Raw genomic sequence first — 57106 nt, forward strand, 5'->3', positions numbered from 1 at the left:
CCAGACCCTCGGTCGTCTGGCTACTGAAATCGCCAGCCGTCTGCGTGGCAAACACAAGCCGGAATACACTCCGCACGTTGACACTGGCGACTACATCGTCGTTATCAACGCTGAGCAAATCCGCGTTACCGGTGCCAAAACCACCGACAAGATCTACTACTCACACTCCGGTTTTCCGGGCGGGATCAAGTCGATCAACTTTGAAAAGCTGATCGCCAAAGCTCCTGAGCGCGTGATCGAGACCGCGGTCAAAGGCATGCTGCCTAAGAACCCGCTGGGTCGCGACATGTATCGTAAGCTGAAAGTCTATGCGGGCACTGCACACCCTCATACTGCTCAGCAGCCCCAAGAACTGAAGTTTTAACGGAATAGTTGATTATGTCGGCGACTCAAAATTACGGCACTGGCCGTCGCAAGACCGCAACCGCACGCGTTTTCCTGCGTCCGGGTACTGGCAATATCTCCATCAACAACCGTTCGCTGGAAAATTTCTTCGGCCGTGAAACTGCCCGCATGGTAGTTCGTCAGCCGCTGGAATTGACTGAGACTGTCGAGAAGTTCGACATCTACGTCACCGTGATTGGCGGTGGTGTGAGTGGTCAAGCTGGCGCAATCCGCCACGGTATCACCCGCGCTCTGATGCAGTACGACGAAACCCTGCGTGGCGCTCTGCGCAAAGCTGGCTTCGTTACTCGCGATGCTCGCGAAGTTGAACGTAAGAAAGTCGGTCTGCGTAAAGCGCGTAAGCGTCCGCAGTACTCGAAGCGTTAATTCGCACTTCGTTCAAAAAGAACGCCCAGCCTCCTCACGGAGCTGGGCGTTTTTTTATGGGCGTCTATTATGTAGGTGGCTATTAGGTGTGACAACGTGACTCATCCGTGAAAGCCGCGAAATACAAGGGCTGCGGCTTTTTGTCCAAACGCAATTCCCTTGTGTAATGAAGGGTTTTTCATTACCATTCGGCAAAATTCATAACAGCTAAATTTTATTTAAGTAGACGCCTGATTTAACAGGCCACAAAGCTGATGGGAGAGGACGGAATGAGCAATGACGGCGTGAATGCAGGCCGGCGTCGCTTCCTCGTGGCGGCCACATCTGTGGTTGGCGCAGCAGGAGCGGTGGGGGCTGCGGTCCCGTTCGTGGGGTCATGGTTTCCCAGTGCCAAGGCGAAAGCCGCGGGAGCACCGGTCAAGGTGAATATCAGCAAGATCGAAGCAGGACAGCAGATGATTGCTGAATGGCGCGGTCAACCTGTTTTCATCGTCCGTCGCACCCAGGAGATTCTCGGAAATCTTGGCAAAATTACAGGTCAGTTGTCCGACCCCGAATCCAAAAGTTCGGTCCAACCCACTTACGTCGATCCTGTTGTGCGATCAATCAAGCCGGAAATCCTGCTGTTGATCGGTATCTGCACGCACCTTGGATGCTCCCCGACTTTCCGTCCTGAAGTAGCGCCTGCCGACCTGGGCAAGGATTGGGTCGGTGGTTATTTCTGTCCTTGCCACGGTTCGCACTATGACCTGGCAGGCCGCGTCTACAAATCGCAACCCGCACCTTTGAATCTGCCAGTGCCGCCGCATTCCTATGAGTCGGACAATATTATTGTCATTGGCGTTGATCAGGAGAAAGCGTGATGAGCAAATTCATGGATTGGGTAGATGCCCGCTTCCCCGCCACAAAAATGTGGGAAGACCATCTCAGCAAATATTACGCTCCAAAAAACTTCAACTTCTTCTACTTCTTCGGCTCCCTGGCGCTGCTGGTCCTGGTCAATCAGATCGTGACCGGCGTATGGCTGACCATGAGTTACACGCCGTCGGCTGAAGAGGCGTTTGCTTCCGTCGAATACATCATGCGTGACGTCGAGTACGGCTCGATTCTGCGCCTGCTGCACTCGACCGGCGCTTCGGCGTTCTTCATCGTGGTCTACCTGCACATGTTCCGTGGCTTGCTCTACGGTTCCTATCAGAAGCCCCGCGAGCTGGTGTGGATCTTCGGCATGTTGATCTACCTGGCGCTGATGGCTGAAGCCTTCATGGGCTATCTCCTGCCTTGGGGTCAGATGTCCTACTGGGGCGCCCAGGTGATCATTTCGCTGTTCGGCGCGATTCCGGTAATCGGCGACGACCTGACGCAGTGGATACGTGGCGATTACCTGATCTCCGGCATCACCTTGAACCGCTTCTTCGCGTTGCACGTGGTCGCCTTGCCGATTGTCGTGCTGGGCCTGGTGGTGCTACACATCCTGGCGCTGCATGAGGTGGGTTCCAACAACCCGGACGGCGTGGATATCAAGAAGCACAAGGACGAAAATGGCGTGCCGCTGGACGGCATTCCTTTCCACCCTTACTACACCGTCAAGGATATCGTCGGCGTCGTGGTGTTCCTGTTTGTCTTCTGCTCGATTGTGTTCTTCTTCCCCGAAATGGGAGGGTACTTCCTCGAAAAGCCTAACTTCGAGGTGGCGAACGCGTTCAAGACGCCTGAGCATATCGCCCCGGTCTGGTACTTCACGCCTTTCTACGCAATCTTGCGCGCCATTCCCGACAAGCTCCTGGGCGTAATCGCCATGGGTGCGGCGATTGCGGTGCTGTTTGTGTTGCCCTGGCTTGACCGCAGCCCCGTCAAGTCGATGCGCTACAAAGGCTGGCTGAGCAAGATCTGGTTGCTGGTGTTCTGTGTGTCCTTCGTGATTCTGGGTGTGTTGGGCGTTCTGGCGCCAACCCCGGCTCGTACGTTGTTGTCGCAGGTGTGTACCTTCCTGTACTTCGCCTACTTCATTCTGATGCCGTTTTATACCCGGCTCGAGAAGACCAAACCGGTTCCAGAAAGGGTGACTGGCTGATGAAAAAGCTATTTGCTGTATTGATTCTTGCGGCTCTGCCAGTCCTGTCGTTTGCTGCCGAACATGGCGCGGAACTGGAAAGCGTCGATATCGACGTGTCTGATAAAGCGGCCATGCAGGACGGTGCGCGGACCTTCGCCAACTATTGCATGGGCTGCCACAGCGCCAAGTTCCAGCGCTATGAGCGCGTTGCGGACGACCTGGGCATTCCTCATGAGCTGATGCTGGAAAAACTGGTGTTCACTGGCGCCAAGATCGGCGATCACATGAGCATTGGCATGCAGTCCAACGATGCCAAGGCCTGGTTTGGGGCGGCACCGCCGGATCTGACGCTGGTTGCGCGGGTGCGTGGCACGGACTGGCTCTACGGTTATCTGCGTTCGTTCTATGAAGATCCGGCGCGCCCATGGGGCGTGAACAACAAGGTCTTCCCGAATGTCGGCATGCCGAACGTGTTGGTGGGGCTGCAGGGGCGTCAGGTTGTAGGCTGCAAGCAAGTGCAGGTCGTGGAAGATGGCAAGAAGCAATACGACCCGCTGACCGGCTCGCCGCTGACTCATGAGGCCTGTGATCAGCTGACCATCGTGCCGAAAACCGGCAGTCTGAACGAAGAGCAGTTCGACGAGAAGGTCAAGAATCTCGTGACCTTCCTCGCCTATTCGGCGAACCCGGTGAAGCTGCAGCATCAGCGTATCGGCACCTACGTGCTGCTCTATCTGGCGTTTTTCTTCGTGTTCGCCTACCTGCTCAAACGCGAGTACTGGAAAGATATTCATCACTGATTATTGCACCACTGACTGTCGACGAAACGCGCCCTCGGGCGCCTCTTTCAGGTAGTGAGCGCGGGGCGGGTATAGTAGCGACGGCAAAGATTGCAGAATTTACATTGCGTAAATGAGCTATCTTGTCGCCCGCGACGACCACCAGCTTCAAAAGCGGTCGTTATCGGAGGCGCCTCAGGGCGCGTTCGTTTTTTTTGTATTCGATAAATTCAACAAGCGAGGAGGACCGCCATGGGCGTGACCAACCGGTTGGCCTGTTACTCCGACCCCGCCGACCACTATTCCCATCGCGTGCGCATAGTGCTCGCCGAGAAAGGTGTCAGCGCCGAGATCATTGATGTTGTTGCGGGTCGTCATCCGCCGAAGTTGATCGAGGTGAATCCGTACGGCAGCGTGCCGACCCTGGTCGATCGTGACCTGGCGTTGTACGAGTCGACGGTGGTAATGGAATATCTGGATGAGCGTTATCCGCATCCACCCCTGTTGCCGGTTTATCCGGTGGCGCGTGCCAACAGTCGGTTGCTGATCCATCGGATCCAGCGTGACTGGTGCGCACTGGTGGATCTGATTCTGGATCCGCGCAGCAAAGAAACTGCTCGCGTTGTGGCCCGTAAAGAGTTGCGCGAAAGCCTGACCGGGGTTTCGCCGTTGTTCGCGGAAAAAGCTTTTTTCCTGAGTGACGAGCAAAGTCTGGTTGATTGCTGTCTATTGCCCATACTCTGGCGTTTACCCGTCCTGGGTATCGAGTTGCCGCGGCCTGCCAAGCCGTTGCTTGATTATATGGAGCGCCAGTTTGCGCGCGAGGCATTTCAGGCGAGCCTGTCTGGTGTCGAGCGTGACATGCGCTAAGGCTTAAGGAGCCGTTGATGAACTCCAGTCGCCCTTATCTGATTCGTGCTCTTTATGAGTGGATCGTCGATAACGATTGCACCCCGCACATGCTGGTCAATGCGGAATACCCATCGGTTCAGGTCCCTCAGGGCTTTGCCAACGATGGGCAGATTGTCCTGAACGTTTCACCCTCCGCTGTGCGTCATTTGCACATGGATAACGAAGCGGTCAGCTTTGAGGGTCGCTTCGGCGGCGTGCCGCACACCCTGTACGTCCCTGTGGCGGCGATTCTGGGCATTTACGCCCGGGAGAACGGCCAAGGTATGGTTTTCGACCTGGAGCCTCCCTTTGAGGATGATGACGAGATCGAGCAGGATGATGACAGTCCGCCACCGGATACAGAGCCGCCGCGTCCCAGCGGTCGGCCGAGCCTGAAAGTGGTGAAATAAAAAAAGGCGATCCCTCGGGATCGCCTTTTTCATGGAAGCCGCCTTCCCGGACAAGTCCGGTCCTACCGGTTCTCTACAAACCGGTAGGAGGGGACTTGTCACCGAATGCTCATCCCGCCTCGGCTAAAAATGCAGCAGATATCAGTCGATGTACTCAAACAGCTTCACGATCTTCTGCACGCCGGATACGCCCTGCACCAGATTGGTCGCCTGCGTGGCTTCCTGCTGGGTCAGCAGGCCGAGCAGGTAGACGATGCCGTTCTCGGTGATGACTTTGATTCGCGTGCCGGGAATCGAGCTATCGGCGAGCATCTGGCTCTTGATCTTGGTGGTCAGCCAGGCATCGTTGTTGCGCGCCAGCAATGAGGACGGGCCCATCACCTGGATTTCGTTGTTGACCTTCTTGACCTTCTGCACGGCGGCAGCGGCCTGTTCGGCCATCTGCTTGAGGTCGGCGCGCGGCGTCTGGCCAGCCAGCAGCACGATGCCGTTGAAGCTGGACACGACGATATGCGAATTCTGATCCAGATCAGGGCTGGCCTTGGCGACGTTGACCGCGACTTTGGTTTCGATCAGGGAGTCGTCGATTTTGCTGCCGAAGGTGCGCGTGCCACGATCATCTTCGATGGGTTTTTCGCGACTGGCATTGATTACCGAGCTGCATCCGCTGAGGCCAAGGCACAGGGTCAGAGCCAGCAGGCTGAGGCGATTAAGGGTCATTCTTCACTCCCGAACAGTTGGCTGTCGATCAGATCGCATAGGCAATGGATCGCCAGCAGGTGGACTTCCTGAATTCGTGCGGTGACTTTTGCCGGTACGCGGATTTCCACGTCCTCCGGCAAGAGCAGCGAGGCCATGCCGCCGCCATCGCGTCCCGTCAATGCTACGACAATCATTTCGCGATCATGTGCGGCCTGGATGGCTTGAATTATGTTCGCCGAGTTGCCGCTGGTGGAAATCGCCAGCAACACATCGCCCGGCTGGCCCAGTGCGCGGATCTGTTTGGAGAAGATCTCGTTGTAGCTGTAGTCATTGGCAATCGAGGTGATGGTCGAGGTATCGGTGGTCAATGCAATCGCCGGCAGGCTCGGGCGCTCACGCTCGAATCGATTGAGCAGCTCGGATGAAAAGTGCTGAGCGTCACCCGCCGAGCCGCCATTGCCGCAAGAAAGCATTTTGCCTTCGTTGAGCAGGGCATTGACCATCACCTGGCTAGCTTGCTCGATGTAGGGTGCAAGGACTTCCATCGCCTGTTGCTTGGTATCGATGCTGGCCTGAAAAAGCTGGCGAATTCGGGATTGCATGTCCATCTGGGTGACCTTAATTAGAGCGTATGGCGGCTGGTCGGGCGCTGACCAGAAGATTCTGGAGGCTTCCCGGCACACATCTGTGCAGCCCGCAAATCGAAGAGCGAAATCGGTATTGGGTGTGCGGTACGTGTTTCAGGATCGGCATAGCGGACCTTGCCACTCAGCTGTCGAAAGCGCTTTTAAGCCAGTTCAGAGGAGTGCTGGAGCCCGGTTGTCCCTCGATGGCCACCACGTCGAAACGGCAAGGGGCATCCGCCCAGCGAGTGTTGTCCTGCAAAAACAGCTGCGCCGCCAGAATGACTTTTTGCTGCTTGCGAAAATCCACGCTGTGCAACGCTCCGCCCCAGCCGGAATGGCGCCGGTAGCGAACTTCGACGAATACTACTGTATCTCCGTCGAGCATGACCAGATCGAGCTCGCCACGTTTACATAACCAGTTTTGTGCAATCAGCTGCATTCCCTGCTGCTGTAAATACAGCAGGGCGCTGGCCTCAGCCTCGCGCCCTGCTTGTTTACCGGTGCCGCCTGGCATCAGGGGGCAGTGTCCGGCAGGCGCTGGATCTTGCCATCAACGAACTCGGCCCAAGGCAATTGACGTTCGATACGACGCGCCGGGTTCATGCTCAGGCTGCCGGAGAGGCCATCAATGCGGCTTTCAGGCAGTGTCTTGAGTTGGCCCAGGCGCGGCGCCAGGCGATAAGCGTCGACACCCATGGCGTAAAGACGGCCCAGGCTGCCAGCAGCCTGCGGCCATTGGGCGATGACTTGCTGACGCAGCGGGTCATTGGCGTTGAGCAACCAAGGGGTTTCACAGAAGCGCACGCCGTTGAGGTCCATGTACTGCGCCTGATCGTTGCTGTTGGTGAACAGGTGCGAAGTGGCGTAGACCGGAACGTCGCCAGCGTACTGGAAGACCATGGTCGGCTTGATCTGCTGGGCCTGTTGCGGCGTGGCGGCAAGGAACATGAAATCAATGTCCTGGCGGCGCGACGGTTGCGCGGCGACGTCGGCACCTACTGTGCTTTGCAGGCGTTTGGCGCGACCTTCGCTATTGCGCAGCTGGAACAGTTCGGCGACTTGCTGGGCCAGCGCGACCGGCTGATCGACGTGTTCGGCAGCAATCAATGTGCCGCCCTTGGCTTGCCAGCTCTGACGGAAGGCGTCCAGGACGCGGTCACCCCATTCGCCTTTAGGCACCATGGCGACAGCGCTGCGCTTGCCATCAGCCCAGGCACGACGCGCCACTTCACGGGCTTCGTCTTCTGCGGAAAGGCCAAACTGGAACAGCTGCGGCGGGCCTTCAGCACCGGCGTCGCTGTAATTCAGCGCCAGGGTGGTGATCGGCAACTGCTCGCGACCATTGAGTTGCTTGACCAGTGGTTTTTCCAGCGGGCCGACCACCAGCTGCACGCCAGCCGCTTTGGCCTGGCGATAAAACTCGTCCATGGATGTCAGGCGCGAGCTATCGAAGACTTGAATCGAAGGCGGGTTCTGACCGGCTTGCTGCGCCTGGTAATGCGCGGCCATGAAACCTTCGCGCAAGGCCTTGGCAACCGCAGCCAGCGGGCCTTCCTGAGGCAGCAGCAGGGCGATTTTGGTCAGCGGTTCGCTGGTCAAGGCGCGCAGTTGTGCCAGTGTGGCTGGCAATTGAACGGCCGCCGGGTGTTTCGGATTCTGTGCTTTCCAGCTGTCGATGGCCGCCTGTTGCTGTTCCAGCGTGCCGGCACCTTTGACAGCGCGCGCCAGGCTCAGCCAGCCACCTACGTCATCGTTCGCAGTGCTTTGCAGCTGTTCAGGTGGCAGTGCGGCAACCAATGCCCAGATGGCATCGTTGTTGGCGCTCAGCTCCGCGCCTTGCAGCAGCGGGCCGACGAAGACGCGTTCACTGATCGCGGCCATGGTCTGGCCGTCAGCTTCCAGAGCCCGGGCCCGAACGGTGTGGGTGCGCACTTGCTGCTCGACGGACAATTCGCCAAGGCGTTGCAGGCTTGGATGGTTCAGCGCGGTCAGCGCAGCTTTGGGCTGGTTGCGGCCCATCGCCAGTTCAGCGGCCAAGGTGCTGGCGTAAACCTGCTGGCCTGGCTTGAGCAGATCCAGCTGCACTTGCGCAAGAATCTGCGCCGCGCGACCTGGATCATTCTGCCGGCTGGCCAGATCCGCGGCGCTGAGTCTCAGCAAGGCAGCCTGGTCCGGAGTTTTCGCCTGTGCAGCCTGGTCGAGCAATTGCTCGATACTGGCATCAGGGGTACGTGGAAGTTCGCCAAGGCTGGACGAAGGCGAGCTGGCACAAGCCGCCAACAGGGCAGCGAGGCAGAGGGCAGAGAACAGCCGCAGGCAAGCGATCATGTGTATGTTCCTGATACTCGAGCAAATTAGCGGGGAATTGTACCCAAGCGCTGGCAAGGGTGCGACGTCGAAGGCGTTAAAGCGGTGATATAGATTGCCGAACGGGCTTTTTAACAGCCAAAGCGGCGGATGTGCAGGTGTTGAAATAGCGAATCGCGATGCATCTCATTAATTTTCCGTCCTTTTTCAGGTTCTTCCTTGAGCACGCTACCCATGCAGTGGAGTCGTAGTCTGTACAATGCGGACTCTTCACCCATCACGGGTAACCAAATGAGGTCTGCGCTTTGACTGCTGACGTTGCTTCGAATTCCGCTGCTGGCTCGCTTTATGTAGTGGCCACGCCTATCGGCAATCTGGATGACATGAGCGTGCGGGCGTTGAAGGTGTTGCGCGACGTCGCCCTGATCGCTGCCGAAGATACGCGTCATTCATTGCGACTGATGCAGCACTTCGGCATTCCGACGCCGCTGGCTGCCTGCCACGAGCATAACGAACGCGATGAGGGCAGTCGCTTCATCGCTCGTTTGCTGGCGGGCGATGACGTCGCGCTGATTTCCGATGCCGGCACGCCGTTGATCTCCGATCCGGGTTATCACCTGGTTCGTCAGGCGCGAGCGGCTGGCATCAAGGTAGTTCCGGTGCCCGGCGCCTGTGCATTGATTGCGGCGTTGTCGGCGGCAGGTTTGCCGTCAGATCGCTTTATCTTCGAAGGATTCCTGCCCGCCAAGGCGGTAGGTCGCAGGGCGCGCCTGGAATTGCTCAAGGAAGAACCGCGCACGCTGATCTTCTACGAAGCGCCGCACCGGATTCTTGAGTGCCTGCAGGATCTTGAGCTGGTATTCGGCCCGGAGCGTCCGGCATTGCTGGCCCGTGAGCTGACGAAAACGTTTGAAACCCTCAAAGGCCTGCCGTTGTCGCAATTGCGGGCATTCGTGGAAGGCGACAGCAATCAGCAGCGCGGCGAGTGCGTGGTGTTGGTCGCTGGCTGGAGCGAACCCGAAGGTGAGGACGTGATCGGCACTGAGGCGCGGCGGATTCTGGATCTGTTGCTGCAGGAAATGCCGCTCAAGCGGGCCGCAGCACTGGCGGCGGAAATTACCGGTGTGCGCAAGAACCTGCTTTATCAGGTGGCGCTGGACAAGCAAAAAGGCGAGTAGGGCGTGTCATGCGGCGCTAAGTGATTGAGCTTCGGACGTTTTAAAGCTTGTTCTCGGGCATCCGTGTCGTTAACCTTGGCGGCGGAGAGTCGATTGGACAGTCGCTGCCTCTTATTGTTCGCAATTAAGGGGGGGAGGAAAGTCCGGGCTCCATAGGGCGGAGTGCCAGGTAACACCTGGGAGGCGCGAGCCTACGGAAAGTGCCACAGAAAATAACCGCCTAAGCACTTCGGTGCCGGTAAGGGTGAAAAGGTGCGGTAAGAGCGCACCGCGCGTCTGGCAACAGTTCGTGGCAAGGTAAACCCCACTCGGAGCAAGACCAAATAGGGTTCCTAGGCGTGGCCCGCGCTGGAACCGGGTAGGTTGCTAAAGACGTCCGGTGACGGCCGTCGTAGAGGAATGACTGTCCTCGACAGAACCCGGCTTACAGATCGGCTCTCCACCTTTTCCCCCCTTGTGCGTTTCAGCCGCACAACACCCCTCGTAATACCGAAAAAATCTTAAACTTAATAAAACACATTAACTTCTGCGCGTAGCCCCTTGGGCTGTGTCGGAAATATCTGAAAGAACCTTCGCAAAATTACCGCTTCTCATCCGAAACCACTCCTAAATCTCAGTAATGTAAGGGTTTTCCTTAGGACCGTGCCTTGACGGTGTGGTGGGCGCGTTCCTATAGTGTGCACAAGTGGCAGAAAGTGGCACGAAGTGGGTTTTTTCAGCGCAAAAAGTTAGTATTTGGAGAATGCGCCTGTGTTTCGTGGTGCCAACGCAATCAATCTCGATGCAAAGGGCCGTCTCGCTATGCCGAGTCGGTACCGTGACGAGTTGGATTCGCGTAGCGCCGGGCAATTGATCGTAACCATTGACGCTGTTGACCCTTGCCTATGTCTGTACCCGCTTTCTGAATGGGAACTGATTGAAGCCAAGTTGCGAGATCTCGCGACGTTTCGCGAGGAAAACCGGCGTCTTCAAAGGCTTTTGATCGGTAACGCTGTCGATCTGGAACTTGATGGCAGTGGGCGTTTTCTGGTGCCGCCACGTCTTCGCGATTATGCCAAGTTGGATAAACGCGTGATGTTAGTTGGCCAGCTCAATAAGTTTCAATTGTGGGACGAGGACGCCTGGAACGCTCTTGCTGATGCGGATCTGGCGGCCATTCAAAAACCTGGCGCGATGCCTGATGAATTACGTGACCTGATCCTGTGACTATGACTAGCGGCTTTACCCACATCACCGTACTGCTCGAAGAAGCCGTCGAGGCTCTCGCGGTGCGCGCCGATGGCTGCTATCTGGACGGAACCTTCGGGCGTGGCGGACATAGCCGCCTCATATTGCAGAAGCTGGGGCCTGATGGCCGATTGCTAGGGTTCGACAAAGATCCCCAGGCAATTGCCACCGGGCAATCGCTAGCGGCCGAAGACGGCCGCTTTGTTATTGTGCAGCGCAGCTTTGCCGAACTGGGTTCCGAGGCTCAAAGTCGCGGGATTCAGGGCAAAGTCAGCGGCGTTCTGCTCGACCTGGGCGTGTCCTCGCCGCAGCTGGATGATCCTGAGCGCGGCTTCAGTTTCATGAACGACGGCCCCTTGGACATGCGCATGGACCCGACTCGCGGCGTCAGTGCTGCCGAGTTCATCGCCACCGCGCCGGTCGAAGAAATCGCCCGCGTCTTCAAGGAATATGGCGAAGAGCGTTTCTCCAAGCGCATGGCGGCTGCAGTCGTCGCGCGCCGTGAAGTGCAACCTTTCGAGCGCACGGCCGATCTGGCCGAAGTGCTCAAGGTCGCCAATCCGGCCTGGGAGAAGGGCAAGAATCCTGCGACGCGCGCCTTTCAGGGGCTGCGCATCCATGTAAACAACGAATTGGGCGATCTTGAAGCCGGCCTCGAAGCCGCGCTCGACGTGCTGGAAATCGGCGGGCGTCTGGTGGTGATCAGCTTCCATTCCCTGGAGGATCGCATCGTCAAGCTGTTCATGCGCAAGCTCGCCAAGGGCGAAGCCGACAACATGCCGCGTGACTTGCCGATCCAGTTCAAGGCGTTCGATCCGAAAATCAAGATTCACGGCAAGGCGCAATTCGCCTCCGATGTCGAGACCAAGGCCAATCCGCGCTCGCGCAGCGCTGTCATGCGTGTCGCGGAGAAGCTCAAGTGAGCCGGCTGTTCCTCAAGCCTCTTCCAGGCGGCAGTTTCTTCATGCTGCTGTTGTTCATCGCCGTCCTGGTTTCGGCGATCGGCGTGTCGTACAGCGCCCACTGGAATCGCCAGTTGCTCAACTCCCTCTATTCCGAACTCAGCGTGCGTGACAAGGCGCAGGCGGAATGGGGTCGTCTTATCCTTGAACAAAGCACCTGGACCGCCCATAGCCGCATCGAAACCCTGGCGTCAGAACAGCTGAAAATGCGCATCCCGAGTGCCGCCGAAGTTCGAATGGTGGCGCCATGATGAAGCTGGAGGGGGCTCTGTATCCGTGGCGTTTCCGCGTGGTGGTGGGCCTGCTCGTCATTCTGGTGCTCGCCATCTGCTGGCGCATCATCGACCTGCAAGTCGTGGATCACACGTTCCTCAAGGAGCAGGGCGATGCGCGCAGTGTTCGCCACATCCCGATTCCTGCGCACCGTGGCCTGATTACCGACCGTAACGGCGAGCCTTTGGCCGTCAGTACGCCGGTCACCACGCTGTGGGCCAATCCCAAGGAAATGCAACTGGACAAGGCCAAATGGCCAGCTCTGGCTAACGCGCTGGGGCAGGACGTCAAGGCACTGACCGAACGTCTTGATTCCCAGGCTTCCAAGGAATTCATCTATCTGGTTCGCGGCTTGACTCCGGAGCAGGGCCAGTCGGTTCTGGACCTGAAAGTCCCCGGCGTATACGGCATCGAAGAGTTCCGCCGGTTTTATCCGGCGGGGGACGTGACCGCGCACATGGTTGGCTTTACCGACCTCGACGATCATGGTCGCGAAGGTGTCGAGCTGGCCTATGACGACTGGCTTGCCGGCGTGCCCGGCAAACGACAAGTCATCAAGGATCGGCGCGGACGACTGATCAAGGATGTCCAGGTCACCAAAAACGCCAAGGCCGGAAAGACCTTGGCTTTGTCTATTGATCTGCGCCTGCAATACCTGGCAACCCGCGAGCTGCGCAACGCCATCGTCGAGAACGAAGCGAAGGCCGGCAGCATGGTGATCATGGACGTCAAGACCGGCGAAGTGCTGGCCATGGTCAACTCGCCGACCTACAACCCGAACAACCGCCGCACCATGGTACCCGCCGCCATGCGTAACCGGGCAATCATCGATGTGTTCGAGCCGGGCTCGACCATGAAGCCGATCTCCATGACCGCCGCGCTCGACAGCGGCCGCTGGAAACCCACCGACAAGGTCGAGGTTTATCCCGGCACGTTGCAGATCGGCAAATACACCATTCGTGACGTGACCAAGACCGAAGGCCCGATCCTCGACCTGACCGGCATCCTGATCAACTCCAGTAACGTCGGCATGAGTAAAGTGGCGTTCGACGTGGGCGGCGAAGCGATTTTCCGCGCCATGCAGCGCGTTGGCCTCGGCCAGTACACTGGTCTGGGTTTCCCCGGCGAGCGCGTCGGCAACCTGCCTAACTATCGCGAATGGCGCAAAGCCGAGACGGCGACCTTGTCTTACGGCTACGGCCTGTCGGTGACCGCGTTGCAACTGGTTCACGCCTACGCCGCGCTGGCCAATAATGGCCGCATCGTGCCGCTGACCATTCTGAAAAGCGACGCGGCGCCGACTTCGGTTCAGGCGATTCCCGAAGCTACCGCAAAAACCTTGCAAGGCATGTTGCAACAAGTGATCGAGGACCCGCGTGGCGTGTATCGCGCGCGTGTGCCGTCCTACCACGTTGCAGGCAAGAGCGGTACAGCACGTAAGACGTCGGTGGGCACCAAGGGTTACGCCGAAAACTCCTACCGTTCGCTGTTCGCCGGTTTCGGACCGATGAGCAATCCGCGCTACGCCATCGTTGTGGTCATCGACGAGCCGAGCAAGGGCGGTTATTACGGCGGTCTGGTTTCCGCGCCGGTATTCAGCAAAGTGATGTCCGGCACCTTGCGCCTGATGAACGTCACGCCCGATAACCTCGTTGCCACGCCGCCCGAACAAGTCAATGCAGCACCCGTCGTAAAAGGAGGGCGTGGTTGATGTCTTCCAGCCTGAACAAGATTTTTGCCCATGCCGACCGCGATCTGATGATTCGCGAGTTGACCCTCGACAGCCGTAACGTGCGCGGCGGCGATCTGTTCCTCGCCGTGCCGGGTGGCAAGTTCGACGGTCGCGATCACATCGCCGACGCCTTGAAGCGCGGCGCAGCGGCTGTCGCCTACGAAGTTGAAGGCGCTACGGTTCTGCCGATCACCGATGTGCCACTGATTCCGGTCAAAGGCCTCGCGGCGCAGCTATCGGATATCGCCGGACGTTTCTATGGCGATCCGAGTCGCAGCCTGAATCTGGTTGGCGTCACCGGCACCAACGGCAAGACCAGCGTTACCCAGCTGGTCGCCCATGCGCTGGACCTGCTCGGTCAACATTGCGGCATCGTCGGCACACTGGGCACCGGCTTTTACGGCGCTCTGCAAAGTGGCCGCCATACCACGCCGGACCCGATTGCCGTGCAGGCGACGCTGACTGATCTGAAGAAAGCCGGCGCGCGCGCGGTGGCCATGGAAGTTTCTTCCCACGGTCTGGATCAGGGTCGCGCCACAGCGCTGGCCTTTGATGTCGCCGTGCTGACCAACCTGTCCCGGGATCATCTGGATTATCACGGCACCATGCAGGCCTATGGCGAGGCCAAGGCCAAGCTGTTTGCCTGGTCCGACCTGCGTTGCCGGGTGTTGAACCTGGACGACGATTTCGGACGCAAGCTGGCGGCGGACAAACATGAGTCGCGCCTCATCACCTACAGCCTCGAAGACTCCAGCGCTTACCTGTATTGCCGGGAAGCGCGCTTCGACGACGACGGCGTGCGCGCCACACTGGTGACGCCGCAAGGCGAACATCTGTTGCGCAGCAGCTTGTTGGGCCGCTTCAACCTGAGCAACGTGCTGGCTGCGGTCGGTGCATTGCTGGGTCTGGATTACGCCCTGGACGAAATTCTCAACGTGCTGCCCAAGCTCGAAGGGCCGATTGGCCGCATGCAGCGTTTGGGCGGCGGTGCCAAGCCGTTGGTGGTGGTCGATTACGCCCACACGCCTGACGCGCTGGAAAAAGTTCTCACTGCATTGCGCCCGCACGCCAAAGGCCGTCTGTTGTGCCTGTTCGGTTGCGGCGGTGATCGCGATCGCGGCAAGCGTCCGTTGATGGCCGAAGTGGTCGAGCGTCTGGCCGACAGCGTGCTGGTCACCGACGACAACCCGCGCAGCGAAGCGCCAAGCCAGATTTTCGCCGACATTCGCGCGGGTTTTGTCCACGTCGATAACGTGCGCTTCGTTGAAGGTCGCGGCCCGGCCATCAGTGAAATCATCGCCAGCGCCAAAGCCGACGATGTGATCGTGCTGGCTGGCAAAGGCCACGAGGACTATCAGGAAATCCACGGCCAGCGTCTGGCATTTTCCGACCTGGAAGAAGCCGCCAAAGCGCTGGCTGTCTGGGAGGCCGCCCATGCTTAAGCCACTTTCATTTAATGAAGTGATCACAGCCCTCGACGCCCGTCAGGTTGGCGGCGATTGCACGTTCGACGGCGTCAGCATCGACAGCCGCGCGATTGTGCCGGGTCAGCTGTTTGTGGCGTTGACCGGTCCGCGCTTCGACGGGCACGACTATCTGGATCAAGTCGCCGCCAAAGGTGCCGTTGGCGCCTTGGTCGAGCGCGAAGTCGCCAGCTCGACATTGCCGCAACTCATCGTGGTGGATACCCGCAAGGCCCTGGCGCAATTGGGTGCCATGAACCGCAACGCGTTTGTCGACAAGCCAGTGGCGGCGATCACCGGTTCCAGCGGCAAGACCACCGTCAAAGAGATGCTCGCCAGCATCCTGCGCACCCGTGGGCCGGTACTGGCGACGCGGGGCAATCTGAATAACGAACTGGGCGTGCCGCTGACCTTGCTCGAACTGGCCCCGCAATACGCGGCGGCCGTGATCGAACTGGGCGCATCGCGTCTGGGCGAAATTGCGTTCACTGTCAGCCTGACCAAGCCACATGTCGCGCTGATCACCAACGCAGGCACCGCCCATGTCGGCGAGTTTGGCGGGCCGGACAAGATCGTCGAGGCCAAGGGCGAGATTCTCGAAGGGCTCGATAATTTCGGTATTGCCGTACTCAATAAAGAAGACAAGGCGTTCCCGATCTGGAGCGCCCGCGCCGGCAATCGTCAGGTGCTCAGCTTCGCGGTCGCTGATGCATCGGCCGACTTCCATGCACAAGATCTCAAACTGGACGCTCGTGGCTGCCCGGGTTTCACCCTGCAAAGCCCCTTGGGTTCGGCGCGGGTGCAGCTCAATCTGCTCGGCGTGCACAACGTCGGCAACGCTTTGGCTGCTGCCGCTGCGGCGCATGCACTGGGCGTCACGCTGGACGGGATCGTCGTTGGCCTCAATACCGTGCAGCCCGTCAAAGGCCGCACTGTTGCGCAAATTGCTCCAAATGGCGTGCGGGTCATTGATGACACCTACAACGCCAATCCGACGTCGGTGAACGCCGCCGTAGACATCCTCACCGGTTTTGCCGGCCGTACCGTGCTGGTACTCGGCGACATCGGTGAGCTGGGCGACTGGGCCGAACAAGGTCATCGCGATGTCGGCGCTTACGCTGCAGGCAAAGTGTCAGCACTTTATGCCGTTGGTCCGTTGATGGTTCACGCCGTCAACGCGTTCGGCGAGCATGCGCGCCATTTTGCCAATCAGACCGACCTGATCGCTGCGCTGGGCGCCGAGCAGGACACTCAAACCACTATCTTGATCAAAGGCTCGCGTAGCGCGGCGATGGAAAACGTCGTCGCCGCGCTGTGCGGTTCTAGCCTGGAGAAACATTAATGCTGCTGCTGCTGGCCGAGTATCTGCAACAGTTCCACAAAGGCTTCGCGGTCTTTCAATACCTGACCCTGCGCGGGATTCTCGGCGTGCTCACTGCATTGTCGCTTTCCCTGTGCCTTGGCCCATGGATGATCCGCACCTTGCAGCTTCGGCAAATCGGCCAGTCCGTGCGCAATGACGGCCCGCAATCGCACCTGTCCAAATCCGGCACGCCGACCATGGGGGGCGCGCTGATTCTGTCGTCCATCGCCATCAGTACGCTGCTCTGGGCGGACCTGGCCAATCGGTATGTCTGGGTGGTGCTGATCGTGACGCTGTTGTTCGGCGGCATTGGCTGGATCGACGATTACCGCAAAGTCATCGAGAAGAACTCCAAAGGCTTGCCGAGCCGCTGGAAGTATTTCTGGCAGTCGGTGTTCGGGTTGTGTGCGGCGATCTTTCTTTATATTACCGCGCCGTCGGCAGTGGAAACCACGCTGATCATCCCGATGTTCAAGGACGCGAGTATCGCGCTGGGCATCGGCTTCGTGGTCCTGACTTACTTTGTCATCGTCGGCTCCAGCAACGCGGTCAACCTGACCGATGGCCTGGACGGCCTGGCGATTCTGCCGACCGTGCTGGTTGGCGGCGCGCTGGGCATCTTCTGCTACCTGTCCGGTAACGTGAAATTCGCTGAATACCTGCTGATCCCGTACGTGCCGGGCGCCGGTGAGCTGATTGTGTTCTGTGGCGCGCTGATTGGCGCCGGGCTCGGATTTCTCTGGTTCAACACCTATCCGGCCCAAGTGTTCATGGGCGACGTCGGCGCGCTGGCGCTCGGCGCGGCGTTGGGCACCATTGCGGTCATCGTCCGGCAGGAAATCGTCCTGTTCATCATGGGCGGTGTGTTCGTGATGGAAACCCTTTCAGTCGTCATTCAGGTTGCGTCCTTTAAGTTGACCGGTCGTCGCGTGTTCCGCATGGCGCCGATCCATCACCACTTTGAACTCAAGGGCTGGCCCGAGCCGCGCGTGATCGTCCGTTTCTGGATCATCACCGTGATTCTCGTGTTGGTCGGCCTTGCCACGCTGAAACTGAGGTAGAACGAGTGTCTCTAATCGCTTCCGACCACTTCCGCATCATTGTCGGCCTCGGCAAGAGCGGCATGTCCCTGGTTCGCTTCCTCGCGAACCGGGGCGTGTCGTTTGCCGTGGCTGACACGCGGGAGAATCCGCCGGAACTGGCGACCTTGCGTCGGGACTATCCTCAGGTCGAAGTGCGCTGCGGCGAGCTGGACGTTGAATTTCTCTGCCGCGCCGACGAGCTCTACGTGAGCCCCGGTCTGGCCCTGGCGACGCCTGCGTTGCAGCAAGCCGCTGCACGCGGCGTGAAACTGTCTGGCGATATCGAGCTGTTCGCGCGTCACGCCAAAGCACCGATCATCGCGATTACCGGTTCCAACGCGAAAAGCACCGTCACCACCCTGGTGGGCGAGATGGCTGTGGCGGCAGGCAAGCGCGTCGCCGTCGGCGGCAATCTCGGCACCCCAGCGCTGGATCTGCTCAGCGACGACGTCGAGTTGTACGTGATGGAGCTGTCGAGCTTCCAGCTGGAAACCACTGATCAGCTCGGCGCCGAAGTGGCGACCGTGTTGAACATCAGCGAAGACCACATGGACCGTTACAGCGGCCTGCCGGCTTATCACCTCGCCAAGCACCGGGTGTTCCGTGGCGCGCGGCAAGTGGTGGTCAATCGTCAGGACGTGTTGACCCGTCCGTTGATTGGCGAAGGCTTGCCATGCTGGACCTTCGGTCTGAACACACCTGATTTCCATGGCTTCGGTCTGCGCGAAGAGAATGGCGAGAAATACCTCGCGTTCCAGTTCGAGCTGTTGATGCCGGTACGCGAACTGAAAATTCGCGGCGCTCACAACCAGTCCAATGCCTTGGCGGCATTGGCGTTGGGGCATGCAGTCGGCTTGCCGATGGACGCGATGCTGAGCAGCCTGCGCACCTTCGGCGGCCTGGAACATCGCTGCCAGTGGGTTCGCGAACGTGAAGGCGTCAACTATTACAACGATTCCAAGGCCACCAACGTCGGCGCTGCCCTTGCGGCGATTGAAGGCCTCGGCGCGGATATCAGCGGCAAGCTGGTGCTGATTGCCGGTGGCGATGGCAAAGGTGCTGATTTCAGCGGCCTCGCTGCACCGATAGCTGCAAATTGCCGCGCTGTTGTTTTGCTGGGCCGCGATGCCGAACTGATCGCCCGAGTGCTGGGCGATAGCGTGCCGCTGATTCGTGCCCAATCGCTGGATGAAACCGTGCAGCGCTGCGCAGAAACCGCACAGCCCGGCGATGCCGTGTTGCTGTCGCCGGCCTGCGCCAGCTTTGACATGTTCAAGAATTACGAAGAGCGCGGTCAGCTGTTCGCGCAAGCCGTGAGGGACTTGTCATGATCTTTGGCGTAATCAAGCCGTATCCGTCGCCACTGATCAGTGGCCGTGGCATCGATGTCGACTTCCCGATGCTGGCCGGTTGCCTGGCACTGCTGGGCCTCGGTCTGGTGATGATCACCTCGGCTTCGTCCGAAGTGGCCGCAGTGCAGTCCGGCAACACCCTGTACATGATGACCCGCCACTTGATCTACATGATCATCGGCATCGGTGCCTGCGGCGTGACCATGATGATTCCGGTCGCCACCTGGCAACGTCTGGGCTGGCTGATGCTGCTTGGCGCGTTTGGCTTGCTGGTGATGGTGCTGATACCTGGGGTCGGGCGCGAGGTGAACGGTTCGATGCGCTGGATTGGCTTCGGCGCGTTCAACGTGCAGCCATCGGAAATTGCCAAGCTGTTCGTGGTGATCTTCCTCGCGGGCTATCTGATTCGTCGGCAGACCGAAGTGCGTGAAAGCTGGATGGGCTTCTTTAAGCCGTTCATCGTTTTGCTGCCGATGGCCGGCCTGTTGCTTATGGAACCGGACTTCGGTGCCACCGTGGTGATGATGGGGGCTGCGGCCGCCATGTTGTTCCTCGGCGGCGTCGGCCTGTTCCGCTTCAGTCTGATGGTGGCGCTGGCGGTGGGTGCGGTGTTCGTGCTCGTCCAGGCGCAGCCGTATCGTATGGCGCGTCTGATTACCTTCACCGACCCGTGGTCCGATCAGTTCGGCTCCGGCTACCAGTTGACCCAGGCGCTGATTGCCTTTGGTCGCGGCGAATGGCTGGGCGTAGGTCTGGGCAACAGCGTGCAGAAGCAGTTCTATCTGCCGGAAGCGCACACTGACTTCGTATTTTCCGTGCTGGCCGAAGAGCTGGGCGTGGTTGGCTCGCTGCTGACCGTCGGCCTGTTTCTGTTTGTCAGCATCCGGGCGATGTACATCGGCATGTGGGCCGAGCGCGCCAAGCAGTTCTTCGGTGCCTACGTGGCTTACGGCCTGGCGTTCCTGTGGATCGGCCAGATCCTGATCAATATCGGCGTGAACGTCGGCCTGCTGCCAACCAAAGGTCTGACCTTGCCGTTCCTCAGTTATGGCGGCAGCTCGCTGGTGATCTGCTGTGCGAGTCTGGGCTTGCTGCTGCGCATCGAGTGGGAGTCGCGCAACAACATGGGCAGCGAAGAAGCCGAGTTCAACGAGAGCGACTTCGCCGAGGAGCCGCCCCATGGACGCTAACGTGCTGATCATGGCCGGCGGAACCGGCGGACATGTGTTCCCGGCGTTGGCTTGCGCCCGTGAGTTCCAGGCGCGCGGCTATAAAGTGCATTGGCTCGGTACGCCGCGTGGCATCGAGAACGAACTCGTGCCGCAGGCCGGTTTCGCCCTGCACCTGATCAACGTGACCGGCCTGCGCGGCAAAGGCCGTTTGTCCTTGCTCAAGGCGCCATTGATGCTGATCAAGGCCTTGTTGCAGGCGCGCAAGATCGTGCGTGAGCTCAAACCTGTGTGCGTGGTGGGTTTCGGCGGTTATGTCACCGGTCCCGGCGGTCTCGCAGCAGCGCTGGCCAAAGTGCCGTTGATCGTTCACGAGCAGAACGCCGTGGCCGGCACCGCCAATCGCAGTCTGGCGTCGTTTGCCAGCCGCTTGTGCGAAGCGTTTCCGAATACCTTTCCCGCGTCCAGCAAACGTCGCACCACCGGCAATCCGGTGCGCGTCGAGCTGTTCCTGGAAACCCCGCGTCAGGCCTTGGCTGGGCGCCGTGCGCGTTTGCTGGTGCTGGGCGGCAGCCTGGGCGCCGAGCCGCTGAACAAATTGTTACCCGAGGCGCTGGCGCAAGTGCCTGCGGATGTGCGGCCCGAGGTGTTTCACCAGGCTGGCAAGAATCACGATGAAATCACCGCAGAGCGCTATCGCACTGCCGGTGTCGAGGCGCAAGTAGCGCCGTTCATTCAGGACATGGCTCAAGCGTATAGCTGGGCCGACCTGGTGGTCTGTCGCGCAGGCGCGCTGACCATCAGTGAACTGGCGGCGGCCGGACTGCCGTCGCTACTGGTGCCGTTGCCCCATGCGATCGACGACCACCAGTCCCGTAACGCCGACTATTTGGCCCTCGAAGGCGCTGCCTTCGTGATGCCACAAGCGACAACTGGTGTAGCCGAGATGGCGGCGCGCCTGAAAGAGGTTCTGATGCAACCCGAACAACTGAACAACATGGCGCGTACCGCTCGCCGACTGGCCAAGCCTGACGCAACCAACACCGTGGTCGATATCTGTCTGGAGGTGGCTCATGGTTGAAAATAAACGCGCGATGCCACAGCCGGAAATGCGCCGCATCCGTCGCATCCACTTCGTCGGGATTGGCGGCGTGGGCATGTGCGGGATCGCCGAGGTGTTGCTGAACCTGGGTTATGACGTCTCCGGCTCCGACCTCAAGTCGTCCCCGGTTACCGAACGCCTTGAATCGTTCGGCGCGCATATCTTTATTGGCCACCGTGCCGAAAACACCGTGGGCGCTGACGTGCTTGTGGTATCGAGTGCCGTCAACACCTCCAACCCGGAAGTGGCGACAGCCCTTGAGCGTCGCATTCCTGTGGTGCCGCGCGCCGAGATGCTCGCCGAGCTGATGCGTTATCGCCACGGCATCGCGGTCGCCGGTACTCACGGCAAGACCACCACCACCAGCCTGATCGCCTCGGTGTTCGCGGCCGGTGGCCTGGACCCGACGTTCGTTATCGGCGGCCGGTTGAACGCTGCCGGCACCAACGCCCAGTTGGGCACCAGCCGTTACCTGATCGCTGAAGCCGACGAAAGCGATGCGAGCTTCCTGCACCTGCAGCCGCTGGTTGCCGTGGTCACCAACATCGACGCCGATCACATGGCGACCTACGAAGGCGACTTCAACAAACTGAAGAAGACCTTCGTCGAGTTCCTGCATAACCTGCCGTTCTACGGTCTGGCGGTGGTGTGCATCGATGATCCGGTGGTGCGGGAAATCCTGCCGCTGGTCAAGCGTCCGACCCTGACTTACGGCTTCAGCGAAACCGCCGACGTGCGCGCCATCAATGTGCGTCAGGACGGCATGCTGACGTTCTTCACCGTGCTGCGTCGCGATCATGAGCCGCTGGATGTTTCGGTCAACATGCCGGGCAACCACAACGTGCTCAACTCGCTCGCAACCATTGCCATCGCCACCGACGAAGGCGTCAGCGATGAAGCCATCGTCCAGGGCCTGTCGGGCTTCCAGGGCGTGGGTCGGCGCTTCCAGGTATACGGCGAACTGCCGGTCGAGGGCGGCAACGTCATGCTGGTCGATGACTACGGCCACCACCCGCGTGAAGTCGCCGCAGTGATCAACGCCGTGCGCGGCGGCTGGCCAGATCGTCGACTGGTCATGGTTTACCAGCCGCATCGCTTCAGCCGCACCCGCGACCTGTACGACGATTTTGTCCAGGTGCTGACCGAGGCCAACGTCCTGTTGCTGATGGAAGTCTATCCGGCTGGCGAAGAACCCATTCCGGGTGCGGACAGCCGCAACCTGTGTCACAGCATCCGTCAACGCGGCCAGCTGGATCCGATCTACATCGAGCGTGGCGTTGAACTGGCGCCGCTGGTCAAGCCGCTGCTGCGTCCGGGCGACATCCTGCTTTGCCAGGGCGCCGGTGACATTGGCGGCCTTGCTCCGCAACTGCTGCGCAGCCCACTGTTCGTCGGTGCGGTCGTTGCGTCCACTGAAGGGAAGCTGAAATGACGGCCCTGACGCAATCGACACTGTTCAGCACGCTGGAGCCGAAAACCTTCGGCCGTGTCGCCGTGCTGTTCGGTGGCAAGAGCGCTGAGCGTGAAGTTTCGCTGAAGTCCGGTCAGGCGGTGCTGCATGCCCTGCAAAGCGCAGGCGTCGATGCGTTCGGCATCGATGTCGGCGACGATTTCCTGCAGCGTCTGGTCAGCGAGAAAATTGATCGCGCCTTCATTGTCCTGCACGGCCGTGGCGGCGAAGACGGCACCATGCAAGGTCTGCTGGAGTGTCTGGAAATCCCTTACACCGGCAGCGGTGTACTGGCTTCGGCACTGGCGATGGACAAGCTGCGCACCAAGCAGGTCTGGCAGAGCCTGGGCCTGCCGACGCCGCTGCATGCAGTACTGGGCAGCGAAGCGGATTGTATTTCAGCGGTCACGGAACTGGGCCTGCCTTTGATCGTCAAACCGGCTCATGAAGGTTCCAGTATCGGTATGGCCAAGGTGACCAGCGTCGACGAATTGATCGCCGCATGGAAATCCGCCAGCACCTACGATTCGCAAGTTTTGGTCGAGCAATGGATTCAAGGTCCGGAGTTCACCATCGCTACGCTGCGTGGCCAGGTTTTACCGCCGATTGGGCTGGGCACGCCGCACACTTTCTATGATTACGATGCCAAGTACATCGCGGACGATACGCAGTATCGGATCCCGTGCGGTCTCGAAGAAAGCAAGGAACAGGAACTCAAGCAACTGACAGCGCGTGCTTGCGAAGCCGTGGGCATTGCCGGCTGGGCGCGTACCGATGTGATGCAGGATGTGAACGGCAAGTTCTGGCTGCTGGAAGTCAATACCGTGCCGGGCATGACCGATCACAGTCTGGTGCCGATGGCTGCACGCGCGGCAGGTCTGGATTTCCAGCAACTGGTGTTGGCGATTCTCGCTGACAGTGTCCAGGCGCGAGGTTAAGCCATGAACGCGACGGCACGTCATCAGCCTCCAGCTCCCGGCCGCAAGCCGGTGCCGCGTGGTGCCAGTCGCATGGTGGCCAAGGAACCGCTGTCGGTGCGTCTGCCGAAAGCGAATTTCGGTTTTCTCAAGGTGCTGTTCTGGCCGGTGATGCTGGTGGTCCTGGGCTTTGGTACGTATGAGGCAGCGCAACGCTTGCTGCCTTATGCCGACCGGCCGATCACCAGGATCAACGTTCAGGGCGACCTGAGCTACATCAGTCAGCAGGCGGTGCAGCAGCGGATCGCGCCTTACGTGGCGGCGAGCTTCTTCACCATTGATCTGGCCGGCATGCGTTCGGAACTGGAACAGATGCCCTGGATCGCTCACGCCGAAGTGCGTCGCGTCTGGCCGGATCAAGTAGTGATCCGCCTTGAAGAACAGCTGCCGGTGGCGCGCTGGGGTGATGAAGCCTTGCTCAATAACCAGGGCCAGGCCTTTACCCCGCGCGAGCTGGCCAATTACGAACACCTTCCGCAGTTGTTTGGCCCGCAGCGGGCTCAACAGCAGGTGATGCAGCAGTACCAGGTTTTGAGTCAGATGTTGCGCCCGATGGGTTTCTCCATCGTCAGGCTGGAATTACGTGAACGTGGCAGCTGGTTTTTGACCACGGGCGCGGGCAGTGCCGGTCCCGGTATCGAGTTGTTGCTGGGACGCGACCACCTGGTGGAAAAAATGCGCCGCTTTATCGCCATTTACGAAAAAACGCTCAAAGAGCAGATCACGAATATTGCGCGCATCGACCTGCGCTATTCCAACGGCCTCGCCGTCGGATGGCGCGAGCCGGTAGCGACTCCGACGGACAAACCCGCCGTCGCGAAGAATTGATAAGAGGCAGGACCATGGCAAACGTGCAAAGCGGCAAAATGATCGTTGGCTTGGATATCGGTACCTCCAAGGTGGTGGCACTGGTAGGCGAAGTCGCGGCCGATGGCACGCTGGAAATCGTCGGTATCGGTACCCATCCGTCCCGCGGCCTGAAGAAAGGCGTGGTGGTGAATATCGAATCCACCGTGCAGTCGATCCAGCGCGCAGTGGAAGAGGCCCAGCTGATGGCCGGCTGCCGTATTCACTCGGCATTCGTCGGCGTGGCCGGCAGTCATATCCGCAGCCTGAATTCCCACGGCATCGTGGCGATTCGCGACCGTGAAGTCAGCTCTGCGGATCTGGAGCGAGTGCTCGACGCTGCCCAGGCCGTGGCGATTCCTGCCGACCAGCGCGTGCTGCACACCTTGCCGCAGGACTACGTGATCGATAACCAGGAAGGCGTCCGTGAGCCACTGGGTATGTCGGGCGTACGTCTGGAAGCCAAGGTCCACGTGGTGACCTGCGCCGTGAACGCTGCGCAGAACATCGAAAAATGCGTGCGTCGCTGCGGTCTGGAAATCGACGACATCATTCTGGAGCAACTGGCTTCGGCGTACTCGGTACTCACCGATGACGAGAAAGAGCTGGGCGTGTGCCTGGTGGACATCGGCGGCGGTACTTCCGATGTCGCGATCTTTACCGAAGGCGCGATTCGTCACACTGCCGTGATCCCGATTGCCGGCGATCAGGTGACCAACGACATCGCCATGGCGCTGCGCACACCGACGCAATACGCCGAAGAAATCAAGATTCGCTACGCCTGCGCCCTGGCCAAACTGGCTGGCGCTGGCGAGACCATCAAAGTGCCAAGCGTGGGCGATCGTCCACCGCGCGAACTGTCTCGTCAGGCACTGGCTGAAGTGGTCGAACCCCGCTACGACGAGCTGTTCACCCTGATTCAGGCTGAACTGCGTCGCAGCGGCTACGAAGATCTGATCCCGGCCGGCATCGTGCTGACCGGTGGTACCTCGAAGATGGAAGGCGCGGTCGAACTGGCCGAGGAAATCTTCCACATGCCGGTGCGCCTTGGCGTCCCGCATAGCGTCAAAGGGCTCGCCGATGTTGTGCGAAACCCCATTTATTCCACTGGTGTCGGGTTGTTGCTGTACGGGCTGCAAAAGCAGTCTGACGGTATTTCGCTTTCCGGCATCAGCAGTAGCGGTAATGGCTACGGAGATGAACCTAAGGCTCCAGTGCTTGAACGTATCAAGCGCTGGGTGCAGGGCAATTTCTAGGTTTCAAAAGCGGTAATGGCAGGCAGTGGGCACCAGGCACAAAACTAGAGAATGAAAGGAGAGGGAAAATGTTCGAACTCGTAGACAACGTCCCGCAAAGCCCGGTAATCAAAGTTATCGGCGTCGGCGGTGGTGGCGGCAACGCTGTCAACCACATGGTCAAGAGCAACATCGAAGGCGTGGAATTCATCTGCGCCAACACCGATGCTCAGGCACTTAAAAACATTGGTGCGCGTACCATCCTGCAACTGGGGACGGGCGTGACCAAAGGGCTCGGCGCTGGCGCCAACCCTGAAGTCGGCCGTCAGGCTGCACTGGAAGATCGTGAGCGCATTGCAGAAGTTCTGCAGGGCACCAACATGGTCTTCATCACCACGGGCATGGGCGGCGGTACCGGTACCGGTGCAGCGCCGATCATCGCTGAAGTGGCCAAGGAAATGGGCATCCTGACCGTTGCGGTCGTGACGCGTCCGTTCCCGTTCGAAGGCCGCAAGCGCATGCAGATCGCCGATGAAGGCATCCGCATGTTGTCCGAAAGCGTCGACTCGTTGATCACCATTCCCAACGAGAAGCTGCTGACCATCCTCGGTAAGGACGCCAGCCTGCTGTCGGCTTTCGCCAAGGCTGACGATGTACTGGCCGGTGCCGTTCGCGGTATCTCCGACATCATCAAGCGTCCGGGCATGATCAACGTCGACTTTGCCGACGTACGTACCGTGATGAGCGAAATGGGTATGGCGATGATGGGCACTGGCTGCGCCAGCGGTCCGAACCGTGCACGTGAAGCGACCGAAGCAGCCATTCGCAACCCGCTGCTCGAAGACGTGAACCTGCAAGGCGCACGCGGCATTCTGGTCAACATCACTGCCGGTCCTGACCTGTCTCTGGGTGAGTACTCGGACGTGGGTAGCATCATCGAAGCGTTCGCTTCCGAGCACGCCATGGTCAAGGTCGGTACTGTTATCGATCCGGACATGCGTGACGAGTTGCACGTGACTGTGGTTGCCACCGGCCTGGGCGCGAAAATCGAGAAGCCGATGAAGGTGATCGACAACACCCTGCAGACCACTCAGCAAGCCTCGGCTCAGCCTTCTGCGCGTCAGGAACTGCCGTCGGTGAACTACCGTGATCTGGACCGTCCTACCGTGATGCGCAATCAGGCTCACGCAGGCGCAACCGCAGCGGCGAAGATGAATCCGAACGATGACCTGGATTACCTGGACATCCCGGCTTTCCTGCGTCGTCAGGCTGATTGATGAAATGTATCAGGGGTATTAGGGTGATTGGTGTTCAGCAAAGGCCGGGTCTGCTATTATCGCCAGCCTTTGTTGATACCAGTTCGCAACTTGCGCTGAAGCGGCCAATGCCATGATTAAACAACGCACCCTGAAAAATATCATCCGTGCCACAGGCGTCGGCCTGCACTCGGGGGAAAAGGTTTACCTGACTCTCAAGCCTGCTCCTGTGAATACCGGTATCGTGTTTGTCCGTGCTGACCTCGATCCCGTCGTGCAGATTGCTGCGCGGGCGGAAAATGTCGGTGACACCACCCTGTCGACCACTCTGGTCAAAGGTGATGTCAAAGTCGACACGGTAGAACATTTGCTCTCGGCCATGGCTGGCCTGGGCATCGATAACGCCTACGTCGAACTCTCTGCCTCCGAAGTTCCAATCATGGACGGCAGCGCGGGACCCTTCGTATTCCTGATTCAATCGGCTGGCCTGGAAGAACAGGACGCGCCGAAGAAATTCATCCGTATCCTGCGTGAAGTGTCAGTGGAAGAGGGCGGTAAACGCGCTACTTTCGTGCCTTTTGAAGGATTCAAGGTCAGTTTCGAGATCGATTTTGATCACCCCGTCTTTCGCGACCGCACCCAAAGTGCAAGCGTGGACTTTTCCAGCACTTCCTTCGTAAAAGAAGTCAGCCGTGCCCGGACCTTCGGGTTCATGAGTGATATCGAGTACCTGCGCAAGCACAACCTCGCACTCGGCGGCAGTGTGGAAAATGCCATCGTGGTCGACAAGGATGGCGTACTGAACGAAGACGGCCTGCGGTACGAGGACGAATTCGTCAAACACAAGATTTTAGATGCAATCGGCGATCTCTACCTGCTGGGCAATAGCCTGATTGGTGAGTTCCGCGGCTTCAAATCGGGGCATGCTCTGAACAATCGTCTTTTACGCACGTTGATCGAGCAAAAAGATGCCTGGGAAGTCGTGACTTTCGAAGATGCCAGCACTGCACCGATTTCTTACATGCGTCCTGTAGCGGCCGTGTAAGGTCAGTTTTACTCTCTTTCCTTTTATTTTTTAAAGGCTGCCTTCGGGTGGCCTTTTTTTATGTTTAAAACCAGCCTATCGACCACCGGTAGGAGGGGACTTGTCCCCGAATGCGATTTGACGGTCAAGGAGATTATCCAGGTGTAATCGTTGCCTGAGGCTCTGCCTTCGGGGACAAGTCCCCTCCTGCAGGTTCCTTGAAGAGCCGGGCGTCACTCTTTCGGCTTGGCATGCGCCGCCAACCGCTCCAGTGCTGCGCGCAGCTTTGGATCGGCGATGCCGTCGGCGGTGGCCTGGATGCTTTCGGCGGCCACGGTGGACAAGTCCATCGTATGCCCGGCAGCGCCTTGAGGGACGGTCGGTGGCTGGACCTTGAACAAAATGCGCGTGAGGCTGGCGAACTCATCGAATGCGACCAGTTGTCGCTGCAAGCGCTTCTGTTGATAACGCAGACGAGTGGCCCAGTGACCGTCGGTGACGATCAATAACAGGCTGCCTTCACGCCACGACGCCACATGGCAATGCTCGCGCGCAGCCGGTTGCAGCTGGCTTTCCAGCAGCCGTTGCAGATGGCCAAGACGCTGAGCGTGATGAAATATGGCTTTGAGCGGCTTCGCTTCGCGCAGCAAGACAGCCGGTGCCCGAGCCGTGAGGGGACGAAATGCCATGGAGATGCAACCTTGGGTGACAAGGCCGCCATGTTAGCAGAAATGCTTCTTCCCACCGCGTTCAGGGCGCTTTCGCGGCTTTTATATGCAAAATCAACGAGTAACTTCTGTTTAACTTCTGCCATTGATGGGTTGAAGTCCGGGAAAAAGCCCCTATCTAGAAACAGCCCCGTCACAGCGCTGTGCCAGCATCGTGGAATAACGCCACTTTCCTCACCACCGTTTCCGGGTAGAATGCTCGTTCGCATGCGGCCATAAGGGCTGCACGGGCGACTCACGGGGCCGCCCTCCATCCCTATGTGTGGAAGATCCTGTCGATATGTTTGCGCCTTTGTTAAAAAAACTTTTTGGAAGCAAGAACGAGCGTGAAGTCAAACGCATGCTCAAGACGGTGCAACTCGTCAATGCCTTCGAAGAGCAAATGGTGGCCCTTTCGGACGAGCAATTGCGTGCCAAGACCGAAGAGTTCAAGGCCCGCTTAGCCAAAGGTGAGACCCTCGATAAGCTCCTTCCTGAAGCTTTCGCAGTGGCTCGTGAAGCCGGCAAGCGCGTCATGGGCATGCGCCACTTCGATGTGCAGCTCATCGGTGGCATGACCCTGCACGAAGGCATGATTGCCGAAATGCGTACCGGTGAAGGCAAGACCCTGGTGGGTACGCTGGCGGTATACCTCAATGCGCTGTCCGGCAAGGGCGTGCACGTGGTTACCGTGAACGACTACCTGGCACGTCGAGATGCCAACTGGATGCGCCCGCTGTACGAATTCCTCGGTCTGAGCGTAGGCATCGTCACGCCTTTCCAGCCGCCTGAAGAAAAGCGTGCCGCTTACGCCGCCGACATCACTTACGGCACCAACAACGAATTCGGTTTCGATTACCTGCGCGACAACATGGCTTTCAGCATGGAAGACAAGTTCCAGCGCGAGCTGAACTTCTCGGTCATCGACGAAGTGGACTCGATCCTCATCGACGAAGCCCGTACGCCGCTGATCATCTCCGGCCAGGCCGAAGACAGCTCCAAGCTGTACACCGAAATCAACCGTCTGATCCCGCAGCTCGAGCAACACATCGAGGAAGTGGAAGGCGAAGTCACCAAGGCTGGCCACTACACCGTTGACGAGAAAACCCGTCAGGTCGAGCTCAACGAAGCCGGTCACCAGTTCATCGAAGAAATGCTCACCGAAGTCGGCCTGCTGGCCGTCGGTGAAAGCCTGTACTCGGCACACAACCTGGGTCTGCTGACTCACGTTTATGCCGGTCTGCGTGCGCATAAACTGTTCCATCGCAACGTGGAATACATCGTCCAGGACGGTCAGATCCTGTTGGTCGACGAGCACACCGGCCGTACCATGCCCGGTCGTCGCCTGTCCGAAGGCCTGCACCAGGCCATCGAAGCCAAGGAAAACCTGAACATTCAGGCCGAGAGCCAGACCCTGGCGTCGACCACGTTCCAGAACTACTTCCGTCTGTACAACAAACTGTCCGGCATGACCGGTACAGCCGACACCGAAGCGTTCGAATTCCACCAGATCTACACCTTGTCCGTCGTGGTCATCCCGCCGAACAAGCCGCTGGCGCGTAAAGACTTCAACGACCTGGTCTACCTGACCGCGGAAGAGAAGTACGCCGCGATCGTTACCGACATCAAGGCCTGCATGGCCGAGAATCGTCCGGTGCTGGTCGGTACCGCGACCATCGAAACTTCCGAACACATGTCGAGCTTGCTCAACAAGGAAGGCATCGAGCACAAGGTTCTGAACGCCAAGTTCCACGAAAAAGAAGCCGAGATCATTGCCCAGGCCGGTCGTCCGGGTGCGCTGACCATCGCCACCAACATGGCCGGTCGCGGTACCGACATCCTGTTGGGCGGTAACTGGGAAGTGGAAGTCGCTGCCCTGGAAAATCCAAGCCCGGAGCAGATCGCGCAGATCAAGGCCGACTGGCAGAAACGCCATCAGCAAGTGATCGAAGCGGGCGGCCTGCACGTGATCGCCTCCGAGCGTCACGAATCGCGTCGTATCGACAATCAGTTGCGGGGTCGTGCCGGTCGTCAGGGTGACACCGGTTCCAGCCGTTTCTACCTGTCCCTGGAAGACAGCCTGATGCGCATCTTCGCCTCTGATCGGGTGAAGAACTTCATGAAGGCTCTGGGCATGCAGTCCGGCGAAGCGATCGAGCACCGCATGGTGACCAACGCTATCGAAAAGGCGCAGCGCAAGGTTGAAGGTCGCAACTTCGATATTCGTAAGCAACTGCTTGAGTTCGACGACGTTTCCAACGAGCAGCGTAAAGTGATCTACCACATGCGTAACAGCCTGCTGGCTGCGACGAACATTGGTGACACCATCGCCGACTTCCGCCAGGACGTCCTCAACAGCCTGATCAGCCAGCACATTCCGCCGCAATCCCTGCCTGAACAGTGGGATGTCGCCGGTCTGGAGGCTGCGCTGGACAGCGATTTCGGCGTGAAACTGCCGGTTCAGCAATGGCTGGACGAAGACGATCACCTGCACGAAGAAACCCTGCGCGCGAAGATGCTCGAAGAACTGCTTTCTGCGTACAACGAGAAAGAAGAGCAGGCCAGTGCTGAAGCGCTGCGCTCCTTCGAGAAGCAGATTCTGCTGCGCGTGATAGACGATTTGTGGAAAGACCACCTGTCGACCATGGATCACCTGCGTCACGGCATCCATTTGCGCGGCTACGCCCAGAAGAACCCGAAACAGGAATACAAGCGCGAGTCGTTTACCCTGTTCCAGGAACTGCTGGACTCGATCAAGCGCGACACCATTCGTGTGCTGTCCCACGTCCAGGTTCGTCGCGAAGATCCGGAAGAAGAAGAGGCCCGCCTGCGTCGCGATGCCGAAGAGCTGGCGCAACGCATGCAGTTCGAACACGCCGAGGCACCGGGGCTGGATCAGCCGGAAGCATTGGTTGAAGAGGACGCAGGTGTCGCCGTCGCCACCTTGCCGGTTCGTAACGACCAGAAGCAGGGTCGTAACGAGTTGTGCTGGTGTGGTTCGGGCAAGAAATACAAACATTGTCACGGCCAGATCAACTGATTCCAGTGATCTGAACCCGTAATGCCAACGCCGCGACCGGCTCAGCCGTCGCGGCGTTTTTCAATCGATTGCCGTACCGATGCGGGCGGCGCAGAACTCTTTCAAGGAGCGCACCTCATGGCTGTTGGTCTTGGTCCTTTGCCGACATTGCACCCGGTTCCCGGTTTTGAACTGGGCATTTCCTCGGCCGGCATCAAGCGTCCGGGGCGCAAGGATGTCGTGGTCATGCGCTGTGCCGAAGGCTCCAGCGTTGCCGGTGTCTTCACCCTCAACGCGTTTTGCGCGGCTCCGGTCATTCTCGCCAAACAGCGCGCCCAGGGTGCTGTGCGTTATCTGTTGACCAACACCGGCAACGCCAACGCCGGCACCGGCGAGCCAGGCCTGGTCAATGCGGCGCGCACCTGCGCCAGGCTTGCCGAGCTGACCGGTGTCGATGCCAACGCAGTGCTGCCATTCTCCACCGGTGTGATCGGTGAGCCGCTGCCAGTGGAAAAAATCGAAGGCGCGCTGCAAGCCGCCCTCGATGATCTGTCTGTGGACAACTGGGCCGCGGCGGCGACCGGCATCATGACCACCGACACGCTGCCCAAGGGCGCGAGCCGCCAGTTCCAGATCGACGGCGTGACCGTCACAGTGACCGGCATCAGCAAGGGCGCAGGCATGATTCGGCCGAACATGGCGACCATGCTGGGTTACATCGCCACTGACGCCAAGGTTGCGCAAAGCGTATTGCAGGACCTGATCCGCGACGGCGCCAACAAGTCGTTCAATCGCATCACCATCGATGGCGATACCTCGACCAATGACTGCTGCATGCTGATCGCTACCGGTCAGGCTGATTTGCCGGAAGTCACCGAAGCCCGGGGCCCGCTGTTCGATGCGCTGAAAACAGCCGTATTCGACGTGTGCATGGAAGTCGCCCAGGCCATCGTGCGTGACGGCGAAGGCGCGACCAAGTTCGTGACCGTTGAAGTCAATGGCGGCGGCAATCATCAAGAGTGTCTGGATGTCGGTTATGCCGTGGCGCATTCGCCGCTGATCAAGACCGCGTTGTTCGCTTCCGACCCGAACTGGGGCCGCATTCTGGCGGCAGTGGGCCGTGCTGGCGTGCCGGATCTGGATGTCAGCAAGATCGACGTGTTCCTTGGTTCGGTGTGCATCGCCAGCAAAGGCTGCCGCGCGACCACTTACACCGAGGAGCAAGGTTCGGCGGTAATGGCCGAGGCCGAAATCACCATCCGCATCGAGCTGGGTCGCGGTCAGTGCAGCGAAACCATCTGGACCACCGACCTGTCCCACGAATACGTGAAAATCAACGCGGAATACCGCACTTAAGTTGTTGATGGTCTGATCCGCCTGGATCCTTGTGGGACCGGCTTTAGCCGGGAAAGCGGCATTGCAGACGGTAAAAATGCGTCGAATACACCGGCCTCTTCCCGGCTAAAGCCAGTCCCACTGGATTTGTACAGGCCCACTCCCTCTGGAGAATACCCATGACCCTGCACCTGATCATCGGCGACAAACGCATCTCCTCCTGGTCGTTACGGCCGGCATTGGCGCTGTACATGACTGGCGCGCCTTACACTGAACAGGTCATTCGGCTCGATCAGCCGAATACCCGGCAGCTCATCCTTGAGCATTCGCCGACCGGTAAAGTGCCGATCCTGAAAACCGAACACGGTTCTATCGTCGATTCCCTGGCGATCATCGAATACCTCGCTGAGCAATTCCCGGCTGCCGGTCTGTGGCCTGCTGATACCGCTGCGCGTGCCCAGGCGCGTTCGGCCTGTGCGCAAATGCACAGCGGTTTCCCGGCGCTGCGCTCCACCATGCCCATGGATCTGCGCCGCGATGAAGCGCTGGAAGTCATCCCGGTTGATACTCAGGCCGATATCGAGCGTATGTGCGCGCTGTGGGCCGAGTGTCGTGCGGCGGCGGTCGAAAGCGGACCGTTCCTGTTCGGCAAGGCCAGCGCTGCCGACGCTTTCTTTGCGCCCGTGGTGATCCGCCTGCGTACCTATCAGGTGCAATTGCCGGCAGAAGCTCAGGCCTACATCGAGACGATCTACCAGTGGCCGGTGTTCCAGCGCTGGCAGCAGGCCGCCCTGGAGGAAGTTGCACCGTGAAACGGGTACATGTGGCTGCGGCGGTCATTCGTGGCGCCGACGGCAAGATCCTCATCGCGCGCCGTGCGGACACTCAGCATCAAGGCGGCTTGTGGGAGTTTCCTGGCGGCAAGGTCGAGCCGGATGAAACCGTGGAAACGGCGCTGGCTCGCGAGCTGCAGGAAGAGCTGGGCATTCTCGTCACGCAAGCGCGCCCGCTGATCAAGATTCAGCATGATTACCCGGACAAGCAGGTGTTGCTGGATGTCTGGGAAGTTTCGGCGTTCAGCGGTGAGCCGCATGGCGTTGAAGGTCAGCCATTGGCCTGGGTGTCGAATCGCGAATTGGCTCAGTATGAATTTCCGGCGGCCAATCAACCCATCGTCGCTGCCGCACGTCTGCCGGCTGAATACTTGATCACCCCGGGCGAGCTGGATACACCGCAGTTGCTGCGCGGCCTGCGCAAGGCCATTGCTGGCGGCATCAAGCTGGTGCAGCTGCGCGCACCCAACGGCTACGACCCGCAGTATCGCGATCTTGCCGTCGACGCCGTGGGTTTGTGTGCCGGCAAGGCGCAACTGATGCTCAAAGGGCCGCTGGAGTGGCTGGGCGACTTTCCCTCCGCCGGCTGGCACCTGACGTCGGCGCAACTGCGCAAACTCGCCAGTCGCGGCCGTCCGTTCCCCAAAGAGCGCTGGCTGGCGGCGTCCTGCCATAACGCCGAGGAATTAAGCCTGGCCGAGCAGATGGACGTTGATTTCGTCACGCTGTCGCCGGTGCAGCCAACGCTGACGCACCCGGACGCCGAACCGCTGGGCTGGGAACAGGCAAGCCAGTTGATCGCCGGTTTCAGCAAGCCGGTTTATCTGCTGGGCGGAGTGGGTCCGGATGAACGGCAGCGTGCATGGCAAAGCGGTGCGCAAGGTGTGGCGGGAATCAGAGCGTTTTGGCCGGAGGAATGATCTGCTGTTTACGGTAGGACCGGCTTTAGCCGGGAGCGCGGTGCAATGGCTTGCGCATTGCCATCGTCGGACATGCCGCGCTCCCGGCTGAAGCCGGTCCTACAGGTTCCCACCCTTGTCGGATCAAGGCTTCTTCGCCGCCTCCCACAATATCTCCGCAATCCCCTGCCGTTTGGCGATCATGCGTGCCGCGACGAACAGCAGGTCCGACAGCCGGTTGATATACGCCAGGCCAATCCCGGTCAACGGTTCCACGGCATTGAGATGCTGACAGCGGCGTTCGGCGCTGCGCGCCACGCTGCGACAGACGTGGGCCTGAGCAATGAGCGCCGAGCCGCCGGGCAGGATGAAGTTTTCCAGCGGGCCGAGTTCTTCGTTCCAGAGATCAATGGCGGCTTCCAGCTTGTCGATTTCTGCCTGATTCAGCGCCTGATAAGCAGGCATGGCCAGCTCGCCGCCGAGGTCGAACAGTCGGTGCTGGCAAGGAGTCAGCACCTCGATCACCTCTTTCAAGTCAGGTTTCACCCGTGCTTCCTCGATCAGCCAGGCCAGCAGCAAACCCAACTGGCTGTTGAGTGTATCGACTTCGCCGATGGCCTCGATCCGAGGATGATCCTTTGGCACGCGGCGGCCGTCGCCCAGGCCGGTTTCGCCTGCATCGCCGGTGCGTGTGTAAATCTTCGATAAACGAAAGCCCATGCTTGTTACTCCTTTATAGCGGCGAAATCACCGCTTCCGGCACGCTGACCTGGCTGCCCTGTAAAGGCAGCCTCAAGGTGAAGCACGTCCCGTTGCCGACCGAGGAATGCACCTCCATCTGGCCTTTGTGATTGTTGGTGATGATGAAATACGACACCGACAGCCCGAGCCCGGTGCCCTGACCGATTTCCTTGGTGGTGAAAAACGGCTCGAACGTGCGCTTGCGTACGTTCTCGGACATACCCACGCCGTTGTCCTCCACCTGGATTTCCGCCCACGGAGGGTTGAGCTTGGTGCGCAGGATGATCCGCCCCGGTTCGGCATCGTCCGGGCGCTGATGAATCGCCTGTGCGGCGTTCTTCAGCAGATTGAGCAGCACTTGTTCCAGTTCGTTCGGGATGGCGGGCACCGGGCCAAGGTGCGGATCGAACTGGCGAATGATCGCCTGACCCTTGAAGTCGAAGCCAATGGTCAGATCAAAATCGTTGCTGGCGATTTCCAGCGCCTGATCGATCAAGCCCGGTAAATCGCATGGCGTCATCTGCCGATTGCTGAGGCGGCTGAAACTGAGCATGTGGCTGACGATCTTCGCCGCACGGGCGCCGGCCTGCTGGATACCGTCCAGCAGTTGCGGGACTTCCCGGCTGTCCAGGTAACGGTTGACCTTGTCCAGTTCGATGCCTTCCACTTCGGCCTGTTCAAGGTTTTTCGGCAAGTCCGGGGAAAGCCGTCGACGAATGTTCTGCACGTTATGCAGGATCGCGCCCAGCGGGTTGTTGATTTCATGGGCCATGCCCGCTGCCAGACCGCCCACCGACAGCATCTTCTCGGACTGCACCATCATTTCCTCCAGCGACAGACGCTGGGTGATGTCATCGATACGGATGACCACGCCACGCCCGGCACCGCCGGTCAGCGGGTAAAACGTCAGGGCGTAGTGGCGCCGCTCTTCGTCCTTGATCCAGGTCACGCGCTCGATCTTGGTGACGCTGTGGCGTTCGACGGTCAACTTGAGCTGCGGCAGAAACGCTTTCATGGGCGGGAAAGCGAGAAAGATCGGCTGATTCAGCGCTTCGTCCAGCGGTGTGCCGGACAAGGCGCTGGCCTCTTGATTCCACTGCGTCACGTACAGCTGCTCATCCAGGGCAATCAGCGCCGACGGCATGGAGTCGATGATGCTGTTGAGGTAGTTCTGAAACCCGGTGAGTTTCTTCTCGATCTTGCTGCGCACCTGGACTTCGAGCTCCAGCTTGCGATTGGTGTGCCGGGTTTCTTCGGCCAGTCCTTGCGCCTGATCGTAGGCTTCCTGTGAATCGTCGCGGGCGCGCTTGAGCTGCTGCTCGCGCGCTTCGATACGCGACAACATGGTGTTGAACGCTTCGGCCAGGCTGCCGATTTCGTCTTTATTGCCCGGCTCGGCGCGCAGTGCGTAGTTTTCCTGGCGAGTCACCTGACGTGACAATTCTTCGAGCTGGTAAATGGGTTCGGTGATCAGGCGGCGGATCTGCCGGGCAATGACCAGCCAGAGCAGGATGCTGAACGCCAGGATGCCAAGGCTGGCGGTGAGCGTACCGGTATAGAACGCCGCTGGCAGTTCACTGCTGGCCACCAGCAACAAATGGCCGGGCGCCTGACCGGTCTTGAGTACGGGAATTACCTGAGTGCTGCGAAACTCCGTTATCCGCCAGTTCTCAACGTGATTGAAGCGTTCAGGCAGCTTGAGTTTGTCGCCGTGCTGCAATTGCCCCAGGCGCTCGCCGTTGTTGTCGTACAGCGCCGCCGCGCGCAGCGGGCCATAATTTTTCAGTTCCCGCAGCAAGGCTTGTGCGTTGTCCGGCGAGCTGAGCGCCTGCTGCGCCAGATTCGGATTGCTGATCAGCCGACCGATGGTTTGCAGCGCCTGTGGCGCCATGGCTTCCTGGGAAATGTAATAGGCCGCGCTGATGAACGTCAGGTTGGCGACCAACAATACGGTGGTCAGCAGCACCAGCAAGGCTGCAAGGATCTTTTGACCGACCGGTAGATTTTCCAGGCGCTGGCGCAATGGCATGAGGCGAGTCACAGGCTAATGAGGAAAGGGCAGGGTAGCGCGGCGTCCGGCCATTGCAAACCCTGGCCTAATCGGTGCGCAAACCTCGTGTGGCCAGATGCTGGATCAGACGCTCCTGTAACTGGGACAAATGCGGCACTGCACAGCGATGACGTGCCGCTGCGGCGCAGGCGTAACCCAGCAGATAGCTGATCTCGGTACGTCGGCCTTGCGTTACGTCCTGATGCATCGATGAATAATTGGCCGCCGTGGCCTGAATCACGCGCTCGACTTCGCTGTGCAGGTCCAGCGCCGCCGCAGGCTGGCCGCAGCAGGCGAGCAGCTCGTCGAGTTCGCTGCACAGCGTTGCCACCTCACAAGGATGCTGCTGCAGCCCGCCATTGCGGCAGTCATGCAGCACGGTCAGCGGGTTGATCGCGCAATTGAGCGCCAGCTTGCGCCACAGGCGCGTGAGGATATCCGGGGTCCACTCGTGGGGAATGCCGCTGTCGTGCAGGTCCGTCAGCCATGAGGGCGGCGCTGCGTCGCGCGGATCGCCCAGCCAGGTGAAGCCGTGGCCGGCAAACACCACCCGCCAGTCTTGCTCGCGAAAGGCGCCTTCGGTGCTGGAAGCGAAGATACAACGAGCATGGGGCGCTTTGGCGGCCACCGCATCCTGGCTGCCCAGGCCGTTTTGCAGCAGGATCAACTCTGCACTCGCGTTCAGGCGGGGTAACAGACTCGCGACCGCCTGCTCGGCGTCATAGGCTTTGCAGGCCACCAGCAAACGCTCGATCGGTTCGCGGCTTTCAACGATTTGCGCAGTGACTGGCACGCGCTGCTCGACGCCATGCTCGACCAGCGTGATGACGGCGCCGTTCGCCTCATACGCCGCCAGCCGTTCGGCGTTACGCAGGACGAGTTTGACCGGCAAACCGGCTCGTGCCAGCCGCGCCGCCCACAGACTGCCGAGGCTGCCCGCGCCCAGAACATGCCAGGTAACCGCCATCAGCTGATCACTGAAAAGCAAATGAAGTGGAGTAACCGGGGAAAAACGGCAGTCGACATGGAAGGCTCGCAGTGAACGCGGGGAAAGTCTCGTTATAATGATCCTGCTTTCATAACGTCAATATTTAGATAACACCTATTTCTGGAGAAATTACATGCCCTCGTTCGACGTAGTGTCCGAGCTGGATAAACACGAAGTCACTAATGCCGTCGACAACGCCATCAAAGAGCTGGACCGTCGCTACGACTTGAAAGGCAAAGGCGAGTTCGAATTCAAGGAAAAGGACCTGACGGTCAATCTGACTGCCGAGGCTGAGTTCCAGCTTGAAGCGATGATTGAAATCCTCAAGCTATGCCTGGTCAAGCGCAAGATCGACGTCAAGTGCCTTGAAGTCAAAGACGCGTTTGCGTCCGGTAAATTGATGAAGCAGGACGCCGTCCTCAAGGAAGGCATCGACAAAGAGCTGGCGAAAAAAATCGTCGCGCACATCAAGGACGCCAAACTCAAGGTTCAGGCTGCCATTCAAGGCGAGCAAGTGCGTGTCACCGGCAAGAAGCGCGATGACCTGCAGGAAGCCATGGCCGTGTTGCGCGCCCACGAATTCGGCATGCCGCTGCAGTTCAATAACTTCCGCGACTGACCTTGCGGCCTTGGATTAGCGGGAACCTAAAGCGTTTTCGGGCGTCCGAGGCCTGAGTTTTTTTCGCGACAAGTAAGGAGCAATTGATGGATTTGAATACCGAAGTCGACCACTTGGTCAAAGCGTCCCAGGCGTGGATTCCGATGATCATGGAGTACGGCAGCCGCGTGCTGCTGGCGCTGGTTACGCTGACCATCGGCTGGTGGCTGATCAATCGACTGACGACCAAAGTGGGTGCACTGCTGGCGTTGCGCAACGCCGACCTGGCCTTGCAGGGTTTCATCAGCAGCCTGGCCAACATCATCTTGAAGATCCTGCTGATCGTCAGCGTTGCTTCGATGATTGGCGTGGAAACCACTTCGTTCGTGGCGGCCATCGGTGCTGCGGGTCTGGCCATTGGTCTGGCGTTGCAGGGCAGTCTGGCGAATTTCGCGGGCGGCGTGCTGATTTTGCTGTTTCGGCCGTTTCGCATCGGCGACTGGATCGAGGCTCAAGGCGTGTCCGGCACGGTCGACACCATCCAGATTTTCCATACGGTGCTGCGTACCGGCGACAACAAGACGGTGATCCTGCCCAATGGCAATCTGTCCAACGGCATCATCACCAACACCAACCGTCAGCCAACCCGCAAGATCACGTTCGATGTGGGCGTGGATTACGAGGCGGATCTGAAGCAGGCCATGCAAGTGTTGCTGGAAATGGCCGATGATCCTCGCGTGCTACAGGACCCGGCACCGCAGGCCGTGGTGGCTGCGTTGGGCGACAGTTCGATCACCGTGTCGCTGCGGGTCTGGACCAAGACCGGGGATTTCGGCGACGTGTCGAACCGTTTCAATGCAGAAGCACGTGACCGCTTGCGTGCCGCCAACATCGACATCCCGTTCCCGCAGCGGGTGATTCGAGTGGTGCAGGATTCAGCGCCGCAAGCGTAAACACGCCGGCTTCTTGTAGGACTGGCTCGTAGGACCGGCTTGTAGGACCGGCTTCAGCCGGGAGAGCAATTGATTGATTGATTGATTGATTGATTGATGCCCTCGCGACTGAAGTCGCTCCTACGGTCGCTCCTACGGTCGCTCCTACAGCGAGGTCTGGTCGTTTGGCTTTACTCGCTCGCTGGCTTTTCCGCCCCTTCAAGCGCTTCGGCCGCTTTGGTCTGACGCACCTCTTTGCTCCACTGCAAGATGATCATTATCAGCGTCGGCACGCCCAGCAGCGTGGTGATCAGGAAGAAGTTGTGATAGCCGAACTTCTCCACCATTACCCCTGAATAACCGCCAATCAAACGCGGCAGCAGCAGCATGATCGAGCTGAGCAGCGCGTATTGCGTCGCCGAGAACTTGAGGTTGGTCAGGCTCGACAGGTAAGCCACGAACGCCGAAGTTGCGAGGCCTGAGCTGAAGTTATCCAGCGAGATGGTCAGGATCAGCATCTGCAGGTTCGGGCCCATGTCGGCGAGCATCAGGAACAGCAGGTTGGTCGCCGCGGACGTCATGCCGCCGATGAACAGGATCGGCAGGATCCCGAAACGCACGATCAACAGCCCGCCGAAACCCGCGCCGAGCAACGTCATGATCAGGCCAAAGATCTTGCTGACGCTGGCGATCTGATCCTTGGTGAAGCCCTGGTCGATGTAGAACACGTTGGCCATTACGCCCATAACCGTGTCTGACATGCGGTACGTAGCGATCAGGCCCAGCAGCAGGAATGCCTGCCAGCGATAACGCAGGATGAAATCGTTGATCGGCGTCAGTACCGGCGCCAGACCCTTGCGGCCAAAAGACGACAGGCACGCGACGGTCAGGATGGTGTAGAGAATGGAGCGCAGGAACGCCCGGTCTTCCAGCAGCAGGTCCATCCAGCTGGTGTCGTTGAACAGCACGCTGGCGAAATCTGTGTTGTAGAGCTGGGTAAACATCGCCGGTACCGACACCAGCAGAATGATCAACACGAACACCGACGCCAGCTGGTGAGTGAAGCCGTAACGGGCCGCCGACAACTGCGTGCGCAGCGGCACAGGCGGTTCGCGCATGACCAGCGTGGTGATCAGCGCCGGCAGCATCAGCAGGCCGAACAGCACGTAAGTGCCGGTCCAGGCCGAGTGCTTGTAGGCGAAACCGGTGGAGCCGAAGCCTTCTGCGAAATACAGCGCACCTGCGGTCGCGAGCAGCGCCGCGACCCGATAGCCGGACATGTAGCTGGCGGCGAGGGCGGCTTGCTGGGTGTCGTTGGCGATCTCCAGACGATAGGCATCGATGGCGATGTCTTGCGTCGCCGAAGAGAAGGCCACCACCACGGCAATCGCGATCAGCCAGGACAAATGCTGCTGCGGATCGCAGAAACCCATGCCGATCAGGCCGAGTATCACCAGTGATTGCGACAGCACCAGCCAGGAGCGACGGCGCCCCAGCTTGCCCAACAACGGCAGGCGCCATTGGTCGAGCAGCGGCGACCATACCCACTTGAAGGCATAGGCCAGGCCGATGAGGCTGGCATAACCGATGGTTTCGCGAGCAACGCCCGCTTCACGCAACCAGACCGATAAGGTAGAGAAGACCAGCATGTAAGGCATGCCCGCAGCGAAACCGAGCAACAGCAGTACTAATGTCGAGGGGCTGGCATATGCGGCGAGCGCGGCGCGCCAGGTTTTACGGGGCATGGGCTGGAATCTGCCTCAGGTTACGAAAACAAAGGGCGCACTCTAACCGCTGTGCTCTATCGGACGCCAGCCATGACGCTGCATATCTACCCGATTGTCATGAACGGTAATGCCTTCAGCGCGCAGACGGGCACGCTGTTCGTCGCCCGAGACGCTGCCAAGCGGCAGGCTGATGCGCCCGCCAGCGGCAATCACCCGGTGCCACGGCAGCGAACTGCCTTCAGGCAACTGGCTCAGCGTGCGCCCGACCCAGCGCGCGGCGCGTCCGAGTCCGGCCAGATCGGCCAATTGTCCGTAGCTGACGACTTTGCCCGGCGGCACCTGATTCAGGGTCATATAGAGCGCCGTTCGTCGGGCCTCGGGTCCGGAAAGGCCGGATGGGTCGTCATTTGCCGGTGCTTTTTCGCTCAAGCATTTATTCCTGTTTATTTGCGTGTATAAACCGCACTGCGGAACTACGGAATAATCCGATGGTCTGTGATTGCTATGCCCGCGGCGGTCTTCGATTGCCTTGACGTCATCTGTGGATGATGCCCGATTTTCCGCTTACTGAGCCTAGTCGTTGCTTATGTTGAACAGAACCCTGTTGTGCCTCGCTATTGCCTGTGTTTCCACTCCCTTGCTCGCTGATACCGTCTGGTTGAAGAACGGCGACAAGCTGACCGGGACTATCAAGGTTTTCGACGGCGGCAAGCTGCTGATCGAAACCACCTACGCCGGTGCGATCCCGCTGGACTGGAAAGAGGTCAAGACCCTCGAAAGCGATCAAAAGCTGCTGGTCAAGCAAGACCAGTATCAGGGTGAAATCGCCAAATCGCTGCAGGCATCTGATGACGGCAAGGTCACGCTGCTCAATGGCGAAGCGCCGAAGACCGTCGAGCTGGCCAGCATCCAGCAGATCATGAAGCCCAAGCCGATCGTTACCGACCTGGTGTGGAAGGGCAATATCGACGCCGCCCTGGACTTCCAGCGGGCCGAGAACGACACCGACGACTACAACGTGGCCTTCAAGACGACTGCGCGTCACGGCCAATGGCGGCACAACGCCAAGGGCGAGTACAACCGCGAAAGCACCGACGAACTGACCACCACCGACAACTGGAGCGCCGAATACTCCATCGACCGCTTCCTCACCGAAAAATGGTTCTGGGACGGTCGCGTCAACTACAAGCGCGACAAGATCGAAGACCTCTCTCGTCAGCGCACGGTCGGTACCGGTCCTGGCTACCAGTTCTGGGATGATGAGTTGGGTGCGTTCAAGCTTGGCGCATTGCTCAACCGCACCGATTTCGAATATTCCAACGGCGAGAAGGACAACTTCTATTCCGTGGCTGGCACCTGGGACTACAACCGCTTCCTGATCGGCAAAAAAGTCGAGTTCTTCACCAATGGCGAACTGGGCAAGCCAATCAGCGGCGTGGCTGATTACAGCCTGGAAGCCGAAGTGGGCCTGCGCTACAAAGTCACCGATTGGGCGTCGTTAAACGTCAAGGCCGAGAAAGACGTGATCAGCGGCTCCAGCGATGGTGATCTTGATAAAACCCGTTACACCGCAGGCTTTGGTGTGACCTGGTAAGTAGTACGGTCGACGTCTTCGCGAATAAGTTGGTTCCTACACTACCCGTAGGACCGGATTTATCCGCGAAGGCGTCGGCAAGGTCAACCTCAGTCTCGCCGTGAGACATAAAGCCTCCCCTCGCCGCAAAACGCCTTTCCCCGTGCCCATTGCCCAGGTCATTGTTATTCTGCTCGCAGAATTTACTGACTGAACTGTTGCCGGGAGTCAAACAATGAGCATCAAGGCCGCCAAGCAAGCACGAGAACTGCTGCTCAAGGAATACCGAGGGGTTTTGTCGACCCATTCCAAGTCCATGCCGGGTTTCCCGTTTGGTTCCTCCGTGCCTTATTGCCTGGACGGGCAGGGCCGGCCGTTGATCCTGATCAGCCGCATCGCGCAACACACTCATAATCTAGGGCTGGACCCGAAGTGCTCATTGCTGGTCGGTGAGCGCGAAGCTGTGGATGTTCAGGCGACCGGGCGCGTCACGGTCATGGCCGAAGCCGAGAAACTCAGCGATCCAGCTGCGGTGGAAACGGCAGCCCAGCGTTATTACCGCTATTTCCCTGAGTCGCGCAGCTATCACACCGCCCATGATTTCGATTTCTGGGTGCTGACGCCCGTGCGCTATCGCTTCATCGGTGGCTTCGGCGCAATCCACTGGCTCGATAACGTCGCACTGGCGAATCCCTTCGCAGGCGCTGCCGAAACCAGCATGGTCGAGCACATGAATGAAGACCACGCCAAGGCCATCGCCCATTACGTGCAACTCACAGGATTGCCCCAGAGTGAATCGGCGCAATTGGCCGGCGTCGACAGTGAAGGAATGCACCTGCGTATTGGCCAGGGCCTATACTGGTTGCCCTTTGCAGAGCCCTGTAATACGCCGACACAAGTGCGCGAAGCCTTGGTTCAGCTGGCTCACGCCGAGAAATGGCCGGTCCGTGATACGCAAGACGCTTGAATTCACGTATTTGCGACGTCACTTAAGGTCTACTGCAAGGCATTCTTGCGTTGAGGAAGTCATTTGATGCGTGTTTTTTTGCTGCTCTTTCTACTATTTCCGGTGCTTGAGCTGTTTGTTCTGGTTCGGGTAGCCATGTCCATCGGCTTCCTGCCGACGTTCCTGCTGGTTGTGGCAACGTCCATGCTCGGCATTTTTGTCATTCGCGTGGCCGGGTTCGCCACTGCACTGCGGGCGCGTGAAGCCCTGTCGCGCGGTGAGCTGCCCGCCCAGCAAATGATGGAAGGCCTGATGATTGCGGTCGGTGGCGGCCTGCTGCTGTTGCCGGGTTTCATCAGCGACATCCTCGGCGTGATCTGTCTGCTGCCGGTGACGCGTCGAGTGCTGGTCAACAAACTGCGCCGCCGCGCCGAGGAACAGGCGATTCGTCAGCGTGCGTTCAGCGAAGACATGCCAAACAGCAACGGCCCGAGCCGTCCCGGTGCGATCCATCCGCCGACTCGTGAGCCGGATGTGATCGAAGGCGAGTTTGAGCATCGCGACAAGTCATAAGTCGCCTGTCGCTCAATGATTGTGGCACCTGCAGGTGCCGCATCGGTTTTGACAGATGCCGCGCTCAAGCAAAAAAATTATCCCCCAAGCCTTGTAATCACCTTGCCCGCCCTTATGTATGGGTCACCGCAAGGTTTCTGGCACGATTGCCAGACCGTATTCTGCGGTTCGCTTGCGAACCGTAACCGGCAACGCCGGATGTTCTAGCCCGCTGGTGTCGTCACCGGCCGTTTAAAAACCATAATTAGGAGATCGACAATGAAGCTTCGTCCTCTGCATGACCGCGTCGTAATCCGTCGCAGCGAAGAAGAATCGAAAACTGCTGGCGGTATTGTTCTGCCGGGTTCGGCTGCTGAAAAGCCAAACCGTGGCGAGATCCTCGCTGTGGGTACCGGCCGCGTGCTGGACAACGGTGAAGTGCGTGCGCTGGCCGTGAAAGTGGGTGACAAAGTAGTGTTTGGCCCGTACTCCGGCAGCAACACTGTGAAAGTTGATGGCGAAGACCTGCTGGTGATGAGCGAGAACGAAATTCTCGCGGTCGTCGAAGCCTGAGTCCTCCCGCTACCTTCCGTTACTACTAAGTATTTAAGGAATATCGATCATGGCTGCTAAAGAAGTTAAATTCGGCGACGCTGGCCGGAAAAAAATGCTCGCCGGTGTAAACGTCCTGGCTGACGCAGTAAAAGCAACTCTGGGTCCAAAAGGCCGTAACGTCATCATCGAGAAGAGCTTCGGCGCTCCTCTGATCACCAAGGACGGCGTTTCGGTTGCTAAAGAAATCGAACTCAAAGACCGTTTCGAAAACATGGGCGCGCAGCTGGTCAAAGACGTTGCCTCCCGTGCCAACGATGACGCAGGTGACGGTACTACGACTGCAACCGTTCTGGCTCAAGCCATCGTCAACGAAGGCCTGAAAGCCGTCGCTGCCGGCATGAACCCGATGGACCTCAAGCGCGGCATCGACAAGGCGACCATCGCCATCGTTGCCCAGCTGAAGTTGCTGTCCAAGCCTTGCACCGACACCAAGGCAATTGCCCAGGTGGGTACTATCTCGGCCAACTCCGACAATTCCATCGGCGACATCATTGCTGAAGCCATGGAAAAAGTGACCAAAGACGGCGTTATCACCGTTGAAGAAGGTTCGGGTCTGGAAAACGAATTGTCTGTCGTAGAAGGCATGCAGTTCGACCGTGGCTACCTGTCCCCGTACTTCATCAACAAGCCGGACACCATGGTTGCCGAGCTTGACGGCCCGCTGATCCTGCTGGTTGACAAGAAAATCTCCAACATCCGCGAAATGCTGCCAGTTCTGGAAGCAGTGGCCAAAGCTGGCCGTCCGCTGTTGATCGTTGCCGAAGACGTTGAAGGCGAAGCCCTGGCGACTCTGGTTGTGAACAACATGCGCGGCATCGTGAAAGTTGCAGCCGTCAAAGCCCCTGGCTTCGGCGACCGTCGCAAAGCCATGCTGCAGGACATCGCTGTCCTGACTGGCGGCACCGTGATCTCCGAAGAAATCGGCCTGAGCCTGGAAACCGCTACCCTGGAACACCTGGGTAATGCCAAGCGCGTTGTGCTGAACAAAGAAAACACCACCATCATCGACGGCGCCGGCGTTAAAACCGACATCGACTCGCGTATCGCACAGATCCGCCAGCAAATCGGTGACACCACTTCGGACTACGACAAAGAAAAACTGCAAGAGCGTCTGGCCAAGCTGTCCGGCGGCGTTGCAGTCATCAAAGTCGGCGCTGGTTCCGAAGTTGAAATGAAAGAGAAGAAAGCCCGCGTTGAAGACGCCCTGCACGCTACTCGTGCAGCCGTTGAAGAAGGCGTGGTACCTGGCGGTGGCGTGGCACTGGTTCGCTCGCTGCAGGCAATCGAAGGTCTGAAAGGCGACAACGCTGATCAAGACGTCGGTATCGCTCTGCTGCGTCGCGCTGTAGAAGCTCCACTGCGCCAGATCGTTGCCAACTCCGGTGACGAGCCAAGCGTTGTTGTCGACAAGGTCAAGCAGGGTTCGGGTGACTTCGGTTACAACGCTGCGACCGGCCTGTACGGCGACATGATCGAAATGGGTATTCTTGACCCGACTAAAGTGACTCGCTCTGCTCTGCAGGCCGCGTCCTCGATCGCCAGCCTGATGATCACCACCGAAGCGATGATCGCTGAAGTGGCAGACGACGGTAAGTCGTCTGGCGGCGGCATGCCGGACATGGGCGGCATGGGTGGTATGGGCGGCATGATGTAAGCCAGCTTCACCCCCAAAGCAACACCCCAAAAAGAACCCCGCCTTGTGCGGGGTTTTTTTATGACCTGGCTTAATCATTCCGTTGGAGCGAGCGAGTGGGCGGCGATCAAGCTCGATTGATGGCCTGATCGATTGAGCCCGTAGGACCGGCTTCAGCCGGGAGAGCGTCCTTTGCGTAACCAGGATGCGTCGAAGCGACCGGCGCCCTCCCGGCTAAAGCCGGTCCTACGAGCTGCACTGCCCCCCAACCACCCGCGCCAGTTTCGGCACCGGCCTGTACAAGACCGCGTAATACGACCCCAGACAGATCAGCCAGCAGAACACTGCTGTCCATACGTTGTGCGAGAAGAAGTGCGCACCTTGCAGCATCCGGCCGACGGAAAATGCGATCCCAAGCCCGAAGGCCAGGATCAGGCCCGCTTTGGCCAGACGCGGGCGGCGGTCGCGGAACATGAAGAACAGCGCAAACAGCGTAAAACCGGTTGCCGCATGGCCGCCGGGCCAGCAGCGCCCCGGTTTATCGGTCTGGGGACGCGGGCTGAGCAGTTCGCTGTAGGTTTCCTTGCCGCCAAACTCGGTCAGGCTCCACGGGCATTGCACCGAGGTCACCACTTTTATCGGTGTGACAAAGCTGGTCGACAGCGCCATGGACAGTACCAGGCACCCCAGCTCTCTGCGCCACGGCAGCAAGCGCTTGACCTTGAATGAAGCAACGAACGCGACCAGCGAAAACACGCCGCCCGCGATCACGGCATTCTTGGCCCAGTCATGCATGACGTTTTCCAGAAAATAACTATGTCTGCCGATGAACTGGCCCGCAGCCGGGTCGTAGGCCAGCTTGGCGACAGTCATGTCCAGGTCCGTCAGTTCCAGCAAAATCAGAACCAGGGCGGTTATGGCCGGAATGCCCAGGCCTATCCATAAGTTCAGCGGGCGCGAGTAAGGCAGGATGGAAGCTCTCGACATGTCGGATCCAGATCAGCAGAAGGGAACCTCGCGTGATACGTCGAGGTACGACTAGTCTGATTTTCTGGCTGTCGTTAACCCGTGAACCGCTGGTGAAAAAAACGTTAAGCCATTCCACGCTGGTTCTATGGCTGACTTGGCCTTAAGCTGCGCCAGCCTTATTGCATACGGAGAGGTGCACCATGCGAATCCTGCTCGTTGAAGACAACCGCGACATCCTTGCCAACCTCGCGGACTACCTGGGCATGAAGGGCTATACGGTCGATTGTGCCCAGGATGGCCTTTCCGGACTGCATCTGGCGGCAACCGAACATTACGACCTGATCGTGCTCGATATCATGCTGCCCGGCATCGACGGCTATACCTTGTGCAAGCGCCTGCGCGAAGACGCCCGACGCGACACGCCGGTCATCATGCTGACCGCTCGTGATCAACTGGACGACCGCTTGCAGGGCTTCCGTTCCGGCGCCGACGACTATCTGCTCAAACCGTTCGCCCTGTCCGAACTGGCCGCGCGTATCGAAGCGGTGCTGCGTCGGGCGCAAGGCGGCGGTCGACGGACCTTGCAGGTCGCCGACCTGATCTACGACCTGGACACTCTGGAAGTCACCCGCGAAGGGCGGCTGCTCAAGCTCAACCCGGTGGGGCTGAAACTGCTCGCGGTCCTGATGCAGAAAAGCCCGCACGTGTTGCGTCGCGAGATTCTCGAAGAGGCCCTGTGGGGCGACGATTGCCCGGACAGCGACAGCCTGCGCAGTCACGTTCACCAATTGCGTCAGGTGATCGACAAGCCGTTTGCCAAACCGCTGCTGCAAACCGTGCACGGCGTCGGATACCGCTTGGCCGAGGGCCGAGATGGAGTTTAAGCAAAGCCTTGCCCAGCGGATCATCATTGCCTTTGCGCTGATGAGCGCACTGGTGGCGGGATCCTTCGCCATGGGCATCGTTGCCACGGTGCATCTGGTCGAAGAAAAACTGATCTCCTCAGGTCTGGGCGGCGACCTCAATCGCCTGCTGCTGATGGACAGCGTCAGCGACTGGAGCCATCGTCCCGAGCCCGACCAGCTGTTCTATTTCAGCGGCGGTCCGGGCGATTTCGATGTGCCCAAGGACCTGCGCCATCTGGAACCGGGATTTCACGAGGTGTTTCGCGGGCCGCTGTCGTACCACGCGATGGTCGAAGTGGTCGACGGCCGACGTTATGTACTCCTGCAGGATCAAAGCGATTTCGAAGAGCGTGAGCGCGTGCTGTTTGCCGTGGTATTGGTCGGGTTCGTGCTGGCGCTGGCGTTGGCGGTATTTCTCGGCTGGGTTCTGGCGCGGCGCGTCATGGCACCCGTGGTGCGCCTGGCCAGACAAGTCCGGCACCGCGATCAACTGCTCGGGCTGGCACCGCCGCTGGCACCGGATTACGCGGCAGACGAAGTGGGCGAGCTGGCTGTGGCATTCGACGCCACGCTGGGCCGCTTGCGCAGCGCCCTGACCCGCGAGCGTATGTTCACCAGCGACGTGAGCCATGAGTTGCGCACACCGCTGATGGTACTGGCCAGTTCCTGCGAACTGCTGCTTGAGAACCCGGCGCTGGATACTCGTGCCCGGGCCCAGGTGGAGCGCATTGCGCGCGCCTGCGAAGAAATGCGCGACCTCGTGCAGACTTTCCTGATGCTGGCCCGCACCCAGCGTGAAGACGCGACCATGACCCCGAAAGTCGGCCTGCGCAGCGTCGCTGAACAGTTGGTCGCGTTGTGGCGCGGCCCCATCGAAAGCAAGGGTCTGACGCTGAATTTTTGTCCGGACGCTGCGGACCAGTCGTCGGAAACGTCGTACAACGCCACGTTCCTGCATGCCGTGATGGGCAACCTGCTGCGCAACGCCCTGCATTACACCGACAGCGGCTTCATCACCCTCACGTTACAAGCCGATGGCTTCCTGGTGGAGGACAGCGGGGTGGGTATTCCAGAAGAAAAGCGCGAGGCAATGTTCGAGCCCTTTGTGCGCGGCAACGAGCAGCGCGGCGAAGGCCTCGGGCTGGGCCTGTCTCTGGTACAGCGGATTTGCGAAAACCAGGGCTGGACGGTGAGCCTGAGCCCGATGGAACCCAACGGATGCCGTTTCTGCGTGACCCTGAAAGCCAGGTAAGTTTCACCCAATCCACATGCTGCGTCAGCGTTACGACACCTTGTTTCAATCATGAGAAACCTGTCATTTTGACAAATAGTGGCGTGGTGCTATCTCTAAGTCATTGTAAAATCTCGAAACATTTGCTCAAGCCAAGTAACGCTTTTTTCACATAAACATGACCTGACGATGACGCTGGGCTGACTAAGTTGGCCCCCATCGAATCAGGAGATTCACCATGAGCAAGCGAATCGAGCTCGAGTTTTCCCGTAAATACAATCAACAACACGCAGAAAAATATTTACAGAAACATCAGGACAATTTGTCTCGACGGTTGTCTCACAGGCGCGACGAGCAACTGGCACGCAAAGCATTGAAGCTGGCCGGTGATCCTGGGCTGGTGCTGGATCTGCCTTGTGGTGCGGGTCGCTTCTGGCCGCTGCTGGCGGAAAAACCCAATCGGGTGATCATCGGCGCGGACAACTCTGCGGACATGCTCAGCACCGCTTGCAAGGCCCAGCCTGCCGAAGTGGTGAAACGGGTACAACCCTTGCAGACGTCAGCGTTCGCTATCAATCTGCCCGACAACGCCGTGGACAGTATTTTCTGTATGCGGCTGTTACACCACGTGGGCGACGCCGCTCACCGATTGGCGCTATTGCGTGAGTTTCAACGTGTTACCCGCGACAGCGTGATCATTTCGCTATGGGTCGATGGCAATTTCAAGGCCTGGAAACGCAAGCGCAGCGAGCAAAAGCGCAGCCGCGAAAGCGGGCAGGAAGGTTACCAAAACCGCTTTGTGTTACCCGTAGCAACCGTTGAAGCCGAATTCGAACAGGCAGGTTTCCGAATCCAGGAGCGGATGGATTTCCTGCCGATGTACGCCATGTGGCGTGTCTATTTATTGCGCAAGAGGTAACAGGATGGGCGTGGAAGGTGTAGTAGAACCGACAGTTGGCCAAGACGAGCGCTTTGCCTATTTCTGGAGCCAGCGTGGTGAATGGGTAGAAGAGCCCAACATCCGTCGTGGTGGCGAAAGCGGCGTGCAGCGCGTCTTGACTGAAAATGGTCGGCTTATCTACATCAAGCGCCAGACGGGCCATATCTACCGCAGTTGGCTGCATCCTTTCGGGCGTCCCACCGTACTGCGCGAGCGTGATGCGCTGGAAGGCCTGCGTCAGCTCAACGTGAATGTACCGAAAATGATTTTCTGCGGCGCCGAGCGCGACGAAAACAATGAGTGGCGTGCATTGTTGGTGACCGCTGCGCTGGATGGTTTCGAAGAGATCGAAAACTGGTACGCGGCCGGTGGTCGCGAGCGCTACGGTGAAGCGCTGCACGAGCAAATGCTCCATGAACTGGCAGTCAATCTGGCGCGCATGCACCGCGGCCGCTGGCAGCACAGCTGCATCTATATCAAGCACGTCTTCGTCCGGGTCGTCGGCGAAGGTTCCGAGGCCCGTGCCGAAGTCGCGCTGCTGGATCTCGAAAAGTGCCGCCGTCGCCTGACCCCCTACGCCGCAGCCCAGCACGACATGAAACAGCTGCGTCGCCATTCGTCATTCAGTCCAGCGGACTGGCAGAAACTCGTCTACTTTTACGAGGCAGCGTTTGGCAGCGCTATCAAAGGTTTAGGGTAATGAAGCTAGAACTGGCTCGAGGTTTGTTTGTAGTGGGTGCGTTGGCTGTTGCTTCTGTTGCTCTCGCCGCCTGGGAAGAGCCGGGTACCAAGATATTGAGCGCTCAACATGGCGAAGGACATTGTCCTTTGCCCAGAGTCGCCAAGGTCGAGCAGACCGTAAAACCAGACCACGATCTACTGCTGTTGATGTTTGGCCTGGCCCAGGGTTCAGGGCCGCAACGTTAAGATCCAGCGTTAAAGACAACTGCGTGATGAAGGCCCCGTTTACGGGGCCTTGTTGTGTGTGGGTAGGGCTCGGTAGGACCGGACTTGTCCGGGAAGGCGGTGGCGCAGACACCGGATTAGATCAGGCGAATGATGCTGGCCCATCCGCCGTCTTCGGGGACAAGTCCCCTCCTACCGTTCGAACGGAATTGGGCTCGGTGCTGCGATTTTCTTGTCCGGCGCCGCCAGGAACGTATAGACGCAAGGCAGCACGAACAAGGTAAACAACGTCCCGACCGACATCCCGGTCGCAATCACGGTCCCGATATCAAACCGGCTGACTGCGCCTGCACCGCTGGCCAGAATCAACGGCACCATGCCGAAGACCATCGCTGCCGTGGTCATCAATACCGGTCGCAGACGAATCGCCGCGGCTTCTTCCACCGCTTCCCTGGCTGACAAGCCCTTGTCGCGGCGTAGCTGGTTGGCGAACTCTACAATCAGAATCCCGTGCTTGCTGATCAAGCCGATCAAGGTCACCAACCCGACCTGGGTGTAGATATTCATACTCGACAGCCCCAGGAACAACGGGATCAAGGCGCCGCAAATCGACAATGGCACGGTCACCAGAATCACCAGCGGATCACGGAAACTTTCGAATTGCGCCGCCAACACCAGGAAGATAATCGCCAGCGCCAGGGCGAACGTCACCCATAACGCGCTGCCTTCCTGTACGTATTGCCGCGATGCACCGGCGTAGTCATAGGCAAAACCCGCCGGCGCTTCTTCGCTGGCGATCTGGCGAATGGTTTCGATGGCTTCGCCCATGCTGACAATCGGAAAGCCCTGGATGATCGCCGAGTTGAGCTGCTGGAACTGATTGAGCTGGCGCGGTCGGGCGCGGTCGCTGACCTTGATCAGGGTGGACAGTGCCAAGAGTTTGCCGTCGCTGTTCTTCACGTAATAGTTGTTCAGCCAGCCCGGATTATCCCGGTAAGGGCGTTCAACCTGAGCGATGACCTTGTAGCTGCGGCCTTCGATGGTGAAGCGATTGATTTCCGCCTCGCCCAGCAAGGTGGCGAGCGTTCCGCCCAGATCCGCCATGGAAACGCCCATTTGCGCGGCCTTGGCCCGGTCGATATCCACCACCACTTCCGGTTTGTCGAAGGCCAGATCGATGTCCAGAAAGGCAAACTTGCCTGACTCCGTGGCCCGCGCCTTGATGCGCTCGGCCACTTGCAGCAGTGCCGAGTAATCGTTTGGCGTATTGATCACAAACTGAAACGGCAAGCCTTCGCCGGTCCCCGGAAGCGATGGCAGGTTGAAACCGAAAATCTGCAAGCCGCTGATCCCCGCCAGCTTTGCCTGGACCTCCGGCAAGATCTCCATTTGCGTGCGGCTGCGTTCGTCCCACGGCTTGAGCAGGAAACCACCGACACCGGTTTGCACGCCGTTGAAGCCGTTGATCTGGAACGATGAATAGTATTCGGGAAACTCTTTGAAGATCTGGATGAACTGATCGGTGTAGCGATTGATGTAATCCAGGTTGGTGGGCTGCGGCGACGTCGCCATCATGAAAATGATGCCCTGATCTTCGTCCGGGGCCAGTTCCGACTTGGTGAATTTGAGCAACACCGGAATCAGGCACAACACAATCACCGCAAACACCAGCACCACCGGGCGCGTGTTCAGCGTGCCGTGGAGCATGCTGCGATAGCGCGCCTTGAGCCGGTCGAAAATCTGGTCGAGCTTGTGGGCCAGGCCGCTGGGATTCTCGTCGTGGCGCAGAAGCAGGGCGCACATCATTGGTGACAGGGTCAACGCGACCACACCGGAAATCACCACCGCTCCCGCCAGCGTCAAGGCGAACTCCTTGAACAGCGCGCCCGTGAGCCCCTCCAGGAAGCCAATGGGCGCGTAAACCGCAGCGAGGGTGATGGTCATGGAAACCACCGGCATGGCGATCTCTCGCGCGCCTTCTATGGCCGCATCGAACGGCGTCTTGCCTTCCTCGATATGGCGATGGATGTTTTCCACCACGACAATGGCATCGTCCACCACGAGTCCGATGGCCAACACCATGGCCAGCAGTGTCAGCAGGTTGATCGAGTAGCCCATCAGTTGCATGAAGAACAGCACGCCGATCATCGACAGCGGAATGGTGATGACCGGGATCAGCACCGAGCGCAACGCGCCGAGGAACAGGAACACCACGACAATCACAATCAACACCGCTTCGATCAGGGTTTTCACTACCTCGTTGATCGAGGCCTGAATGAACAGCGTGGCGTCGTAGGCGATGGACACTTTCAGGCTCGGCGGCAGCTGGCTTTCCAGCTCCGGCATGATGCGCCGCACTTCCTTGATCACGTCCAGCGGGTTGGAACTCGGCGTACCCTTGATCCCGATGTACACCGACGGCGTGCCGTCGAACGAACTGACCGTGTCGTAGTTTTCCGCGCCCATCTCGACCCGCGCCACGTCGCCCAGCAACACGCGCCGGTCGCCGTCGGTCTTGAGCGGGATGGCCGCGAAGGCTTCGGCGGATTTCAGTTCGGTGGTCGCGTTGATGCTGGTCACGACGTACTCGCCCTTGACCTCGCCAGCGGCCGACAGGAAGTTGTAGCGCCGCACCGCATCGGTGACATCCGACGCCGTCAGGCCAAAGCCCGCCAGGCGCACCGGATCGAGCCACAGCCGCATGGCGAAGACCTGATTGCCGAGGATTTCGGCTTCGGCCATGCCCGGCAATGTTGCCAGCTTTGGCTGGATCACCCGGGACAGATAATCGGTGATTTGCGGATTGCTCAGTTCCGAGCTGTAGAAGCTGATGTACATCAGCGCCGAAGCGTCCGCTGCTTCCTTGCTCAGCACCGGATCTTCAGCGTCTTGCGGCAGCTTGTTCTTGACCTCGTTGGCCTTGGCCAGCAACTCGGTGAACAGGCGGTCGCTGTCGGCGCCGATCCGCGCATAGATCGAAACAATCGAGAAATTCTGGCGGCTGACCGACGTCATGTAGTCGATGCCTTCCGCGCTCGCCAGACTTTGCTGCAAGGGTTGTGTGATGTAGCCCTGAATGGTTTCGGCGTTGGCGCCGGGATACGCGGTGGTCACCGTGATCAGGGCGTTTTCCATCTGCGGATACTGGCGAATGGTCAGCTTGCTGAACGCCTGAAAACCCAGCAACACAATCAGCAGGCTGATCACCGTGGCGAGCACCGGACGACGTATGAACGGATCTGTAAAAGCCATGAAGAATTCCTTGATCAGTCTGCGCGAGGCTGACTGTTCTGTTCGGCTGGCAAAGTGGTGTCGGCACTGATCGCGACATGGGCACCGTTCTCGAGCTTGAGCTGACCACCGCTGACCACTTGCTCGCCGGCCTTGATCCCTTTGCTGATGATCACCAGCCCGTCGCGCCGCTCGCCGGTTTCCACGAAACGCCGCTCAACGGCCAGCTGGGCTTCGCCTTTGGCGTCTTTTTCCGGCTCGCCCTGTTCATTCTTCTTCGGCACCACGACATAAACCGAATTGCCATAGAGCGTGTAGGTGATCGCGCTTTCCGGCAGTACGATTTGCGTCTTCGGGCCGGGCAACAAGACGTGCAGATCGGCAAACATGCCCGGCAGCAGTTTGTTTTCGGGGTTAGGCAGCGTGGCGCGCACCAACAGATTACGAGTGGTTTCGTCGACCTTGGGGTTGATCGCGCTGAGTGTCGCCTCAAAGCTCTGCTTGGGGTAAGCCGCGACGCTGACCAGTGCTGTCTGGCCGACCGCGAGATTGGGCAGCGCCTGTTCCGGCACATAGAAATCGAGATAAAGGCTGCTCAGGTCCTGCAAGGTGGCAATGACCGTGCCACTGGCCAGATAATCACCGACGTCCACCTGACGAATGCCGATGGTGCCGCTGAACGGCGCCAGGATGCGCTTCTTCGCCAGGGATGCGTTCAACTGCGCCACGGTAGCGCTGGCCTTTTTCAACTGCGCGACGAGCTTGTCGAAATCGCCTCGGGAAATCGCCTGATCGCCCACCAGTTTGCTGCCGCGACCCTGTTCCACCTGGGCCAGGCCAAGGTCGGCTTCGGCAGTGCCGAGCAGGGCTTTTTCTACGTCGCTGTCCAGTTGAAGCAACGGCTGACCGACGCGGACTTTTTGCCCGGAGTCAAACATCAAGGCCTTGACCGTGCCGGCAATTTCCAGACTCAGGTCCACGCCCTGCAAGGCCTTGAGCGTGCCGATGGCCGGCAGACGACTCTGCCATTCACGCTCCCTGGCCGTTGCAACGCCCACGCTGATCGCTGGCTTCGGCGCGCTGAACTGCTGGATTTGTTGATAAACAGAAAAAGCTTTATAGCCCGCCAGCAACAGCACGACGAGCAGCACCACACCCAGCATGATCAACATACGGCGACGCAACATATTCACTTCCTTGCAAATACAGGTGAATCAGGCGAGCACATTAATCCTGCGGCTCGGGAGTTTTCTTATAAAAATGTCACGCAATATTACTTCAAACCCGGACCTTGGCTCGGGTTATGTCATGGGATTGAATTCAGGTCTCGATATCAAACCAGATGCAAATGGTTGTCCCAGAATCCCGTCGGCAAATCCAGTGGTTTGGCCAGCAGCTCGGTCTGGCGGCAATCGTAGAAACGGCAGCGGCCCTGGCCAGAGGTGACCACAAAACCATCGGCAACCGCGCCGACGCCGGCGCAATCGGGCAGTGGTGCATCAAGGCGAACCGCGCCGCTGTCCAGGTCCCAGATAAAGAAGCG

The 57106-nt window shown here is 59.2% G+C and carries 54 protein-coding genes and 1 other RNA gene (2 of these 55 only partly in view); 41 read left to right on the top strand and 14 right to left on the bottom strand.

The genetic code is table 11. From position 1 onward, the window contains the following. The 7 genes from rplM to CFII64_RS21480 all read left to right on the top strand — a co-directional run. On the top strand, positions 1 to 364 hold the 3' portion of the coding sequence (gene rplM / locus CFII64_RS21450; protein WP_020292945.1) for a 50S ribosomal protein L13. The gene continues 65 nt to the left of window position 1, outside the view; the window shows 364 of its 429 coding nt (coding positions 66-429); its start codon lies off the left edge, out of view; it ends in the stop codon at positions 362 to 364. A 14-nt stretch (positions 365 to 378) separates the two neighbouring features. Next, entirely contained in the window at positions 379 to 771 is a 393-nt protein-coding gene (gene rpsI, locus CFII64_RS21455) for a 30S ribosomal protein S9 (RefSeq protein ID WP_020292946.1), read from the top strand. 269 nt (positions 772 to 1040) lie between these two features. Then, positions 1041 to 1634, top strand: coding sequence for a ubiquinol-cytochrome c reductase iron-sulfur subunit (gene petA / locus CFII64_RS21460; RefSeq protein ID WP_020292947.1), 594 nt, complete (start codon positions 1041 to 1043; stop codon positions 1632 to 1634). Beyond that, positions 1634 to 2845: a cytochrome bc complex cytochrome b subunit gene (locus CFII64_RS21465; protein WP_020292948.1), complete on the top strand. Its 1212-nt coding sequence runs from the start codon at positions 1634 to 1636 to the stop codon at positions 2843 to 2845. The genes petA and CFII64_RS21465 overlap by 1 nt, the downstream gene beginning before the upstream one ends. Further along, positions 2845 to 3627, top strand: a complete 783-nt coding sequence (locus CFII64_RS21470; protein WP_020292949.1) for a cytochrome c1 — start codon at positions 2845 to 2847, stop codon at positions 3625 to 3627. The genes CFII64_RS21465 and CFII64_RS21470 overlap by 1 nt, the downstream gene beginning before the upstream one ends. 231 nt (positions 3628 to 3858) lie before the next feature. Next, complete coding sequence (locus tag CFII64_RS21475) at positions 3859 to 4476, top strand: glutathione S-transferase N-terminal domain-containing protein (protein WP_020292950.1); 618 nt, start codon at positions 3859 to 3861, stop codon at positions 4474 to 4476. A gap of 17 nt (positions 4477 to 4493) precedes the next feature. Continuing rightward, complete coding sequence (locus tag CFII64_RS21480; RefSeq protein ID WP_020292951.1) at positions 4494 to 4907, top strand: ClpXP protease specificity-enhancing factor; 414 nt, start codon at positions 4494 to 4496, stop codon at positions 4905 to 4907. Positions 4908 to 5048: 141 nt separating this feature from the next. Here CFII64_RS21480 and CFII64_RS21485 read toward each other — a convergent pair whose 3' ends face one another. The 4 genes from CFII64_RS21485 to CFII64_RS21500 form a co-directional block, all read right to left on the bottom strand. Then, complete coding sequence (locus CFII64_RS21485; protein WP_020292952.1) at positions 5049 to 5627, bottom strand: BON domain-containing protein; 579 nt, start codon at positions 5625 to 5627, stop codon at positions 5049 to 5051. Then, the gene (locus CFII64_RS21490) at positions 5624 to 6217 is read right to left on the bottom strand and encodes a phosphoheptose isomerase (RefSeq protein ID WP_020292953.1); all 594 of its coding nucleotides are present in this window, start codon (positions 6215 to 6217) and stop codon (positions 5624 to 5626) included. The genes CFII64_RS21485 and CFII64_RS21490 overlap by 4 nt, the downstream gene beginning before the upstream one ends. Before the next feature lie 160 nt (positions 6218 to 6377). After that, positions 6378 to 6749: a YraN family protein gene (locus CFII64_RS21495; RefSeq protein WP_020292954.1), complete on the bottom strand. Its 372-nt coding sequence runs from the start codon at positions 6747 to 6749 to the stop codon at positions 6378 to 6380. Continuing rightward, positions 6749 to 8563: a penicillin-binding protein activator gene (locus CFII64_RS21500; protein ID WP_020292955.1), complete on the bottom strand. Its 1815-nt coding sequence runs from the start codon at positions 8561 to 8563 to the stop codon at positions 6749 to 6751. Before CFII64_RS21500 ends, CFII64_RS21495 begins: the two co-directional genes overlap by 1 nt. Positions 8564 to 8847: 284 nt before the next feature. Between CFII64_RS21500 and rsmI the strand changes: the two genes are divergently transcribed. The 18 genes from rsmI (at position 8848) to lpxC (ending at position 28254) form a co-directional block, all read left to right on the top strand. Continuing rightward, complete coding sequence (gene rsmI / locus CFII64_RS21505; protein ID WP_020292956.1) at positions 8848 to 9720, top strand: 16S rRNA (cytidine(1402)-2'-O)-methyltransferase; 873 nt, start codon at positions 8848 to 8850, stop codon at positions 9718 to 9720. Between the two features lie 85 nt (positions 9721 to 9805). After that, an RNA gene (rnpB, locus tag CFII64_RS29070) (RNase P RNA component class A) lies at positions 9806 to 10163 on the top strand. Between the two features lie 307 nt (positions 10164 to 10470). After that, positions 10471 to 10926 (top strand): division/cell wall cluster transcriptional repressor MraZ, encoded by a 456-nt coding sequence (gene mraZ, locus CFII64_RS21510; protein ID WP_020292957.1) that lies wholly within the window; start codon positions 10471 to 10473, stop codon positions 10924 to 10926. Between the two features lie 2 nt (positions 10927 to 10928). Beyond that, the gene (rsmH, locus tag CFII64_RS21515; protein ID WP_020292958.1) at positions 10929 to 11870 is read left to right on the top strand and encodes a 16S rRNA (cytosine(1402)-N(4))-methyltransferase RsmH; all 942 of its coding nucleotides are present in this window, start codon (positions 10929 to 10931) and stop codon (positions 11868 to 11870) included. Further along, positions 11867 to 12160 (top strand): cell division protein FtsL, encoded by a 294-nt coding sequence (ftsL, locus tag CFII64_RS21520; RefSeq protein ID WP_020292959.1) that lies wholly within the window; start codon positions 11867 to 11869, stop codon positions 12158 to 12160. The genes rsmH and ftsL overlap by 4 nt, the downstream gene beginning before the upstream one ends. After that, positions 12160 to 13893, top strand: coding sequence for a penicillin-binding protein 2 (locus tag CFII64_RS21525; protein ID WP_020292960.1), 1734 nt, complete (start codon positions 12160 to 12162; stop codon positions 13891 to 13893). Before ftsL ends, CFII64_RS21525 begins: the two co-directional genes overlap by 1 nt. Then, a complete protein-coding gene (locus tag CFII64_RS21530) occupies positions 13893 to 15356 on the top strand; it encodes a UDP-N-acetylmuramoyl-L-alanyl-D-glutamate--2,6-diaminopimelate ligase (protein ID WP_020292961.1) in 1464 nt (487 codons plus the stop codon). The genes CFII64_RS21525 and CFII64_RS21530 overlap by 1 nt, the downstream gene beginning before the upstream one ends. Further along, the gene (gene murF / locus CFII64_RS21535) at positions 15349 to 16719 is read left to right on the top strand and encodes a UDP-N-acetylmuramoyl-tripeptide--D-alanyl-D-alanine ligase (RefSeq protein ID WP_020292962.1); all 1371 of its coding nucleotides are present in this window, start codon (positions 15349 to 15351) and stop codon (positions 16717 to 16719) included. Before CFII64_RS21530 ends, murF begins: the two co-directional genes overlap by 8 nt. Continuing rightward, entirely contained in the window at positions 16719 to 17801 is a 1083-nt protein-coding gene (gene mraY / locus CFII64_RS21540; RefSeq protein ID WP_020292963.1) for a phospho-N-acetylmuramoyl-pentapeptide-transferase, read from the top strand. The genes murF and mraY overlap by 1 nt, the downstream gene beginning before the upstream one ends. 5 nt (positions 17802 to 17806) lie before the next feature. Beyond that, the gene (murD, locus tag CFII64_RS21545) at positions 17807 to 19153 is read left to right on the top strand and encodes a UDP-N-acetylmuramoyl-L-alanine--D-glutamate ligase (RefSeq protein ID WP_020292964.1); all 1347 of its coding nucleotides are present in this window, start codon (positions 17807 to 17809) and stop codon (positions 19151 to 19153) included. After that, entirely contained in the window at positions 19150 to 20364 is a 1215-nt protein-coding gene (gene ftsW, locus CFII64_RS21550; RefSeq protein ID WP_020292965.1) for a putative lipid II flippase FtsW, read from the top strand. The genes murD and ftsW overlap by 4 nt, the downstream gene beginning before the upstream one ends. Next, on the top strand, positions 20354 to 21424 hold the full coding sequence (gene murG / locus CFII64_RS21555) for an undecaprenyldiphospho-muramoylpentapeptide beta-N-acetylglucosaminyltransferase (RefSeq protein WP_020292966.1): 1071 nt from the start codon (positions 20354 to 20356) through the stop codon (positions 21422 to 21424). Before ftsW ends, murG begins: the two co-directional genes overlap by 11 nt. Then, entirely contained in the window at positions 21417 to 22877 is a 1461-nt protein-coding gene (murC, locus tag CFII64_RS21560) for a UDP-N-acetylmuramate--L-alanine ligase (protein WP_020292967.1), read from the top strand. Before murG ends, murC begins: the two co-directional genes overlap by 8 nt. Beyond that, entirely contained in the window at positions 22874 to 23833 is a 960-nt protein-coding gene (locus CFII64_RS21565; protein WP_020292968.1) for a D-alanine--D-alanine ligase, read from the top strand. Before murC ends, CFII64_RS21565 begins: the two co-directional genes overlap by 4 nt. Before the next feature lie 3 nt (positions 23834 to 23836). Beyond that, positions 23837 to 24700 carry a cell division protein FtsQ/DivIB gene (locus CFII64_RS21570; protein ID WP_020292969.1) on the top strand — a complete coding sequence of 288 codons (864 nt, stop codon included), beginning with the start codon at positions 23837 to 23839 and terminating at the stop codon, positions 24698 to 24700. A gap of 14 nt (positions 24701 to 24714) precedes the next feature. After that, positions 24715 to 25974, top strand: coding sequence for a cell division protein FtsA (gene ftsA, locus CFII64_RS21575; protein ID WP_020292970.1), 1260 nt, complete (start codon positions 24715 to 24717; stop codon positions 25972 to 25974). A 68-nt stretch (positions 25975 to 26042) separates the two neighbouring features. Beyond that, positions 26043 to 27230: a cell division protein FtsZ gene (gene ftsZ / locus CFII64_RS21580; RefSeq protein ID WP_020292971.1), complete on the top strand. Its 1188-nt coding sequence runs from the start codon at positions 26043 to 26045 to the stop codon at positions 27228 to 27230. 112 nt (positions 27231 to 27342) lie between these two features. Further along, on the top strand, positions 27343 to 28254 hold the full coding sequence (gene lpxC, locus CFII64_RS21585) for a UDP-3-O-acyl-N-acetylglucosamine deacetylase (protein ID WP_020292972.1): 912 nt from the start codon (positions 27343 to 27345) through the stop codon (positions 28252 to 28254). A 212-nt stretch (positions 28255 to 28466) separates the two neighbouring features. On the opposite strand, the gene CFII64_RS21590 is transcribed toward lpxC, so the two are convergent. Next, positions 28467 to 28922, bottom strand: a complete 456-nt coding sequence (locus CFII64_RS21590; RefSeq protein WP_020292973.1) for a DUF721 domain-containing protein — start codon at positions 28920 to 28922, stop codon at positions 28467 to 28469. Positions 28923 to 29241: 319 nt separating this feature from the next. On the opposite strand from CFII64_RS21590, the gene secA reads away from it, so the two are divergent. From secA to CFII64_RS21610, 4 genes are all read left to right on the top strand, one after another. Continuing rightward, complete coding sequence (gene secA, locus CFII64_RS21595; RefSeq protein WP_020292974.1) at positions 29242 to 31980, top strand: preprotein translocase subunit SecA; 2739 nt, start codon at positions 29242 to 29244, stop codon at positions 31978 to 31980. 117 nt (positions 31981 to 32097) lie between these two features. Then, positions 32098 to 33315, top strand: a complete 1218-nt coding sequence (argJ, locus tag CFII64_RS21600) for a bifunctional glutamate N-acetyltransferase/amino-acid acetyltransferase ArgJ (protein ID WP_020292975.1) — start codon at positions 32098 to 32100, stop codon at positions 33313 to 33315. Positions 33316 to 33473: 158 nt separating this feature from the next. Beyond that, entirely contained in the window at positions 33474 to 34106 is a 633-nt protein-coding gene (locus CFII64_RS21605; RefSeq protein WP_020292976.1) for a glutathione S-transferase family protein, read from the top strand. After that, entirely contained in the window at positions 34103 to 35047 is a 945-nt protein-coding gene (locus CFII64_RS21610) for a Nudix family hydrolase (protein WP_020292977.1), read from the top strand. Before CFII64_RS21605 ends, CFII64_RS21610 begins: the two co-directional genes overlap by 4 nt. Before the next feature lie 123 nt (positions 35048 to 35170). On the opposite strand, the gene CFII64_RS21615 is transcribed toward CFII64_RS21610, so the two are convergent. The 3 genes from CFII64_RS21615 to CFII64_RS21625 all read right to left on the bottom strand — a co-directional run bounded on the left by CFII64_RS21615 (position 35171) and on the right by CFII64_RS21625 (position 38784). Beyond that, a complete protein-coding gene (locus CFII64_RS21615; RefSeq protein WP_020292978.1) occupies positions 35171 to 35746 on the bottom strand; it encodes a cob(I)yrinic acid a,c-diamide adenosyltransferase in 576 nt (191 codons plus the stop codon). A gap of 13 nt (positions 35747 to 35759) precedes the next feature. Then, positions 35760 to 37796: an ATP-binding protein gene (locus CFII64_RS21620; protein WP_020292979.1), complete on the bottom strand. Its 2037-nt coding sequence runs from the start codon at positions 37794 to 37796 to the stop codon at positions 35760 to 35762. A gap of 67 nt (positions 37797 to 37863) precedes the next feature. Continuing rightward, positions 37864 to 38784, bottom strand: a complete 921-nt coding sequence (locus CFII64_RS21625; RefSeq protein ID WP_020292980.1) for a putative 2-dehydropantoate 2-reductase — start codon at positions 38782 to 38784, stop codon at positions 37864 to 37866. A gap of 154 nt (positions 38785 to 38938) precedes the next feature. On the opposite strand from CFII64_RS21625, the gene CFII64_RS21630 reads away from it, so the two are divergent. Together CFII64_RS21630 and CFII64_RS21635 are read left to right on the top strand one after the other, a co-directional pair. Next, positions 38939 to 39424 (top strand): YajQ family cyclic di-GMP-binding protein, encoded by a 486-nt coding sequence (locus tag CFII64_RS21630; RefSeq protein ID WP_020292981.1) that lies wholly within the window; start codon positions 38939 to 38941, stop codon positions 39422 to 39424. 86 nt (positions 39425 to 39510) lie between these two features. Beyond that, the gene (locus tag CFII64_RS21635; protein ID WP_020292982.1) at positions 39511 to 40356 is read left to right on the top strand and encodes a mechanosensitive ion channel family protein; all 846 of its coding nucleotides are present in this window, start codon (positions 39511 to 39513) and stop codon (positions 40354 to 40356) included. A gap of 170 nt (positions 40357 to 40526) precedes the next feature. Here the strand turns inward: CFII64_RS21635 and CFII64_RS21640 are convergent, their stop codons facing one another. Together CFII64_RS21640 and CFII64_RS21645 are read right to left on the bottom strand one after the other, a co-directional pair. After that, on the bottom strand, positions 40527 to 42080 hold the full coding sequence (locus CFII64_RS21640) for an AmpG family muropeptide MFS transporter (protein ID WP_020292983.1): 1554 nt from the start codon (positions 42078 to 42080) through the stop codon (positions 40527 to 40529). Positions 42081 to 42122: 42 nt separating this feature from the next. After that, the gene (locus CFII64_RS21645; RefSeq protein ID WP_020292984.1) at positions 42123 to 42416 is read right to left on the bottom strand and encodes an MGMT family protein; all 294 of its coding nucleotides are present in this window, start codon (positions 42414 to 42416) and stop codon (positions 42123 to 42125) included. Positions 42417 to 42648: 232 nt separating this feature from the next. Here CFII64_RS21645 and CFII64_RS21650 point away from each other — a divergent pair, with 232 nt between their 5' ends. The 5 genes from CFII64_RS21650 (at position 42649) to groL (ending at position 47402) form a co-directional block, all read left to right on the top strand. Then, positions 42649 to 43656, top strand: a complete 1008-nt coding sequence (locus CFII64_RS21650; RefSeq protein WP_020292985.1) for a DUF481 domain-containing protein — start codon at positions 42649 to 42651, stop codon at positions 43654 to 43656. A 214-nt stretch (positions 43657 to 43870) separates the two neighbouring features. Beyond that, entirely contained in the window at positions 43871 to 44602 is a 732-nt protein-coding gene (locus CFII64_RS21655) for a HugZ family protein (protein ID WP_020292986.1), read from the top strand. A gap of 66 nt (positions 44603 to 44668) precedes the next feature. Then, positions 44669 to 45154 carry an FxsA family protein gene (locus CFII64_RS21660; protein ID WP_020292987.1) on the top strand — a complete coding sequence of 162 codons (486 nt, stop codon included), beginning with the start codon at positions 44669 to 44671 and terminating at the stop codon, positions 45152 to 45154. A gap of 258 nt (positions 45155 to 45412) precedes the next feature. Further along, complete coding sequence (locus tag CFII64_RS21665; protein WP_020292988.1) at positions 45413 to 45706, top strand: co-chaperone GroES; 294 nt, start codon at positions 45413 to 45415, stop codon at positions 45704 to 45706. A gap of 49 nt (positions 45707 to 45755) precedes the next feature. Then, the gene (gene groL, locus CFII64_RS21670; RefSeq protein ID WP_020292989.1) at positions 45756 to 47402 is read left to right on the top strand and encodes a chaperonin GroEL; all 1647 of its coding nucleotides are present in this window, start codon (positions 45756 to 45758) and stop codon (positions 47400 to 47402) included. Positions 47403 to 47627: 225 nt separating this feature from the next. On the opposite strand, the gene CFII64_RS21675 is transcribed toward groL, so the two are convergent. Further along, a complete protein-coding gene (locus CFII64_RS21675) occupies positions 47628 to 48368 on the bottom strand; it encodes a phosphatase PAP2 family protein (protein WP_020292990.1) in 741 nt (246 codons plus the stop codon). Between the two features lie 182 nt (positions 48369 to 48550). Between CFII64_RS21675 and colR the strand changes: the two genes are divergently transcribed. The 5 genes from colR (at position 48551) to CFII64_RS21700 (ending at position 52353) form a co-directional block, all read left to right on the top strand. After that, on the top strand, positions 48551 to 49234 hold the full coding sequence (gene colR / locus CFII64_RS21680) for a two-component system response regulator ColR (RefSeq protein ID WP_020292991.1): 684 nt from the start codon (positions 48551 to 48553) through the stop codon (positions 49232 to 49234). After that, a complete protein-coding gene (locus tag CFII64_RS21685; protein WP_020292992.1) occupies positions 49224 to 50507 on the top strand; it encodes a HAMP domain-containing sensor histidine kinase in 1284 nt (427 codons plus the stop codon). The genes colR and CFII64_RS21685 overlap by 11 nt, the downstream gene beginning before the upstream one ends. Before the next feature lie 217 nt (positions 50508 to 50724). Further along, the gene (locus CFII64_RS21690; RefSeq protein ID WP_020292993.1) at positions 50725 to 51405 is read left to right on the top strand and encodes a class I SAM-dependent methyltransferase; all 681 of its coding nucleotides are present in this window, start codon (positions 50725 to 50727) and stop codon (positions 51403 to 51405) included. A gap of 4 nt (positions 51406 to 51409) precedes the next feature. Further along, positions 51410 to 52126 (top strand): lipopolysaccharide kinase InaA family protein, encoded by a 717-nt coding sequence (locus CFII64_RS21695; protein ID WP_020292994.1) that lies wholly within the window; start codon positions 51410 to 51412, stop codon positions 52124 to 52126. Next, positions 52126 to 52353: a hypothetical protein gene (locus tag CFII64_RS21700; protein WP_020292995.1), complete on the top strand. Its 228-nt coding sequence runs from the start codon at positions 52126 to 52128 to the stop codon at positions 52351 to 52353. Before CFII64_RS21695 ends, CFII64_RS21700 begins: the two co-directional genes overlap by 1 nt. A gap of 171 nt (positions 52354 to 52524) precedes the next feature. On the opposite strand, the gene CFII64_RS21705 is transcribed toward CFII64_RS21700, so the two are convergent. From CFII64_RS21705 to CFII64_RS21715, 3 genes are all read right to left on the bottom strand, one after another. Beyond that, on the bottom strand, positions 52525 to 55584 hold the full coding sequence (locus tag CFII64_RS21705) for a multidrug efflux RND transporter permease subunit (RefSeq protein ID WP_020292996.1): 3060 nt from the start codon (positions 55582 to 55584) through the stop codon (positions 52525 to 52527). Positions 55585 to 55598: 14 nt separating this feature from the next. Beyond that, positions 55599 to 56750 (bottom strand): efflux RND transporter periplasmic adaptor subunit, encoded by a 1152-nt coding sequence (locus CFII64_RS21710; RefSeq protein ID WP_020292997.1) that lies wholly within the window; start codon positions 56748 to 56750, stop codon positions 55599 to 55601. A 146-nt stretch (positions 56751 to 56896) separates the two neighbouring features. Further along, positions 56897 to 57106 carry the 3' portion of a DUF1513 domain-containing protein gene (locus tag CFII64_RS21715; protein ID WP_020292998.1) on the bottom strand. 888 nt of this gene lie beyond the right edge of the window, so the window shows 210 of its 1098 coding nt (coding positions 889-1098); its start codon lies beyond the right edge, outside the window; it ends in the stop codon at positions 56897 to 56899.

The sequence above is a fragment of the Pseudomonas sp. CFII64 genome (assembly GCF_000416235.1).
In the GTDB taxonomy this organism is placed as follows: domain Bacteria; phylum Pseudomonadota; class Gammaproteobacteria; order Pseudomonadales; family Pseudomonadaceae; genus Aquipseudomonas.

Coding starts and splice junctions, on each gene's coding strand:
- rpsI (WP_020292946.1), top strand. CDS start 379: ATGTCGGCGACTCAAAATTACGGCACTGGCCGTCGCAAGACCGCAACC.
- petA (WP_020292947.1), top strand. CDS start 1,041: ATGAGCAATGACGGCGTGAATGCAGGCCGGCGTCGCTTCCTCGTGGCG.
- CFII64_RS21465 (WP_020292948.1), top strand. CDS start 1,634: ATGAGCAAATTCATGGATTGGGTAGATGCCCGCTTCCCCGCCACAAAA.
- CFII64_RS21470 (WP_020292949.1), top strand. CDS start 2,845: ATGAAAAAGCTATTTGCTGTATTGATTCTTGCGGCTCTGCCAGTCCTG.
- CFII64_RS21475 (WP_020292950.1), top strand. CDS start 3,859: ATGGGCGTGACCAACCGGTTGGCCTGTTACTCCGACCCCGCCGACCAC.
- CFII64_RS21480 (WP_020292951.1), top strand. CDS start 4,494: ATGAACTCCAGTCGCCCTTATCTGATTCGTGCTCTTTATGAGTGGATC.
- CFII64_RS21485 (WP_020292952.1), bottom strand. CDS start 5,627: ATGACCCTTAATCGCCTCAGCCTGCTGGCTCTGACCCTGTGCCTTGGC.
- CFII64_RS21490 (WP_020292953.1), bottom strand. CDS start 6,217: ATGGACATGCAATCCCGAATTCGCCAGCTTTTTCAGGCCAGCATCGAT.
- CFII64_RS21495 (WP_020292954.1), bottom strand. CDS start 6,749: ATGCCAGGCGGCACCGGTAAACAAGCAGGGCGCGAGGCTGAGGCCAGC.
- CFII64_RS21500 (WP_020292955.1), bottom strand. CDS start 8,563: ATGATCGCTTGCCTGCGGCTGTTCTCTGCCCTCTGCCTCGCTGCCCTG.
- rsmH (WP_020292958.1), top strand. CDS start 10,929: ATGACTAGCGGCTTTACCCACATCACCGTACTGCTCGAAGAAGCCGTC.
- CFII64_RS21525 (WP_020292960.1), top strand. CDS start 12,160: ATGAAGCTGGAGGGGGCTCTGTATCCGTGGCGTTTCCGCGTGGTGGTG.
- CFII64_RS21530 (WP_020292961.1), top strand. CDS start 13,893: ATGTCTTCCAGCCTGAACAAGATTTTTGCCCATGCCGACCGCGATCTG.
- murF (WP_020292962.1), top strand. CDS start 15,349: ATGCTTAAGCCACTTTCATTTAATGAAGTGATCACAGCCCTCGACGCC.
- mraY (WP_020292963.1), top strand. CDS start 16,719: ATGCTGCTGCTGCTGGCCGAGTATCTGCAACAGTTCCACAAAGGCTTC.
- ftsW (WP_020292965.1), top strand. CDS start 19,150: ATGATCTTTGGCGTAATCAAGCCGTATCCGTCGCCACTGATCAGTGGC.
- murG (WP_020292966.1), top strand. CDS start 20,354: ATGGACGCTAACGTGCTGATCATGGCCGGCGGAACCGGCGGACATGTG.
- murC (WP_020292967.1), top strand. CDS start 21,417: ATGGTTGAAAATAAACGCGCGATGCCACAGCCGGAAATGCGCCGCATC.
- CFII64_RS21565 (WP_020292968.1), top strand. CDS start 22,874: ATGACGGCCCTGACGCAATCGACACTGTTCAGCACGCTGGAGCCGAAA.
- CFII64_RS21570 (WP_020292969.1), top strand. CDS start 23,837: ATGAACGCGACGGCACGTCATCAGCCTCCAGCTCCCGGCCGCAAGCCG.
- ftsA (WP_020292970.1), top strand. CDS start 24,715: ATGGCAAACGTGCAAAGCGGCAAAATGATCGTTGGCTTGGATATCGGT.
- ftsZ (WP_020292971.1), top strand. CDS start 26,043: ATGTTCGAACTCGTAGACAACGTCCCGCAAAGCCCGGTAATCAAAGTT.
- lpxC (WP_020292972.1), top strand. CDS start 27,343: ATGATTAAACAACGCACCCTGAAAAATATCATCCGTGCCACAGGCGTC.
- CFII64_RS21590 (WP_020292973.1), bottom strand. CDS start 28,922: ATGGCATTTCGTCCCCTCACGGCTCGGGCACCGGCTGTCTTGCTGCGC.
- secA (WP_020292974.1), top strand. CDS start 29,242: ATGTTTGCGCCTTTGTTAAAAAAACTTTTTGGAAGCAAGAACGAGCGT.
- argJ (WP_020292975.1), top strand. CDS start 32,098: ATGGCTGTTGGTCTTGGTCCTTTGCCGACATTGCACCCGGTTCCCGGT.
- CFII64_RS21605 (WP_020292976.1), top strand. CDS start 33,474: ATGACCCTGCACCTGATCATCGGCGACAAACGCATCTCCTCCTGGTCG.
- CFII64_RS21615 (WP_020292978.1), bottom strand. CDS start 35,746: ATGGGCTTTCGTTTATCGAAGATTTACACACGCACCGGCGATGCAGGC.
- CFII64_RS21620 (WP_020292979.1), bottom strand. CDS start 37,796: ATGCCATTGCGCCAGCGCCTGGAAAATCTACCGGTCGGTCAAAAGATC.
- CFII64_RS21625 (WP_020292980.1), bottom strand. CDS start 38,784: ATGGCGGTTACCTGGCATGTTCTGGGCGCGGGCAGCCTCGGCAGTCTG.
- CFII64_RS21630 (WP_020292981.1), top strand. CDS start 38,939: ATGCCCTCGTTCGACGTAGTGTCCGAGCTGGATAAACACGAAGTCACT.
- CFII64_RS21635 (WP_020292982.1), top strand. CDS start 39,511: ATGGATTTGAATACCGAAGTCGACCACTTGGTCAAAGCGTCCCAGGCG.
- CFII64_RS21640 (WP_020292983.1), bottom strand. CDS start 42,080: ATGCCCCGTAAAACCTGGCGCGCCGCGCTCGCCGCATATGCCAGCCCC.
- CFII64_RS21645 (WP_020292984.1), bottom strand. CDS start 42,416: ATGACCCTGAATCAGGTGCCGCCGGGCAAAGTCGTCAGCTACGGACAA.
- CFII64_RS21650 (WP_020292985.1), top strand. CDS start 42,649: ATGTTGAACAGAACCCTGTTGTGCCTCGCTATTGCCTGTGTTTCCACT.
- CFII64_RS21655 (WP_020292986.1), top strand. CDS start 43,871: ATGAGCATCAAGGCCGCCAAGCAAGCACGAGAACTGCTGCTCAAGGAA.
- CFII64_RS21660 (WP_020292987.1), top strand. CDS start 44,669: ATGCGTGTTTTTTTGCTGCTCTTTCTACTATTTCCGGTGCTTGAGCTG.
- CFII64_RS21665 (WP_020292988.1), top strand. CDS start 45,413: ATGAAGCTTCGTCCTCTGCATGACCGCGTCGTAATCCGTCGCAGCGAA.
- groL (WP_020292989.1), top strand. CDS start 45,756: ATGGCTGCTAAAGAAGTTAAATTCGGCGACGCTGGCCGGAAAAAAATG.
- CFII64_RS21675 (WP_020292990.1), bottom strand. CDS start 48,368: ATGTCGAGAGCTTCCATCCTGCCTTACTCGCGCCCGCTGAACTTATGG.
- colR (WP_020292991.1), top strand. CDS start 48,551: ATGCGAATCCTGCTCGTTGAAGACAACCGCGACATCCTTGCCAACCTC.
- CFII64_RS21685 (WP_020292992.1), top strand. CDS start 49,224: ATGGAGTTTAAGCAAAGCCTTGCCCAGCGGATCATCATTGCCTTTGCG.
- CFII64_RS21690 (WP_020292993.1), top strand. CDS start 50,725: ATGAGCAAGCGAATCGAGCTCGAGTTTTCCCGTAAATACAATCAACAA.
- CFII64_RS21695 (WP_020292994.1), top strand. CDS start 51,410: ATGGGCGTGGAAGGTGTAGTAGAACCGACAGTTGGCCAAGACGAGCGC.
- CFII64_RS21700 (WP_020292995.1), top strand. CDS start 52,126: ATGAAGCTAGAACTGGCTCGAGGTTTGTTTGTAGTGGGTGCGTTGGCT.
- CFII64_RS21705 (WP_020292996.1), bottom strand. CDS start 55,584: ATGGCTTTTACAGATCCGTTCATACGTCGTCCGGTGCTCGCCACGGTG.
- CFII64_RS21710 (WP_020292997.1), bottom strand. CDS start 56,750: ATGTTGCGTCGCCGTATGTTGATCATGCTGGGTGTGGTGCTGCTCGTC.